48 protein-coding genes are annotated in these 45,172 nt (G+C 70.6%); 20 read left to right on the top strand and 28 right to left on the bottom strand.

Going from position 1 to position 45,172, the window contains the following annotated elements:
• Positions 1 to 51: 51 nt before the first annotated feature.
• From ETD85_RS24375 to ETD85_RS24360, 4 genes are all read right to left on the bottom strand, one after another.
• Complete coding sequence (locus tag ETD85_RS24375) at positions 52 to 654, bottom strand: GNAT family N-acetyltransferase (RefSeq protein WP_138692099.1); 603 nt, start codon at positions 652 to 654, stop codon at positions 52 to 54.
• A 200-nt stretch (positions 655 to 854) separates the two neighbouring features.
• The gene (locus ETD85_RS24370) at positions 855 to 1,592 is read right to left on the bottom strand and encodes a GntR family transcriptional regulator (protein ID WP_138692098.1); all 738 of its coding nucleotides are present in this window, start codon (positions 1,590 to 1,592) and stop codon (positions 855 to 857) included.
• A gap of 1,136 nt (positions 1,593 to 2,728) precedes the next feature.
• On the bottom strand, positions 2,729 to 3,145 hold the full coding sequence (locus tag ETD85_RS24365) for a Zn-ribbon domain-containing OB-fold protein (RefSeq protein ID WP_138692097.1): 417 nt from the start codon (positions 3,143 to 3,145) through the stop codon (positions 2,729 to 2,731).
• Positions 3,145 to 4,314 carry a thiolase C-terminal domain-containing protein gene (locus tag ETD85_RS24360; RefSeq protein WP_240779371.1) on the bottom strand — a complete coding sequence of 390 codons (1,170 nt, stop codon included), beginning with the start codon at positions 4,312 to 4,314 and terminating at the stop codon, positions 3,145 to 3,147. Before ETD85_RS24360 ends, ETD85_RS24365 begins: the two co-directional genes overlap by 1 nt.
• A gap of 236 nt (positions 4,315 to 4,550) precedes the next feature.
• Between ETD85_RS24360 and ETD85_RS24355 the strand changes: the two genes are divergently transcribed.
• The 6 genes from ETD85_RS24355 to ETD85_RS24330 all read left to right on the top strand — a co-directional run bounded on the left by ETD85_RS24355 (position 4,551) and on the right by ETD85_RS24330 (position 10,630).
• Positions 4,551 to 5,072: a flavin reductase family protein gene (locus ETD85_RS24355; protein ID WP_138692096.1), complete on the top strand. Its 522-nt coding sequence runs from the start codon at positions 4,551 to 4,553 to the stop codon at positions 5,070 to 5,072.
• Positions 5,073 to 5,130: 58 nt separating this feature from the next.
• Positions 5,131 to 6,366: an acyl-CoA dehydrogenase family protein gene (locus ETD85_RS24350; RefSeq protein WP_138692102.1), complete on the top strand. Its 1,236-nt coding sequence runs from the start codon at positions 5,131 to 5,133 to the stop codon at positions 6,364 to 6,366.
• Between the two features lie 11 nt (positions 6,367 to 6,377).
• Positions 6,378 to 7,163, top strand: a complete 786-nt coding sequence (locus tag ETD85_RS24345) for an SDR family oxidoreductase (protein WP_138692095.1) — start codon at positions 6,378 to 6,380, stop codon at positions 7,161 to 7,163.
• A 114-nt stretch (positions 7,164 to 7,277) separates the two neighbouring features.
• Entirely contained in the window at positions 7,278 to 8,573 is a 1,296-nt protein-coding gene (locus ETD85_RS24340) for a DUF2252 domain-containing protein (protein ID WP_138692094.1), read from the top strand.
• A gap of 70 nt (positions 8,574 to 8,643) precedes the next feature.
• Positions 8,644 to 9,849 (top strand): ATP-grasp domain-containing protein, encoded by a 1,206-nt coding sequence (locus ETD85_RS24335; RefSeq protein ID WP_138692093.1) that lies wholly within the window; start codon positions 8,644 to 8,646, stop codon positions 9,847 to 9,849.
• 34 nt (positions 9,850 to 9,883) lie between these two features.
• Complete coding sequence (locus ETD85_RS24330; RefSeq protein WP_138692092.1) at positions 9,884 to 10,630, top strand: SDR family oxidoreductase; 747 nt, start codon at positions 9,884 to 9,886, stop codon at positions 10,628 to 10,630.
• On the opposite strand, the gene ETD85_RS24325 is transcribed toward ETD85_RS24330, so the two are convergent.
• The 3 genes from ETD85_RS24325 to ETD85_RS24315 form a co-directional block, all read right to left on the bottom strand.
• Entirely contained in the window at positions 10,631 to 11,443 is an 813-nt protein-coding gene (locus ETD85_RS24325; protein ID WP_138692091.1) for an ATP-grasp domain-containing protein, read from the bottom strand.
• 99 nt (positions 11,444 to 11,542) lie between these two features.
• Positions 11,543 to 11,803: a hypothetical protein gene (locus ETD85_RS24320; RefSeq protein WP_138692090.1), complete on the bottom strand. Its 261-nt coding sequence runs from the start codon at positions 11,801 to 11,803 to the stop codon at positions 11,543 to 11,545.
• Positions 11,804 to 11,848: 45 nt separating this feature from the next.
• Positions 11,849 to 12,130 carry a hypothetical protein gene (locus ETD85_RS24315; protein ID WP_138692089.1) on the bottom strand — a complete coding sequence of 94 codons (282 nt, stop codon included), beginning with the start codon at positions 12,128 to 12,130 and terminating at the stop codon, positions 11,849 to 11,851.
• Between the two features lie 216 nt (positions 12,131 to 12,346).
• Here ETD85_RS24315 and ETD85_RS24310 point away from each other — a divergent pair, with 216 nt between their 5' ends.
• From ETD85_RS24310 to ETD85_RS24300, 3 genes are read left to right on the top strand one after another with little or no spacing between them, the layout of a single operon-like run.
• Positions 12,347 to 13,000, top strand: a complete 654-nt coding sequence (locus ETD85_RS24310) for an NIPSNAP family protein (protein WP_138692088.1) — start codon at positions 12,347 to 12,349, stop codon at positions 12,998 to 13,000.
• 39 nt (positions 13,001 to 13,039) lie between these two features.
• Positions 13,040 to 13,525 (top strand): SigE family RNA polymerase sigma factor, encoded by a 486-nt coding sequence (locus ETD85_RS24305; protein ID WP_138692087.1) that lies wholly within the window; start codon positions 13,040 to 13,042, stop codon positions 13,523 to 13,525.
• Complete coding sequence (locus ETD85_RS24300) at positions 13,522 to 14,616, top strand: hypothetical protein (RefSeq protein ID WP_138692086.1); 1,095 nt, start codon at positions 13,522 to 13,524, stop codon at positions 14,614 to 14,616. Before ETD85_RS24305 ends, ETD85_RS24300 begins: the two co-directional genes overlap by 4 nt.
• A gap of 43 nt (positions 14,617 to 14,659) precedes the next feature.
• Here the strand turns inward: ETD85_RS24300 and ETD85_RS24295 are convergent, their stop codons facing one another.
• Positions 14,660 to 15,562, bottom strand: a complete 903-nt coding sequence (locus tag ETD85_RS24295; RefSeq protein WP_138692085.1) for an SDR family oxidoreductase — start codon at positions 15,560 to 15,562, stop codon at positions 14,660 to 14,662.
• Between the two features lie 31 nt (positions 15,563 to 15,593).
• Complete coding sequence (locus tag ETD85_RS24290; protein ID WP_138692084.1) at positions 15,594 to 16,358, bottom strand: SDR family oxidoreductase; 765 nt, start codon at positions 16,356 to 16,358, stop codon at positions 15,594 to 15,596.
• A 46-nt stretch (positions 16,359 to 16,404) separates the two neighbouring features.
• Between ETD85_RS24290 and ETD85_RS24285 the strand changes: the two genes are divergently transcribed.
• From ETD85_RS24285 to ETD85_RS24270, 4 genes are read left to right on the top strand one after another with little or no spacing between them, the layout of a single operon-like run.
• Complete coding sequence (locus tag ETD85_RS24285; RefSeq protein WP_138692083.1) at positions 16,405 to 17,142, top strand: enoyl-CoA hydratase family protein; 738 nt, start codon at positions 16,405 to 16,407, stop codon at positions 17,140 to 17,142.
• 26 nt (positions 17,143 to 17,168) lie between these two features.
• Positions 17,169 to 17,945: a CoA transferase subunit A gene (locus tag ETD85_RS24280; RefSeq protein WP_138692101.1), complete on the top strand. Its 777-nt coding sequence runs from the start codon at positions 17,169 to 17,171 to the stop codon at positions 17,943 to 17,945.
• Complete coding sequence (locus ETD85_RS24275; protein ID WP_138692082.1) at positions 17,929 to 18,651, top strand: CoA-transferase subunit beta; 723 nt, start codon at positions 17,929 to 17,931, stop codon at positions 18,649 to 18,651. The genes ETD85_RS24280 and ETD85_RS24275 overlap by 17 nt, the downstream gene beginning before the upstream one ends.
• Positions 18,648 to 19,676: an NAD(P)H-dependent flavin oxidoreductase gene (locus ETD85_RS24270; RefSeq protein ID WP_138692081.1), complete on the top strand. Its 1,029-nt coding sequence runs from the start codon at positions 18,648 to 18,650 to the stop codon at positions 19,674 to 19,676. Before ETD85_RS24275 ends, ETD85_RS24270 begins: the two co-directional genes overlap by 4 nt.
• Here the strand turns inward: ETD85_RS24270 and ETD85_RS24265 are convergent.
• From ETD85_RS24265 to ETD85_RS24250, 4 genes are read right to left on the bottom strand one after another with little or no spacing between them, the layout of a single operon-like run.
• Positions 19,663 to 20,334, bottom strand: a complete 672-nt coding sequence (locus ETD85_RS24265; protein ID WP_138692080.1) for a pentapeptide repeat-containing protein — start codon at positions 20,332 to 20,334, stop codon at positions 19,663 to 19,665. The two genes, ETD85_RS24270 and ETD85_RS24265, sit on opposite strands and share 14 nt — an antisense overlap.
• Positions 20,335 to 20,338: 4 nt before the next feature.
• Positions 20,339 to 21,817: a glycoside hydrolase family 3 protein gene (locus tag ETD85_RS24260; protein WP_138692079.1), complete on the bottom strand. Its 1,479-nt coding sequence runs from the start codon at positions 21,815 to 21,817 to the stop codon at positions 20,339 to 20,341.
• Positions 21,818 to 21,843: 26 nt separating this feature from the next.
• Positions 21,844 to 23,208 carry an alkaline phosphatase D family protein gene (locus ETD85_RS24255; RefSeq protein ID WP_138692078.1) on the bottom strand — a complete coding sequence of 455 codons (1,365 nt, stop codon included), beginning with the start codon at positions 23,206 to 23,208 and terminating at the stop codon, positions 21,844 to 21,846.
• Positions 23,209 to 23,212: 4 nt separating this feature from the next.
• A complete protein-coding gene (locus tag ETD85_RS24250) occupies positions 23,213 to 24,388 on the bottom strand; it encodes an acetyl-CoA C-acetyltransferase (RefSeq protein ID WP_138692077.1) in 1,176 nt (391 codons plus the stop codon).
• A gap of 97 nt (positions 24,389 to 24,485) precedes the next feature.
• On the opposite strand from ETD85_RS24250, the gene ETD85_RS24245 reads away from it, so the two are divergent.
• Positions 24,486 to 25,154: a TetR/AcrR family transcriptional regulator gene (locus ETD85_RS24245; protein ID WP_138692076.1), complete on the top strand. Its 669-nt coding sequence runs from the start codon at positions 24,486 to 24,488 to the stop codon at positions 25,152 to 25,154.
• The gene (locus tag ETD85_RS24240; protein ID WP_138692075.1) at positions 25,151 to 25,831 is read left to right on the top strand and encodes a DNA alkylation repair protein; all 681 of its coding nucleotides are present in this window, start codon (positions 25,151 to 25,153) and stop codon (positions 25,829 to 25,831) included. The genes ETD85_RS24245 and ETD85_RS24240 overlap by 4 nt, the downstream gene beginning before the upstream one ends.
• Before the next feature lie 6 nt (positions 25,832 to 25,837).
• On the opposite strand, the gene ETD85_RS24235 is transcribed toward ETD85_RS24240, so the two are convergent.
• A complete protein-coding gene (locus ETD85_RS24235; protein ID WP_240779377.1) occupies positions 25,838 to 26,677 on the bottom strand; it encodes a LysR family transcriptional regulator in 840 nt (279 codons plus the stop codon).
• A gap of 86 nt (positions 26,678 to 26,763) precedes the next feature.
• Here ETD85_RS24235 and metE point away from each other — a divergent pair, with 86 nt between their 5' ends.
• Positions 26,764 to 28,911: a 5-methyltetrahydropteroyltriglutamate--homocysteine S-methyltransferase gene (gene metE, locus ETD85_RS24230; RefSeq protein ID WP_138692073.1), complete on the top strand. Its 2,148-nt coding sequence runs from the start codon at positions 26,764 to 26,766 to the stop codon at positions 28,909 to 28,911.
• Between the two features lie 4 nt (positions 28,912 to 28,915).
• Here metE and ETD85_RS24225 read toward each other — a convergent pair whose 3' ends face one another.
• The 7 genes from ETD85_RS24225 to ETD85_RS24195 form a co-directional block, all read right to left on the bottom strand.
• On the bottom strand, positions 28,916 to 29,467 hold the full coding sequence (locus ETD85_RS24225; protein WP_138692072.1) for a GNAT family N-acetyltransferase: 552 nt from the start codon (positions 29,465 to 29,467) through the stop codon (positions 28,916 to 28,918).
• A gap of 92 nt (positions 29,468 to 29,559) precedes the next feature.
• The gene (locus ETD85_RS24220) at positions 29,560 to 30,405 is read right to left on the bottom strand and encodes a phosphotransferase family protein (RefSeq protein ID WP_170246816.1); all 846 of its coding nucleotides are present in this window, start codon (positions 30,403 to 30,405) and stop codon (positions 29,560 to 29,562) included.
• A 37-nt stretch (positions 30,406 to 30,442) separates the two neighbouring features.
• Positions 30,443 to 31,360, bottom strand: a complete 918-nt coding sequence (locus ETD85_RS24215; RefSeq protein ID WP_170246815.1) for a carbohydrate ABC transporter permease — start codon at positions 31,358 to 31,360, stop codon at positions 30,443 to 30,445.
• A complete protein-coding gene (locus tag ETD85_RS24210) occupies positions 31,360 to 32,271 on the bottom strand; it encodes a carbohydrate ABC transporter permease (protein ID WP_138692070.1) in 912 nt (303 codons plus the stop codon). Before ETD85_RS24210 ends, ETD85_RS24215 begins: the two co-directional genes overlap by 1 nt.
• Complete coding sequence (ngcE, locus tag ETD85_RS24205) at positions 32,271 to 33,683, bottom strand: N-acetylglucosamine/diacetylchitobiose ABC transporter substrate-binding protein (protein WP_138692069.1); 1,413 nt, start codon at positions 33,681 to 33,683, stop codon at positions 32,271 to 32,273. Before ngcE ends, ETD85_RS24210 begins: the two co-directional genes overlap by 1 nt.
• Positions 33,684 to 33,702: 19 nt before the next feature.
• Entirely contained in the window at positions 33,703 to 34,437 is a 735-nt protein-coding gene (locus ETD85_RS24200) for a sugar isomerase domain-containing protein (protein WP_138692068.1), read from the bottom strand.
• Complete coding sequence (locus ETD85_RS24195) at positions 34,438 to 35,307, bottom strand: MurR/RpiR family transcriptional regulator (RefSeq protein ID WP_138692067.1); 870 nt, start codon at positions 35,305 to 35,307, stop codon at positions 34,438 to 34,440.
• Between the two features lie 79 nt (positions 35,308 to 35,386).
• Here ETD85_RS24195 and ETD85_RS24190 point away from each other — a divergent pair, with 79 nt between their 5' ends.
• Entirely contained in the window at positions 35,387 to 36,481 is a 1,095-nt protein-coding gene (locus tag ETD85_RS24190; RefSeq protein ID WP_170246814.1) for a BadF/BadG/BcrA/BcrD ATPase family protein, read from the top strand.
• Between the two features lie 360 nt (positions 36,482 to 36,841).
• On the opposite strand, the gene ETD85_RS24185 is transcribed toward ETD85_RS24190, so the two are convergent.
• Positions 36,842 to 37,096: a hypothetical protein gene (locus tag ETD85_RS24185; protein WP_138692065.1), complete on the bottom strand. Its 255-nt coding sequence runs from the start codon at positions 37,094 to 37,096 to the stop codon at positions 36,842 to 36,844.
• A gap of 164 nt (positions 37,097 to 37,260) precedes the next feature.
• Between ETD85_RS24185 and ETD85_RS24180 the strand changes: the two genes are divergently transcribed.
• The gene (locus ETD85_RS24180) at positions 37,261 to 37,737 is read left to right on the top strand and encodes a winged helix-turn-helix domain-containing protein (protein WP_170246812.1); all 477 of its coding nucleotides are present in this window, start codon (positions 37,261 to 37,263) and stop codon (positions 37,735 to 37,737) included.
• 41 nt (positions 37,738 to 37,778) lie between these two features.
• Complete coding sequence (locus tag ETD85_RS24175; RefSeq protein ID WP_138692063.1) at positions 37,779 to 38,312, top strand: GntR family transcriptional regulator; 534 nt, start codon at positions 37,779 to 37,781, stop codon at positions 38,310 to 38,312.
• On the opposite strand, the gene ETD85_RS24170 is transcribed toward ETD85_RS24175, so the two are convergent.
• From ETD85_RS24170 to ETD85_RS24145, 6 genes are all read right to left on the bottom strand, one after another.
• Positions 38,309 to 39,199, bottom strand: coding sequence for a carbohydrate ABC transporter permease (locus ETD85_RS24170; protein WP_138692062.1), 891 nt, complete (start codon positions 39,197 to 39,199; stop codon positions 38,309 to 38,311). The genes ETD85_RS24175 and ETD85_RS24170 overlap by 4 nt on opposite strands.
• Positions 39,196 to 40,080, bottom strand: a complete 885-nt coding sequence (locus tag ETD85_RS24165) for a carbohydrate ABC transporter permease (RefSeq protein WP_138692061.1) — start codon at positions 40,078 to 40,080, stop codon at positions 39,196 to 39,198. The genes ETD85_RS24170 and ETD85_RS24165 overlap by 4 nt, the downstream gene beginning before the upstream one ends.
• Complete coding sequence (locus ETD85_RS24160) at positions 40,080 to 41,333, bottom strand: extracellular solute-binding protein (RefSeq protein ID WP_138692060.1); 1,254 nt, start codon at positions 41,331 to 41,333, stop codon at positions 40,080 to 40,082. Before ETD85_RS24160 ends, ETD85_RS24165 begins: the two co-directional genes overlap by 1 nt.
• A gap of 56 nt (positions 41,334 to 41,389) precedes the next feature.
• Positions 41,390 to 42,751: a cellulose binding domain-containing protein gene (locus ETD85_RS24155; protein WP_138692059.1), complete on the bottom strand. Its 1,362-nt coding sequence runs from the start codon at positions 42,749 to 42,751 to the stop codon at positions 41,390 to 41,392.
• Between the two features lie 211 nt (positions 42,752 to 42,962).
• Complete coding sequence (locus tag ETD85_RS24150) at positions 42,963 to 43,721, bottom strand: sugar isomerase domain-containing protein (protein ID WP_138692058.1); 759 nt, start codon at positions 43,719 to 43,721, stop codon at positions 42,963 to 42,965.
• Complete coding sequence (locus ETD85_RS24145) at positions 43,718 to 44,587, bottom strand: MurR/RpiR family transcriptional regulator (protein WP_240779367.1); 870 nt, start codon at positions 44,585 to 44,587, stop codon at positions 43,718 to 43,720. Before ETD85_RS24145 ends, ETD85_RS24150 begins: the two co-directional genes overlap by 4 nt.
• Before the next feature lie 60 nt (positions 44,588 to 44,647).
• Here ETD85_RS24145 and ETD85_RS24140 point away from each other — a divergent pair.
• On the top strand, positions 44,648 to 45,172 hold a 525-nt coding region (locus tag ETD85_RS24140; protein WP_276617264.1), incomplete at its 3' end, for a BadF/BadG/BcrA/BcrD ATPase family protein.

Genomic DNA, 45,172 nt, shown 5'->3' with positions numbered 1-45,172 from the left:
GCCCGGACCCGGACAGTCCGGGGCCGGGCCGTTGGGGGGTGGGGTGCGCCGTCAGGCGCTGATCAGCTCGGCGATCGTGAGGTCACGGAAGGCCGTGGTGAGCATGTCCTCCGAGGGCCGCTCGAAGAGCGCCCCCGAGGAGCGGTGGGGCAGATCCACTGTGCGTACGTGCCTGAACCCGCGGCTGCGGTAGTAGCTCTGCAGCCGGGGGTTCCCCTTCGCGCAGTCGAGACGCAGCCAGGGCAGCCCCGCGGCGTGGGCCGAGGTGCCGGCCCAGTCCAGGAGCGCGTCGCCGAGCCCGCTGCCGGACCACGGCCGGGCGACGGCCAGCTTGTGGATGTAGAGAGCCGCACCCGGATTGTCGCCCGGAGTCCAGAACTCCGGGTCGGCGTGGTCGTCCAGGGCTATCGTGGCTACCGGCGGCGCCGATTCGTCCGGGTCGAGATACCTGAGCTCGTCATCGAGCAGGAAGAGCACCCGCTCCTCAATGAGCGGTTCGATCCGCTCGGGGCCGAACCCCCCGCGGGGCCACTGCCGCACTCCCTGCGCATAGAGCCACTCAGCGGTGTCGGCGAGCAGCGTGATGACGCCGGGAAGGTCCGCAGGTTCCGCTCTGCGGAGGGCGAGTGGGTGAAGAAGAGTGTTCGTGTGCATAATACAACTCCCGTTGCGTTGGGTTCCCGCGCCTGCACAGAGCGTGATGATGCAATGGTGCGCGGGGGCGAAATGGGGCCATAACCCGATATATATGGATAAATGGCGATTTAGGGGAGTATGCACGACTCCCCTAGGCCAGCGAGGCGGCTTTTCTCGCTGCACCCGGCCGGCGAAATCACCCCTTCATCTCGAGCTCGTCAGCGGCGATCGAGCTCGTATCTGATCAAATGTTTGTCGGCGGGCAACACCGACACCGCGACACGCACCGGCATGTCGGCCCCGTCGTATCCGACTCGGACGTACACCATGACTGGCGTGCCGAGCTCGAGCTGGAGGCGTTCGGCTTCCTCCTGGTTGGGCATGCGCGCCCAAATGTCGTCCACGACGCGTGCTTGCGCGTGGCCGAGCTCTTCCAGTACCCGGTTCGCCCCTCGCGCGATGTCACCGGGCCTGGCAATCTCAGAATCCGCGACCAGATCACGGGGGAAGTAGGAATCGTTGGTGTTGTACGGCTGTCCGTCCACGAAACGCAGACGGCGTCTCACCACCGCCAGTTCCCCATCCGCCAGTTCCAGCCTGCTGGCGATCTCCTCTACGGGAGACACCGTCAGCACCTCGATGTACTGGCTCGGTGCGCGGCCTTCCTGCGCCACGGCATAGGCGAAGGCTTCCCGCAGCTCCCCGGTGGGTTGCGGCTCCAACTCTCGCTGCGGGTAGATGAGCAGCGGTCTGCGGTCTCTGACCACCGTTCCGCGTCGCGGCGTACGCGTAACGAGCCCTTCGTTGACAAGCTCACCAAGGGCCAGCCTTACGGTGTTCCTGCTCACCCCATGGTCTTCCATGAGCTGCGCCTCGGTCGGCAGCTGTGCCCCGGGGCCGAGGACACCCGAGTAGATGGCCCGTCGCAACTCCGAAGCCACCTGCTGATACAGCACCGACCTTGCCACTTTCACCCCTTTTGTTCCAACAATTTAGACGATCTGGTTCTAGCAGGCCACAACCCCTTGACCGAACCCCCATGACCGGCCCATCATCCATTCGTTGGTACAAATCCATCTAAAGGCCGGTGAGGGGGTGAAGGCCAATGTTGCCAGTCCGCACGGGTACGCCATACCTGCCCTGGCATGACCCTCGTGAAGCAACACGTTTACTGCGTTACGGGTTGCGTCGCCAGGGGTTCACCCACACCTACCAGAGCAATGGCATCGGCATCTCCGTGCAACCGGCGTTAGCTGAGCTGACCGTGCGGCGCGAAGACGGATCCTTTGTCGCGATCAAGGAGGGTGGCGCCCCCGTCACGCACCGCATTGATGACCCGGTTGCTGCAGCTCAACGCATCGCCGCACGTTGCCGGCAGCATGAGCCTTCGAGCTCTCCCATCGACTCCGTGTGCGAACCAACGGTCTAGGACTCCATCCCTCGCCGGAGTCCTGGCGCCGCCGCACACGGGGCAGGAAGCGCGTCCTGGCGGGTCCCCCACGCCCGCCAGGGCGCGCCTTCCTCCGACAGCTCCGGATCTCTCCGAAAGTCCGCGAAGCAGGCAGGGACCACACCAACGCCTCCCCCCGATGAGGGACTCTCCGCCCGTGTCTTGCTCCGGGCGGGTTTCTCGGGTCTTCTCGGGGGTTTTCGGTTTTCCGGGGCGGCGCCCGCGCCGCCCGGCTCCCGCTTCTCGCCGCTCGCGTCTGCGGTCGCGAGCCGGCCCGTCTGGTCATCTGCGGTGGCGGGCCGATCCGTCTCGCCGTCTGCGGTCGCGAGCCGGGCGCCGTGACGTGCGGACACGGCCGGCTGGGTGGGCGGCCCGGTAACCACCGGGCAGGCAGGACGGAGCGCCATGGCCGCATGGCCACACCCGCCATCCAGTCCCAACCACTCACGTCAGCCACCATGCCCGGAGCCGTCCGCGTTGACGCCTGCTCCCTTCATCATCAACCCTCGACGCCTAACCTGGGGGCAGCTTCGGGATGGTGGGACTGGTGGGGTTTTCCGGTACCAATCCAATTTCGGGACGAGGCCGCCCGGCGGGAGGATTTCCGCTCGACCGGATACCCATCCGCGTCCCCGGCGCCCGTCACCGGGATCCGGACTCCGGCCCCCAATCCACCAGCGTCAGCCGGTCGCCGGCCGCGGTGCAGGTCGCGGTGTAGGTCGCGCGTACCCGCTCCCCCCGCTCCGGGGGCCGCGGGCCGCGCCACCCGCCGTACACGAGGCAGTCCGGCACCGCCGCGAGCCTGATCATCACCACCAGATAGGGCACCGGGAGCCCCGGCATGAACGGCTGGTGGTTGACGATCCAGCTCTCGACCGACCCCTCGGGCTCCACCTCGCGCCAGTGCCACGCCTCCGTCCGGCACGCCGCGCAGAACGCCCTGGCGGGAAAGCGCGCCAGCCCGCACGTGTCGCACTCCTGGACGGCGAACTCGTGCCTCCCCACCCGCTCCCACCACTCCGCGGAGTCCCGGTCCGGCTCCGGCGGGTAGGCCGCCATCACGCCCTCCGGAGGATCAGCGCCGAGGTGGCGGGGAGGATGTAGCCGGGCTGGGCGGTCGAGAGCGCCACCTCGGCGCGCGGCGCCTGGCGGTCCCCGGCGTCGCCCCTGAGCTGGGACACCGCCTCCGCTATGTGGTTCATGCCGTGCACGTAGCCCTCCGACAGGAAGCCGCCGTGGGTGTTGACCGGGAGCGCGCCGCCCAGGGAGGTGGCCCCGGAGGCCACGTACGGGCCGCCCTCCCCCTTGGCGCAGAAGCCGTAGTCCTCCAGCTGGACGATCACCGAGTACGTGAAGCAGTCGTACAGCTGCGCCACGTCGATGTCGCCGGGCCCGAGCCCCGCCTGCGCGTACAGGCGCGGTGCCAGCGCGGCGGCGGCCGTCACCGTGGGGTCGGCGGCGGCGCCCGAGAGGTGCGAGGTGCCCCCGCCCCAGGCCGCGGCCGAGACCAGGACCGGCGGGCGGCGCAGCGCGCGGGCGCGCTCGGCCGTGGTGACGACGACGGCGCAGGCCCCGTCCGTCTCCAGGCAGCAGTCCAGGAGGCGGAACGGCTCCGCGATCCACCTGCTCGCCAGGTAGTCGTCCAGCGTGATCGGCGTGCGCATGAGCGCTCTGGGGTTCTTGGCGGCGTTGGAGCGCTGGGTGACCGCCAGCTGCCCGAAATGCTCGGCCCTGGTGCCGTATTTCAGCATGTGGGCCTGCGCGAACATGGCGTACTGCTGCGGCGGCGCGAAGAACCCGTACGGCGCCTGGTACTGCACCTCCGGGCTCACCGGCACGCCCCGGCCGGTGCCGCCCATGCGGAACTCGGAGCGGGCGTTGATGGCCCGGTAACAGACCACGGTCTCGGCCATGCCCGTCGCCACAGCGAGCGCGGCCTGTCCGACCACGGCATGGGAGACGCTGCCGCCGCCGAACTGGTCCAGGTGCCAGGACAGGTCCGTCAGCCCCAGGGCCGGGCCGACCAGGGTGGGCGGGGCCGAGTCGCCGACCCGGTGCGTGGCCAGGCCGTCCACGTCGTCCGGTGTCAGGCCGGCGTCCTCCAGCGCGGCCAGCACGGCGCGGCAGGCCAGCGTCAGCGTGCTCACGCCCGAGTTCTTGGTGAAGGGGGTGTAGCCGACTCCGGCGATGGCGGTGCGGTCCCGAAAATCAAGCAAGCGCTTGGCCACAAATGTCACGGTAGGCCGGAAATTTCCCCCATGTCAACGCACTGCCCACCGCCACCCGGCATTCACTTGACACGTTCTCCGGATTCCCCCTACCGTCCAAGCAAGCGCTTGGTAAGATAGCGCTGTCGGTGACGAGGAGGCGGACCATGAGCACACACGCTGCCCGGCTCATCGCGCCGGACGGCTGTCGCGGCCTTCCGACGCCCCATCAGCGCAGGATTCGCAACGGAGCCGCCATGCCGACGGGCCCTTCATCTCACAGCCCGAACGGCCACCTCGAAAGCCACCGCTTCCGGCAGGTGCTCGGCAGGTTCGCGACCGGCGTGGTGGCGATCACCGCCCTCGATGCCGAAGACGGCCGGCCGTGCGGCCTGGCGGCCAACTCCTTCACCTCGGTCTCGCTCGACCCCCCGCTCGTGGCGTTCTGCGTGGCGCACACGAGCACGAGCTGGCCCCGGGTGCGTGGCGCCAAGGTCGTCACCGTGAACGTGCTGGCCGAGAACCAGCAGGCCGTGTGCGCCCAGATGGCGGCCAAGGGCGGGGACAAGTTCGCCGGACTGGAGTGGACCGGCTCCCCCGGCGGCAACCCCGTGCTCGAAGGGGCCCTGGCCTGGATCGACTGCGTGGTCGAGAACGAGCACCTGGCCGGCGACCACGTGATCGTGGTCGCGCGGGTGCTGCAGCTCGACACGTACGCGGACGGCGGCCCGCTGGTGTTCTTCCGCGGCGGGTACGGAGGCTTCGTTGAGCCTGCCTGACCAGGCAGGTGGCGAGGCGTTCCCGGACCTCCACGAACCGGACGGTGGCGGGAGCGGGCTGCGCGCGGAGGCGCGGGCCTGGCTGGAGGAGAGCCTGAGCGGCGAGTTCGCGCACGTCAGAGGGCTCGGCGGGCCGGGACGCGAGCACGAGGGCCACGAGCCGCGCCAGGCGTGGGAGCGCCACCTCGGCAAGGCCGGCTGGACCTGCCTGGCCTGGCCCGAGCGGTACGGCGGCCGCGCCGCCTCCCTGGAGGACCAGGTCGCCTTCCACGAGGAGTACGCCAGGGCCGACGCCCCCGCCCGGGTCGGCCTCATCGGCGAGGGCCTGATCGGCCCGACCATCCTGGAGTTCGGCACCGAAGAGCAGAAGGACCGCTTCCTGCCCCCGATCCAGCGCGGCGACGAGCTGTGGTGCCAGGGCTACTCCGAGCCCGAGGCCGGCTCCGACCTGGCCGGCGTCCAGACCAGGGCGCGGCTGGAGGGCGGCGAGTGGGTGATCGACGGGCAGAAGGTGTGGACCTCGCTGGCCCACGTGGCCGACTGGTGCTTCGTCCTGTGCCGTACGGAGCCGGGCTCGCAGCGGCACCGCGGGCTGTCGTACCTGCTGGTCCCCATGGACCAGCCCGGCGTCGAGGTCCGGCCGATCGTGCAGCTGACCGGGACCTCCGAGTTCAACGAGGTGTTCTTCGACGGCGCCAGGGCGGCCGCGGGCAACGTGCTCGGCGCGCCGGGCGACGGCTGGCGGGTCGCGATGGCCACGCTGGGCTACGAGCGCGGCGCGTCCACGCTCGGCCAGCAGATCGGCTTCCGGCGGGAGCTGGCCAAGGTGATCGAGACCGCCCGGCGGACCGGCGCGGCCCGCGATCCCGTGCTGCGCGACCGGCTCGTCAGGTCCTGGCTGGAGCTGGAGATCATGCGGCTCAACGCGCTCAGGATGCTCGGCCCCGACCCTGGTCCCGAGGTGTCGATCGCCAAGCTGTACTGGTCGGAGTGGCATCGCCGCCTCGGCGAGCTGGCCCAGGCCGTGCAGGGCCGCTCGGGGCTGGTCGCGACCGGGCCCACCACGAGCGGGCAGCCCGGGGACGAGCCGACCGCGAACGGGCCGGTCGGGGGCGAGCCGCCCACGGGCGAGCCGGTCGGGGGCGAACCGATCACGGGCGAGCCGCTCGAAGACGGCGGGCTCAACGATCTGCAGCGGCTCTACCTGTTCAGCCGGGCGGACACGATCTATGCCGGTTCGAGCGAGATCCAGCGCAACATCATCGCCGAGCGCACGCTGGGACTCCCCCGCTGATTGGAGCACGCATGCCGCAGCAGCACACGCCGCCCTACCCCAAGGCACACGGCCTGCTCGACGGCAAGGTCACGCTGGTCACGGCGGCCGCGGGCGCGGGCATCGGCTACGCCACGGCCCGGCGCTGCGCCGAGGAGGGCGCCACGATCGTGCTCTCCGACCGGCACGAGCGCCGCCTGGCCGCCGCCGCCGACGCGCTGACCGAGCTCACCGGCGTCAAACCGCTGGCGGTCCCGTGCGACGTGACGTCGGAGGCGCAGGTCCTGGCGCTGTTCGACGCGGTGGTGGAGGCGCACGGCCGGCTCGACGTGGTGGTCAACAACGCCGGGCTCGGCGGTACGGCCCCGCTCGCCGAGATGTCCGACGACCAGTGGGACGCGGTGGTCGCCGTCACCCTGACCGGCACCATGCGCTGCACCAGGGCCGCGCTCCGGCAGATGATCGCGCAGGGCTCCGGCGTCATCGTGAACAACGCCTCGGTGATCGGCTGGCGGGCCCAGCACGGGCAGTCGCACTACGCGGCGGCCAAGGCCGGGGTGATGGCGCTGACGAGATGCGTCGCGCTGGAGGCGGCCGAGCACGGCGTACGCGTCAACGCCGTGGCGCCCTCGCTCGCGGTGCACCCGTTCCTGGCGAAGGTGACCAGCGAGGAGCTGCTGGCGGAGCTGGCGGCCAAGGAGGCGTTCGGGCGCTCGGCGGAGCCGTGGGAGGTCGCGAACGTGATCGTCTTCCTGGCCAGCGACTACTCCTCGTACATGACCGGCGAGATCGTCTCGGTCTCCTCGCAGCATCCCTGACGGCCGCGAAAGGTCCTCACGGCCGTGACGCGGCCGGCGCCCCTACCCTGACCTGGGCATGTCAGGGAAAGATCGGGGTGGTCGGCAGGCCCGCCGAGATCTACTGTCCGGAGTATGGGCACACGCTCCTCCTTCCTGCTCGACGTCCTGATGACGGAGTTCGGCCAGTCGATCAAGCAAGACCCGGCCGCCTTCCGGCGCAAGTTCCGGAAGATGGCCGCCTCTCCCTTCGCCTTCTACCGGGGCAGCGCCTGCCTGTTCTACGCGGACATGACGCAGTCGTACGCCGACCGGTCCTACCTCGACGAGCCGACCAGCAGGGTGTGGATCCACGGCGACCTGCACGCGGAGAACTTCGGCACGTACATGAACGCCTCCGGCGTCCTCGTCTTCAACGTCAACGACTTCGACGAGGCGTACGTGGGCCCGTACGTCTGGGATCTCAAGCGGTTCGCCGCCAGCGTGGCCCTGCTCGGTTACGCCAAGGCGTTGTCGGACGACTCGATCAGCATGCTGGTGACCGACTTCGCCGGGGCGTACCTGGTGGAGCTGACCGCGATCGCGGGCGGCGGGGACGACGCGATCGGCTCGCTCACCCTGGACACCACCAGCGGCGTGCTGCACCGGGTGCTGCAGACCGCGCGGCTCAGCACGCGGGTGGCCCTGCTGGACGTCGAGACCGTGATCGACGACTACGACCGGCGCTTCGCGCTGATGGAGGGCAGGGAGAGCGTGGACGCGGCGACCAGGCAGGCCGTGCTGTCCGCCTTCGAGGACTACCTGGGCTCGCTGCCGGCGCAGGTCAACCCGGTCGAGCACGTGATCAAGGACGTGGCGCTGCGCAAGGGCGTGGGCATCGGGTCGGCGGGGCTGCCGTCGTACAACCTGCTGCTGGAAGGGCGCTCGCAGGCGCTGGAGAACGACGTCATCCTCTACATGAAGCAGGCCGCGGTGCCGGCGGTCGCGCGGCACGTCGTCGACGAGAAGGTGGCCTCCTACTTCCTGCACCAGGGGCACCGCACGGCGGAGTCGCAGCGGGCGCTGCAGGCCTACGCCGACCCCTGGCTCGGCTACACCACGCTCAACGGCGTGGGGCAGCTCGTGGCCGAGGTCTCGCCGTACTCGGCCGACCTGGACTGGGACGACGTGAACGAGCCGGCGGAGCTGCGCTCGATCGTGCAGGACCTGGGGCGGGCGGTGGCGCGCATGCACTCGGTGGCCGACGACGAGTCCAGTCACGATCTCGTGGACTTCTCGACGGAGGAGGCGATCGTGGCGGTGATCGGCAACGACACATCCGGATTTATCGGGATGTTGGTGGAGTTTTCCCATCGGTACGGGGCACAGGCCCGTGAAGACCATCGAAGGTTCGTCGACCTGTTCCGCAACGGGCGCCTGCCCGGCGTATGAGCCGCGCTTCTCGGGCCGGCGTACGAGCCCGGCGCCCGCACGCGGCCGGTCGCCAGGCAGGAGGAACGTCGTGCGCCATCTGATCGGGCTGTTACTGGGGACGGAGGAGGACTGGCCGACGGCGTTCGAGACCGTGCTGCGGCGGCTCGGGCCGATCGACGGGGTGGGCGAGTTCGGCGTGGAGCGGCTCACGATCGAGCCCTTCAACCTGCGGGCCAAGCCGCGCCACGAGCTGGTGATCGACCGGCTGGCGTACTGGTACTACCACCCGCGCGAGTGGCTCAAGAAGATCTCCATGATGGACGACGTCTACCTGCTGAACAGCCCGTTCACCTTCCAGTCGATGGAGAAGCACACCGCGTACTGCGCGATGATCCGGCTCGGGCTGAAGGTGCCGGAGACGGTGCTGGTGCCGTACAAGAACCCGCCGGACAACGACCGCTACCCCTACACGGCGGCCCGCTACAACCGGCCCTTCGACCTGGACGAGGTGGCGGGGCAGATCGGCTATCCGCTGTTCATGAAGCCGTACGACGGCGGGGCCTGGCGCGGGGTGTCCAAGGTGCGCGACGAGGAGGAGCTGCACCGGGCCTATGACGAGAGCGGCGAGATGCTCATGCATCTCCAGCAGGCCGTCGAGGGCTACGACGCGTTCGCCAGGTCGCTGTCGATCGGGGCGGAGACGATGGTGATGCGGTTCCGGCCCGAGGAGCCGATGCACGACCGCTACGTGGTGGACCACGCGTTCCTGTCGCCGTCGGCCGGCGAGGAGGTGGTCACGATCGGGAAGCTGGTCAACGCGTTCTTCCGGTGGGAGTTCAACTCGTGCGAGACCTTGATCAAGGGCTCGGACGTGCACCCCATCGACTACGCCAACGCCTGTCCCGACGTGGCGCTGACCAGCCTGCACTACTACTTCCCCTGGGCGATCAAGGCACTGGTGAAGTGGAGCGTGTTCTGCGTGGCCACCCGGCGCAGGCCGCGGATCGACCTGGAGACGCACGACTTCTTCGCCGTCACCGGCACGTACGAGGAGCGGCTGGCCGAGTACCGGCGGCTGGCGGACGCCTATTTCGAGACCGAGCGCTACGAGGAGTTCTGCCGGACCCATCTGGGGCACCTCGACGAGATCGTCCTGGACTGGGTGGCCGGGCCGGAGTTCGACCGGCTGCTCGTGGACACCGTGACCGCCACGTACCCGGAGCACGAGCGCGACCGGTTCGTCGAGCACTTCCGCGGCCTGCTGCGACTCTGGGCGAAGGACAACGGCTTCTAGCAACCGACCGGTCGGTATGGCATGCTTCCGGAACATGACTCTGTTCTCGGTGGAAGGCAAGACGGTCGTCATCACTGGTGGTTCGCGCGGCATCGGGCGGATGATCGCCGCGGGGTTCGTCGATGCGGGCGCGAGCGTCTACATATCCGCCCGCAAGACGGCCGAGGTCGAGAAGACGGCCGCCGAGCTGGGTTGCGTCGCGGTGCCGGCCGACCTGTCCACGCCCGAAGGGCTGGAGACGCTGGTGTCGGCGGTGGACGGCCCGCTGCACGTGCTGGTGAACAACGCGGGCGCCACCTGGGGCGCGCCCCTGGAGGAGTATCCGGAGAGCGCCTTCGACAAGCTCTGGAACATCAACGTCAAAGGCGTCTTCTTCCTGACCCAGCAGTTCCTGCCCCGGCTCAGGCAGGCGGCGAGCGCGGACGACCCGGCACGCGTGATCAACGTGGGCTCGATCGACGGGATCAAGGTCCCCGCGCTGCCGAGCTACGCCTACTCCTCGACGAAGTCCGCCGTCCACATGCTCACCAGGCACCTGGCCAAGCACCTGGCGAAGGAGCACATCACGGTCAATGCCATCGCGCCGGGCCCGTTCGAGTCCAAGATGATGGCCTTCGCGCTGGACGACCCCGCCACCCGGGAGACCATCGCCTCGAACGTCCCCCTGGGCCGCATCGGCCGCCCCGACGACATGGCGGGCGCGGCCATCTACCTGGCCTCGCGGGCGGGGGCGTACCTGACGGGCACGGTCATCCCGGTGGACGGCGGGATCTCCTGCTGATCAGAGCAGCTCGCGCAGCGCCCCGGCGAAGCGCGCCGCCGCGCCCTGGTCGTGGCCCAGGAAGAGGTACGGCTCCGTCAGCTCCACCTCCATGACCACGGGCGCGCCGTCGGGAAGCCGGACCAGGTCGATCCTGGCGTAGAGAAGGGCATGGGGAACGGCGGCGAGCACCTTCTCGGCAAGTTCGACCTGGTCCGGGGCCGGTGGGCGCAGGTGCGCCCGCGCGTTGTCCGCCATGGTCATCCCCGGGGCGAGCATCGGATTGCGGCGGACGGCATGGCTGAATCGGCCGTTGAAGTACAGCAGCGAGGTCTCGCCCTCCGACTCGACCATGTCGAGGTACGGCTGCACCATCGGCGTGCGTCCCGCGGCCTCCAGCGCCGCGGCCAGCACCCTGGCCTCCTCCCGGTCGGCCGTCCTGGTGGTGTCGCGGGCGCCGCCGGAGACCGTGGGCTTGACGACGTATTCGGGCCAGTCCGGCAGCCCGTCCGACGACCAGTGGGTCGGCACGACCGGCACGCCCAGGTCCCGCAGGTAGGTCTTGTCGGTGTTGGCCTCGAGCACGGCATGGGGGTTGAGCAGCCGCGTCACGGACTCGACCCGGCGCGCCCAGGCGAGGAACTCCTCCCGGCGGAAGATGTAGTCCCACACCGAGCGGACGATCACGGCGTCGTAGGCGCTCCAGTCGGCCGCGGGGTCGTCCCAGCGCTCGGCGCGCCCCTCGATGCCGGCCTCCCGCCAGGCCGCCAGGACCGGCTGGAGCTCGTCGTCGGAATCGGCGTCATCGAACGTGGCGTAGGCACAAATAGTCACCCAAAAATGCTAATACGGTGCGAGCCGGTCCAAAACGGACCGGCCCGTCCGCGTCACGGTCGCGCCGCGCTATCCCGGACCGCGGCGCGACCTGCCTGATCAGTCGACGACGTCGTCGACCGCGATGTCACTGCCGTTGGTGCCGGTCACAGCGTTGCCGTTGACGTTGTTGACGCCGGTCGCGCCGTAGCCGTTCACGTTGGCGTTGTAGACGTTGCCGAAGTTGTTGCCCGACTGGGAGGAGTCGTCGTTGGCGCTGGAGTTGCCGGCGTTGGTGTCGGCGTAGGCGGGGGCCGACAGCAGGGTCACGCCGGCCGCGGCGGCGGCGATGAGGCCGGTCACGCAGAGCTTCTTCATCATGAGGATGTCCTTCCGTATGAGGATCTTGCTGGGGACGTCAGCCGGTCAGTAAAAGATGTAGGTCACCGTGATGCTGCCGTTGGTGGCGGTGGAGGCGACCCCGTTGACGTTGTTGACGTTGGTCGACGCGCCTTCGCCGTGATTGCCGGCGGAGACGTTGCCGAAGTTGTTTCCTGACTGGGCCGAGTCGCTGTTGCCACTCCGGTTCCAGGACCAGGTGCTGCCGGGGCCGAGCCAGTCATCGTCAGCGTGAGCGGGGACGGCCGGCAGGGCGCCGCCGGCGACCGCTGTCACCACGGCCGCGACTGCGCACACCCTTTTGATCACTTTCTGCTCCTTTGCCAGCGGTGAAGGCCACTGAACGGCGGGGCACCCCGGGCCCAGGACACACCACCGTCCGCTTGACCTTCTTTGACCTCAGAAGATCAAGGTCAGTGCGAGCATATAACTGTGCGTTGACGAAAAGTAGCTCTGAGTGATCAGAATATTATTCGGCGCATACGCTGACAGGAGACGTCAGTGACCCGGGCATAGCGTCCGCGCATGATCTACGAATTGCGGCGGTACACCCTTCACCCGGGACGGCGGGACGAGCTGATCACGCTGTTCGAGCGCGAGTTCGTCGAGTCTCAGGAGGCGACCGGGATGCGGGTCGCCGGGACCTTCCGCGACCCCGACGCGCCCGACACGTTCCCGTGGCTGCGGGCCTTCCCCGGGCCGCGCACCCGCCGGGAGTCGCTGGACGCCTTCTACACCGGGCCCGTCTGGCTGGCCAACCGCGACGCGGCCAACGCCACGATGATCGACTCCGACGACGTGCTCCTGCTCCACTCCGTCGGGCCGGAGCTCCCCGCCGGGGACCGGCCACCGGTCGGCGCGGGCGAGCCGCCGCCGTCCCTCTACGTCGCCACCGTCTACCACGTCGAGGCCGGCTTCTCCGAGTTCTTCGTCAGGCAGGTCGCGCCGGTCCTGGCCGAGGCGGGGGTGCCGCCGGTCGCCTGCCTGGAGACCGAGCACTCGGCGAACGACTTCCCGCGCCTGCCGGTGTGGACCGGGGAGAACGTGTTCGTGTGGTTCGCCCGCTTCGACACCCCGGAGGAGGAGCGGGAGGTGGACCTGCCGAAGCTCGACGAGCGGCTCACCGCCCCGCCGGAACGCCTCAGGCTGCGGCCCACGGCTCGATCGTCGCTACGCTGATTCCAACCTTTCCACCCCTCAGCGGAGTTGTTTCGGTACATGGACCGTTATGAGGGGTTCCACGAGTTCGTGCGTGCCCGCCAGCAATCGCTGATGCGGACGGCGTACCTGCTCGTCGGAGACGCCCACCTCGCCGAGGATCTGTTACAGACGGTTCTCGCCCGCGTCGCCACCCACTGGGCCAAGCTCTCCAAGGGCGGCAACCCCGAGGCGTACGCCCGCAAGGCCCTGGTGAACCAGACCATCTCCTGGCGCCGGCGCAAGCGGGTCGAGCTGCCCGGGGTCCCGTTGCCCGAGGTCGGGCGGTCGCACGACGAGGCCACCGTGCGCCGGCTCGCCCTGGAGCAGGCGCTCGCCCAGCTCACGCCCAAGCAGCGGGCGGTGATCGTGCTGCGCTTCTACGAGGACCGCACCGAGCATGAGACGGCGCAGCTCATGGGCGTCTCCCTCGGCACGGTGAAGAGCCAGACGCATTACGCGCTGTCGAAACTGCGCGCGCTCACCCCTGAGGAGGCGTACCGATGAGAACGCTGCGCGAGGATCTGCGGGCGCTGGCGGCGCAGGCGCCCGGCGTCGATCTGGCCGATCGCGCCGTCGGGCGCGCGCGAAGGAGGCGCGCGGCCCGGCTGACCGCGGTCGCCGTCTCCGCCGTCTGCCTGATCACGGCCGGCACCGCCCTGGTGATCCAGCAGGTACGCCCGCCCCAGCCGCCGATCGTGCTCACCCCGCCGGAGACGAAGGCGCTGCCGCTGCCCGAGAAGGGGGTCGGGCCGGTGGAGCACGTCTACCAGCCGTCCTGCCTGCGCCCCGGGACGAACCCGTGCGAGCAGGACGAGTGGCGGATCGTCACCCGCGACGGCGGCACCTACGCGTTCGCCCCCGGCCCGGGACCGATCGCGGTGACCGTGGACGGGCGCAGGATCGCCTACTACAGCGCCGAACGACAGAGCATCCTCGTGCGGGACCTGGGCGAGGGGAAGGTCTGGAAGTCGCCGCTGAAGCAGCCGAAGGAGGACTTCGACGTCGAGTTCGCCCTGCGGCTGTCGCCGAGCGGGCTGCGGTTCATCGTCTCGGGCTGGGGCGGCCGCCGCCAGCCGAACAAGCTGGTGGACATCGAGCGGGACACGGTGACCGAGCTGCCGCGCGGCTGGTACCCGATCGGCGTGACCGACGGCGACGGGCCCGTGGTGCTGGTCAAGCCGTACGAGAACAGCACTCAGGTGCAGGTGCTCGGGCACGACCCGATCACCATCGACGAGTTCACCTACGACTTCAGCGCCCTGTCGCCCGACGGGCTGACGCTGGCCCGACTGGGCCAGGACTTCGACCGCGACCGGCGGCCGATGATCCAGGGGGACGGCACGATCGTCACGTTCGACCCCGTGCGCGGGGGCGCCGAGCGGCGGGTCCCGATCTCCGGTGTCCCCGAAGGGCTCGCCCTGTCCCGGCTGGGCGGCTGGCTGAACGCGAACGAGGTCACGCTGCTCGCGGTGCCCGAGTCGGGGCGCGTCTCCCATCCGCCGATGGTCTACGCCGTGGACGTGCGGACGGGGCAGGCCCGCGAGCAGTTCGCGCTGCGGGACGGGAAGTACGTGGTGCCGGGGCTGGTGCAGTGACCCGGGCACAGGCCAGGGCTCTGGCGAGGGCGAGGGCCGGGGCTCACGTCCCGTAGACCGGCTCGGGCGGCGGGGCGGAGTCCAGGAGGGTGGTGATCGCGGCGCCGACCTCCGCCGGGTCCCAGCGGGCGCCGCGGTCCACGCGCGGGCCGTGACGCCAGCCGGTGGCCAGCGAGATCGCGCCGCCCTCCACCTCGAACACCCGCCCCGTCACGTGGGCCGACTCCGGCGAGCCGAGCCAGACGACGAGCGGGGCGACGTTCGCCGGGTGCATGGGGTCGAAGCCCGTCTCCGGCCTGGCCATGGCCGTGGCGAACACCTCCTCCGTCATCCGGGTGCGGGCGGCCGGGGCGATGGCGTTCACCGTCACGCCGTACCTGGCCAGCTCCGCGGCGGCGACCTGCGTCAGCGCGGCGATCCCGGCCTTGGCCGCGGCGTAGTTGCCCTGGCCGAGGCTGCCCATCAGGCCCGCGCCCGACGAGGTGTTGATCACCCGGCCGGCGACCTGGTCGCCGGCCTTGGACCTCTCCCGCCAGTACGCCGCCGCGTGCCGCAGCGGCAGGAAGTGGCCCTTGAGATGGACGCGTACGACGTCGTCCCAGTCCTGCTCGGTCATCGAGACCAGCATCCTGTCGCGCAGGAAGCCGGCGTTGTTCACCAGCACGTCCAGCCGGCCGTAGGCGCTGATCGCGGTCTTGACCAGCCGGGCCGCGCCGTCCCAGTCCGAGACGTCGTCGCTGCTGGCCACCGCCTGGCCGCCGAGCTCCTCGATCTCCGCGACGACCGACAGCGCGGGACCGCCGGACCTGCCGTCCCCGTCAGGGCCGGTGCCGAGGTCGTTCGCCACGACGCGGGCGCCCTGCCGGGCGAACTCCAGGGCGTGCTCCCTGCCGATGCCGCGGCCGGCGCCCGTCACGATCACCACTCGGCCGGCACAGATTCCCACACAGACCTCCCAGAAGGATCAAGCAGAGATATCAGGAAATGTCGTCAGAAGCCAGGTCTGGTCGGCGGGCCAGGTAGCTCCAGGCGGGGATCTCGCCGCCGCCGTCCACCCGTACCTGCGCGCCGGTGACGTAGCCGGGGGCCGCCAGCCACAGGCACGCCTGGGCCACGTCGGCGGGCGTCGCCATCCGGCCTGCGGGGACGGCGGCCCCGATCCGCTCGTCCCCGTGCCCGCCGTAGTGGTCCGCGGCCTCCCCGGTCTCGGCGCCGGTGTCGGCCAGGCCGACGATCACCGTGTTGACCCGGACCAGCGGGGCCCACTCGGCGGCCAGGCAGCGGGCCAGGTGGTGCAGCCCGGCCTTGGCGGCGCCGTAGGCGGAGGTGCCGGGTGAGGGCCGGGCGCCGCTGGCGCTGCCGATCATCACGATCGCGCCCCCGGACTCGGCGAGCAGCGGGTAGGCGTACTGGGAGACCAGCAGCGGGGCCGTCAGGTTGAGCTCGATGACGCGGGCGTGCAGGCGTGGCGAGGTGCCGGCCAGCGGGGCGTGCGGCGTGCCGCCCGCGTTGTTGACCACCACGTCGAGGCGCTCGAACCCGGCGATGAGCCGCTCGACGTCGTCCGCCGCCCGCACGTCGGCCCGTACGAACCGCATCCCGCCGGACGGGGCGGGCGTGCGGGCGCAGACGGTGACGTCGGCCCCCGCTTCGCGGAAGGCTCGGGCGATGCCCGCGCCGATGCCCTTGGTGCCGCCGGTCACCAGGACGGACTTGCCCGTGTAGTCGTAAGTCACCGTCACGGGTGCTACCGTACCAAGCAAGCGTTAGGTGCAACCAGGGAGCGGGATGGGGATCACGCTGCGGGCCGGGCCGGTCGCCGAGGTCGTCGTGGACGTGCCACCGGTGAACGCGCTGACCGTGCGGGCCTGGGAGGAGCTGGCCGAGGCCGTGCTGACGGCCGGGGACGAGCCGGGGACCAGGGTCGTCGTGCTGCGCGCGGAAGGACGCGGGTTCAACGCCGGAGTCGACATCAAGGAGATGCAGGCCACCGAGGGGCACGCCGCGCTGGTCGGCGCCAACCGGGCGTGCTACGCGGCGTTCGCGGCCGTCTACGAGTGCGCGGTCCCGGTGATCGCGGCCGTGCACGGCCACTGCCTGGGCGGCGGCGTGGGCCTGGCGGGCAACGCCGACATCGTGGTGGCCGCCGACGACGCCTACTTCGGGCTGCCCGAGGTGGACAGGGGCGCGCTGGGCGCGGCCACGCACCTGGCCAGGCTGGTGCCGCAGCACCTCATGCGGGCCATGGTCTACACGTGCCGCAACGTCACGGCCGCCGAGCTGCACGCCTTCGGCTCGGTGCTGGAGGTCGTGCCGCGCGACAAGCTGCGCGCCGCCGCCATAGAGGTCGCCGAGCAGATCGCGGCCAAGGACCCGTACGTGATCCGCCGCGCCAAGGAGTCGCTCAACGGCATCGACCCGGTGGACGTCAGGCGCAGCTACCGCTTCGAGCAGGGCTTCACCTTCGAGCTGAACCTGATGGGCGCGGGCGACAGGCACCGCGACCGCTTCGTGGAGGGCACGTGACCCCATCCCCTGCCAGGACGAAGCTCATGTCGGCCGAGCAGGTCGCCGGCTCGCTGGAGAGCGGGATGACGATCGGGATCGGCGGCTGGGGCTCGCGCCGCAAGCCGATGGCCCTGGTCCGCGCCGTCCTGCGCACCGGCGTGGGCGACCTCACGATCATCTCGTACGGCGGCCCGGACGTCGGCATGCTGTGCGCGGCCGGGAAGGTGCGCAGGGTCGTGGCCCCCTTCGTCACGCTTGACTCCATCCCCCTGGAGCCCCATTTCCGGCGGGCCCGGCAGGAAGGGGCGATCGAGTTCGTGGAGTACGACGAGGGCATGTTCATGTTCGGGCTGCTCGCGGCGGCGCACCGGTTGCCGTTCCTGCCGACGCGGGCGGGAATGGGGTCCGACGTGCTGCGGGTCAACCCGGGGCTGAGGACGGTGCGCTCGCCGTACGAGGACGGGGAGGAGCTGGTCGCGGTGCCCGCGCTGCGGATGGACGTGGCGCTGGTGCACCTGAACCGGGCCGACCCCCGCGGCAACGCCCAGTATCTCGGGCCCGACCCGTACTTCGACGACCTCTACGCGAAGGCGGCCGGCCGGTGCTACGTCTCGTGCGAGCGCGTGGTGGATGCGGCCGACCTGCTGAAGGAGGGGCCGGTGCAGTCGCTGCTGATCAGCCGGTCGATGGTGGCCGGCGTGGTGGAGGCGCCCGGCGGCGCCGGGTTCACCTCGTGCGAGCCCGACTACGGGCGGGACGAGGCCGAGCAGCGGCGTTACGTCGAGACGCCGTGGGAGGAGTTCGATGACCAGCAGGGCTGACGTGTGCGTGGTGGCGTGCGCGGAGGCGTTCAGGGGCGACGGGGAGATCCTGGCGGCCGGGATCGGCGGGGCCGTCACCGTGCTGGCGGCACGGCTGGCGCGGCTGACGTTCGAGCCGGAGCTGATCACCCACGACGGCGTCTGCCTGCTCACCGGCGACGTGCCCGCGCTGGGCCGGGAGCCGGAGGTGGTGGAGGGGTGGCTGCCGTTCCGCGAGCACCTGTGGCTGGTGCTGAACGGCCGCAGGCACGTCATGCTCGGCGCCTCCCAGATCGACCGGCACGGCAACACGAACATCTCCTGCATCGGCGACTGGGCCAGGCCCAAGGCGCAGCTGCTCGGCGTGCGGGGCGCGCCGGGCAACACGCGGTGCGACCCCACGAGCTACTGGATCCCCCGGCACTCCCCCAGGGTGTTCGTGCCGGCGGTGGACATGGTGAGCGGGCTCGGGACCGACCGGGGCGCCCACGACCTGCGGCGCGTGGTGACGAACCTGGCCGTGCTGGACTTCCGCACGCCTGACGGGTCGATGCGGCTGGTGTCGGTGCACCCCGGCGTGCGGGTGGACGACGTGGTGGCGGCGACCGGCTTCGAGCTTGACGTGTCCGGCGACGTCGGGGAGACCCGGCAGCCGACCGGCGAGGAGCTGCGCGTCCTGGACCACCTCGACCCCGGCCGGGCGCGCGAGCGCGAGGTGGCGGCTTGAGGACCGCGCTGACCGCGCTCACCGGCTGCCGGTATCCGATCGTGCAGACCGGGATGGGGTACGTCGCCGGCGCGCGGCTGGCGGCGGCCACCTCCAAGGCGGGCGGCCTGGGCGTGATCGGGGCGGCGACCATGTCCGTGGCCGAGATGACCGAGGCCATCAGGCGGGTCAAGGAGCGGACGGACGCGCCGTTCGGGGTGAACATCCGCTCCGACGCCGACGACGCGGCCGAGCGGGTGGAGGTGATGGTCAGGGAGGGCGTGCGGGTGGCGTCGTTCGCGATGGCGCCCAGGAGGGAGCTGATCGCCCGGCTCAAGGACGCCGGCGTGGTGACGATCCCGTCGGTGGGCGCGCGCCGGCACGCCGAGAAGGTCGCGGCGTGGGGCGTGGACGCCGTGATCGTGCAGGGCGGCGAGGGCGGCGGGCACACCGGGCCCGTGGCGACCACGCTGCTGTTGCCGCAGGTCGTGGACGCGGTAGACATCCCGGTGATCGCGGCGGGCGGCTTCTTCGACGGGCGCGGGCTGGTCGCGGCGCTGGCCTACGGGGCCTGCGGGATCGCCATGGGGACGAGGTTCCTGCTCACGAGCGACTCGACCGTGCCGGAGGAGGTCAAGAAGGTCTATCTGGCGGCGCGGGAGACGGTGGTGACGACCAGGGTGGACGGGGTCCCCCATCGGGTGCTGAGCACCCCGTTCGTGACCTCGCTCGAACGCTCGCGGCTGGTCAGGGCGGTGGTGAACGGGGCCAGGTTCAAGCGGCTGTCCGGGCTGTCGTGGGCCGAGATGCTCCGCGAGGGGCGGCGGATGAAACGTGGGCGCGAGCTGACCTGGGCGCAGGTCCTCCAGGCGGCCAACACGCCCGTGCTGCTGCGGGCCGCCATGGTGGACGGGCGGGCCGACCTCGGGGTGATGGCCTCCGGGCAGGTGGTCGGGGTGATCGACGACCTGCCGTCGTGCCAGGAGCTGATCGACCGCGTCATGGCGGAGGCTCGGGCCGCCCTGGCCGGGCTCAGAGCACAGTGATGCCGCGGGCCGCGAGGATGGCGTTGGCCTGCGTCTGGTTGATGACGGCCCCTGCGAACGCGCGCAGCCGGTCGTCGTCGGGCTGACCGAGGTCCGCCCCGCGCAGATCGGCCTTGGCGAACTTCGTCAGCAGCAGCCGCGCCCCGATCAACCGGCAGTCGCTGAACGTGGCCTCCGTGAAGTCGCAGCCCGACAGGTCGGCGTCGTCGAAGCGCACGCCCTCGATATGCTCACCGCGCAGCGAGCAGCCGCCCAGGTTGGCCAGCGTCAGGTTGGAGCTGGCGACCCGGAAGCCGGTGCCGCGCGAGCCCGTGAGCGAGGCGCCGATCATGCGGCAGCCCGTGAACGACACGTCGGTGACCAGCGCGCCCCCGAACTGGGCCGAGGACAGGTCCACGTTGGTGAAGGACACGTCGATGAGGTCAGCGTCGCTGAACCTGATCCGCATCCCGCCGCCCCCGGAGAAGGCGGCGCCGTCCAGGTCCGCCTTGCGGAAGTCGGTCTGCTCCAGCACGCACGACTCGAATCGCGCCCCGGCCAGCGAGGCCCCCCAGAAATCCGTCTCCGTGAGGTCGCAGTTGCGGAAGACGTGCGTCTCGTCCTGCGGGAGCCGGTCGGTCAGCGCCTTGTGTGAGAGGTCCTCGCCGTCGAATTCCATGGGGTCAAAGGGTACCGGTGAGCGCCTCCGCCGCCGCCTGCCCGCAGACCCTGGCGGAGCCGTACGTGGCGATGTGCACGGCGCCCAGATCGGACCTGGCGGGCAGGCCCATCTCCACCACCACCGCGTCGGGACGGGCGCTGAGCAGGTGCCGCAGCGCCTCGCCCTGCCAGGCGTAGCGGTGCGCGTCGCGGACCACGACCACCAGGGGCCGGCCGGCCGCCGCGGCGATCAGGCGCTCCAGCTCGGGACCCGTCGCCTCCCCCGCCGCGAGGCGGGTGACCGCGGTGCCCGGCAGCAGCCTGCCGAGCGGCTCGCCGACGCCCCACGGGGTGCCCTTGTCGATGGCCAGGTTCATCTCCGGGGCCAGCTCGACCACGTGCGCAGGGGTGGTCAGCGGCAGCACGGGCGCGGTGGACCTGCGGGTGATCCGGACCGCGCGCCGGGCCGCGGTGAGGCCGATGTAGCCGTCCTGCGGTACGGGGCTGCCCGAAGAGGCGGTCCAGTCGGCCAGCTCGCGGACCCTGCGAGCGGCGTCGGCCAGCCGCTCCTCGGGCAGCAGTCCTTCGGTCACCGCGGCGGCGATCGCGTCGCGGATCCCGGCGGCGGTCGCCTCGTCGGCGCGCTCGCCGCCGACGCAGATCGCGTCGGCTCCCGCGGCGATGGCGCGGGCGGAGGCGCCCCCGATCCCGTACGCCCCCGACACCGCGGCCATCTCGATGCCGTCAGTGATGATCATTCCTTGGAATCCGAGCTCCTCGCGCAGCAGCCCGGTGAGCACCTTGGGGCTGAGCGTGGCGGGCAGCTCGGCGTCGTATGAGGGCACGAGGAGGTGGCCGGTCATGACGGCCCTGACCCCCTCCTTGATCGCCTCGCGGAAAGGGAGCAACGCGTCCTCGATCCCGCCCTCGGCCACGACGGGCACGCCGTGGTGGGAGTCGACCGAGGTGTCGCCGTGCCCGGGGAAGTGCTTGGCGCAGGCGGCCACGCCCGCCGACTGCAGGCCCCGTACGAACGCCCTGGTGTGCCGGGAGACGAGCACCGGGTCCGCGCCGAAGGCCCGCAGGCCGATGACGGGGTTGTCCGGGTTGGAGTTCACGTCGGCGGAGGGCGCGAAGTCGATCGTGATGCCCGCCGCCGCCAGATCCCCGCCGAGGTGCCTGGCCAGGTCCTCGGTCAGGCCGACGTCGTCCACGACGCCCAGCGCGTACCCGCCCGGGCGGCTGCTGCCGGTGGCCACCTCCAGCCGGGTGACCTCGCCCGACTCCTCGTCCGTGCCGACGAGCACCGAGGGGTTCTCCGCACGCAGGGCGGCGGTCAGCCGGGCCACTTGGGCCGGGTCGGCGATGTTGCGCGAGAACAGCACCACACCGGCCAGGCCCTCGCCGAGTCGGCGGCGGAGCCAGTCGGGGGGCGTGTGTCCCGCGAAACCGGGGAAAAGGACGGCGTCGGCGAGGCGAAGCAGGTCACCGCTCAGGGGCATGACCCGAAATCTAATAGGAAAGTTTCCTATTTGCTAGAGCTATTTTCTAACGTCAGCCCGCTCCCGTCAGTGACGAACTCCGCCACTGTACGCACCGGAGCCCCTCTCTTGTCCACGAAGTCCACCGCCCGGTACGCCACCCGCAGCTCTTCGGGACCGGCCGAGCACGCCAGGTAACCACGGCGGGCGTCGAAGAACTTCAGATGCGGGTTGGCCGCGAGCACGGCCTCGCCGTCGGTCTCCGGCGGCATGCTGCTGATCGCGCTGGCCACGAACTCGACCCCGACCGTGGCCGAGCCCGGATCCAGGAAGTCGGCCTTCAGCTCGCCCGCCCAGGCGTTGTGCACGTCCCCGCTGAACACCACCAGCCCGGTCGCCCGCGCCGCCAGGATCCGCGCGCGCTGGTCCTGGTGGCCGTCCCAGGAGTCGGGACGCAGGTTCGGCGGCGGCCCCGGGACGAAGCGGCGGGCGAAGAACAGCGGCTGGACCAGCACCCGCCACCGGACCGGGCTGGTGTGCAGGCGGGAGATCAGCCACTGCTCCTGGGCCGAGCCGAGCATGGTGGCGGCGTTCCGGTGCTGGCGCACGTCGAGCACCATGAAATCGGCGATCACGCCGTAGGTCCGCCGGCGATACATCTGCAGGTTGCCGTTCTGCGGGCGCACCCGCAGCGGCTGGTGCTCGTAGTAGGCCTGGTAGGCGGCGGCCCTGCGCTTCAGGAACGCCTCGGAGCCGTCGCCCCTGCCCCGGTAGTTGTCCAGCACCTCGTGGTCGTCCCAGGTCGTCACCCAGGGCGCGGCGGCGTGCGCGGCCTGCAGGTCGGGGTCGGTCTTGTAGCGCGCGTAGCGCTGGCGATATTCGTGCAGCTTGGCGATCTCGCCGGGCACCGGCCCGAGCGGGCGCACCACGCGGGCCGACTGCCGCGACTCGTAGACGTAGTCGCCGACGTGGAAGACGACGTCCGGCCGCTCGGCGGCGAGATGCTGGTAGGCGGTGTAGTAGCCGTGCTCGTAGCGCTGGCAGTCGGCGACCGCGAAGCGCACGGTCCGGGTGGAGGCCGGGTCGTCGGCGGTCCTGGTGCGCCCGACGGGGCTCTGCTGGCCGCCCGCCCTGAACCGGTAGTAGTAGTCGGCCCCCGCCCTGAGCCCGTCGACCCTGACGTGGACGCTGTGCGCCGAGAGCGGCAACGCCTGGATCTGCCCCTGCCGCAGGCCCCTGGTGAAGCGCTCGTCCTCGGCGAGCTGCCAGCGCACGTCCACGGCCCTCGGGGACATGCCGCCCGGCCGCCTCGGATCGGCGTGCAGGGGGTCCACGGCTAATCGGGTCCAGAGCATCACGCCGTCGGGCAGCGGCTCTCCTGATGCGACGCCCAGGGTGAAGGGGTTGGCCATATCCTCATGGTGACCCAGGGTCGGCCGGACCGAGACGTTCGATGACGGTGACGTTGGCCTGTCCTCCGCCCTCGCACATGGTCTGCAGCCCGTACCTCCCGCCCGTGCGCTCCAGCTCGTGCAGCAGCTTGACGGCCAGCACGGCGCCGGTCGCGCCCAGCGGGTGGCCGAGCGCGATCGCGCCGCCGTTCGGGTTGACCCTGGCGGGGTCGGCGCCCGTCTCCTTGATCCAGGCCAGCACGACGGACGCGAACGCCTCGTTGATCTCGATCACGTCGAAGTCGCCGATCGACATGCCGGTCATGCCGAGCGCGTGGACGGTGGCCGGGATCGGGGCGGAGAGCATCGTGATCGGGTCGGCGCCGCGTACCGACAGGTGGTGCACGCGGGCGCGCGGGGTCAGGCCGTGCTCCTGCACGGCCCTGGGCGAGGCGACCAGCAGGGCCGCGGCGCCGTCGGAGATCTGCGAGGCCAGGGCCGCGGTGAGCCGGCCGCCGCCCGTCAGGGGCTTGAGCCCGGCCATCTTCGCGAGGGTGGTGTCCCTGCGGGGGCCCTCGTCGGTGGTGACACCTTCGTAGGGGGCGATCTCGCGCCGGAAATATCCGGCGTCGATGGCGTGCAGGGCGCGGGTGTGCGACTCGTACGCGTACCGCTCCATCTCCTCGCGCGAGACGTCCCAGGTGGCGGCGATCCGCTCCGCGCCGGCGAACTGGGAGACCTCCTGCGTGCCGTACCTCTCGGTCCAGCCCTTGGAGCCGGAGAACGGCGTCTCGTGGCCGAGCGGGCGGCCCGCCAGCATCGCGGAGGAGATGGGGATCATGCTCATGTTCTGCACGCCGCCCGCCACCACCAGGTCGTTCGTGCCGGAGAGCACGGCCTGGGCGGCGAAGTGCAGCGCCTGCTGCGAGGAGCCGCACTGGCGGTCGATGGTGACGCCGGGGACCTCCTCGGGGAACCCGGCCGCCAGCCAGCACGTGCGGGCGACGTCCCCGGCCTGCGGCCCGATGGTGTCCACGCAACCGAAGATCACGTCCTCGACGGCCGACGGATCGGCGTCCGCCCGTTCCATCAGCTCCTTGAGCACGTGCGCGCCGAGGTCGGCGGGGTGGGCCGGGGCCAGGCCGCCGTTCTTTCGCCCGATGGGGGTGCGGACGGCGCCGACGATGTAGGCCTCACTCATCCTGGCATCGTAGCAAGCGCTTGGTCTACAACGGAACGGCGTATGAGCTGGGGCAGTTAGGTGAACAAGCGATTGTCTGAGGGCTCATAATGGTGACGTGACCACGCGAAAGAACTCCGGCACAGCCACCACCCCGGCGAAGCGCCAGCGCGCGACCTCATCGGGGTCGGCGTCCGAGCGCCGAGACCACCTCGTCAAGCTCGCCGCGGAGCTCTTCGCGCGCAAGGGCTTCCAGGCCACGACAGTACGCGAGATCGCCGACGAGGCGGGCATCCTCTCCGGAAGTCTCTACCACCACTTCGACTCCAAAGAGACGATCGTCGACGAGGTCCTGTCCACCTTCCTCGAGGACCTCATCGCCCGCTACCGCGCCGCCCTCGACACCAGCGCCGACGCGCGCACGGTGCTGTCGGAGATGGTGCGCATCGGGTTCGGCACCCTTGAGCCCCATCGGGCCGCGATCACGGTGATGCAGAACGACTGGAACTACCTGCGGCAGTTCGAGCGGTTCAACTACCTGGTCAAGGCCGAGGACGAGGTCGAGCAGATCTGGGTGTCGCAGATCAAGGCCGGGCAGGCGGCCGGGCTGTTCAGGTCCGACGTCGACCCCAAGCTCACCTACCGGATGATCCGCGACACGATCTGGGTCGCGGTGCGCTGGTTCCGCCCGGGCGGCCGGCTCAACACCAGCGGCCTGGCCGAGCACTACATCACCGTGCTCTTCGACGGGCTCGCCACTGGCGAGCGCACCACGCAAAAGGGATGAGCCTCGGCAAGGCGGTGCGGCTGGCACTGCAGGCGGTGGCCGAGCCCGGCAAGGCCGAGGCGATGCGCGCCTACATGAAGTCGGCGATGCCGTTCCTGGGCGTCCAGGCGGTGCCGCGGCGCACGGCGCTCAAGCGGGTGTTCGCCGACCACCGGCTCGACAGCGCGCCCGAGTGGCGGCGGGCGGTGCTGTCGCTGTGGCGCGAGGCCGAATACCGTGAGGAGCGCTACGCCGCGATCGAGCTGTCCGGCTATCACCTCTACCGGGAGTTCCAGACCCTCTACACGGTCCCGATGTACGAGGAGATGATCGTCACAGGGGCCTGGTGGGACCTGGTGGACGAGCTGGCCACGCACCGGATGGGCGCCCTGCTCACCTCCTACCCCGACTCGATGCGCCCGCTCATGCTGGAGTGGGCGCACCACGACGACCTGTGGAAGCGGCGCACCGCGATCCTCTGCCAGAACCGGTTCAAGCAGCGCACCGACACCGCCCTGCTGTTCGCGTGCATCGATCCGAGCCTGTCGGACAACGACTTCTTCGCCCGCAAGGCCATCGGGTGGGCGTTACGCGAATACGCCAAGACCAACCCGGCCGAGGTGATCCGCTACGTCAAGGCGAAGGGGATCACGGGCCTGAGCCGACGCGAGGCGCTGAAGAACCTGCCCGTCGTCTAAGCCCCCTCAGCGGGTCCACAAAGCGTCCTGCACGGCCTGGACCAGAGCCATCAGCTCCGGCGTGACGCGCTCCTTCGACCAGGCCAGCGCATACGTGATGCGCAGGTCCCCCGCGTCCAGCGGCACGAAGCGGACGTCCTCCCGCCTGATCGTCCGCGCCAGGAGCTGCGGGATCGGCAGCAGGCCCGCGCCGGCCGCCACCAGGTCGAGCGCGGCGGCGAAGTCGTCGTCGGCCACCATGCGCGAGCGGCCCGGCAGCCCCGCCCACGGCCGGCTGCCCGGCGACAGCAGCACCTCGCCGCCCAGCTCCGCCCCGCCGACCCTGGGCCAGGACTCCAGCCGGTGCCCGGCGGGGACGGCCAGGTGATCGACGGTGACGTGGAATCTGGCCGCCGTGACGAACTGCGCCGGCGCCGGGGTCGCCAGGATCGCGGCCGAGATCTCGCCGTTCGCCAGCGCCTGCGCGGCCGCGCCGCGCCCCGCCGCCCGCAGCTCCACCCCGATCGCCGGGCTGCGTCCCGCCAGCCGCCGCGCGATCCGCGCCGCCAGCGCGCCGACCAACGGTGGATAAGCCAGGTGAATGGTCGGCCGGGCCAATCTGGCCGCTTCCGCGGCGAACGCGCGGGCCGCCTCGATCACCTGCTCCGCGTACGGCAGCAGCCCCTTCCCCTCGGCCGTGAGCCGCACCTCGCGGGCGGTCCGCTCGAAGAGCCTGACCCCGGCGGCGCGTTCGAGCCTGGTGATGGCCTGGCTCATGGCCGGCTGGGACATCCCCAGGTCGGCGGCGGCCTTGGAGAAGCTGAGCCGGCCGGCGACCGCGGCGAAGCAGTGCATCTCCTTATGCATAAGCAGCACCAATACATGATGCACGAGGTTCGGAGTGCTCGGCAGGATGCAGCGATCTACCGAACGACATCGAGGAGCTGACGATCATGTCCCCATTCCCCAGGTCCACCGTGCTCGGATACCCGCGCATCGGGCCGCGCAGGGAGCTGAAGCGGGCGCTGGAGGCGTACTGGGACGGGCGGACGAGCCGGGCCGAGCTCGACCGGGCGGGCGCCGAGATCAGGGAGCGGACCTGGCGGCGGCTGGCCGAGCTGGGGCTGGAGGGGCTGCCGTCGAACACGTTCTCGCTGTATGACCAGGTGCTCGACACGGCGGTGCTGCTCGGCGCGGTGCCCTCGCGCTACCGCGACGCCGCCGACCCCTATTTCGCGATGGCCAGGGGCACCGAAGGGCTGGCGCCGCTGCGGATGACGAAGTGGTTCGACACGAACTACCACTACATCGTGCCGGAGATCGGGCCGGAGACCGTGTTCAAGCTGGACCCGGCCAAGCCGCTGGCCGAGGTGCGGGAGGCGCGGGCGCTGGGCTTCGAGACGCGGCCGGTCGTGGTGGGGCCGGTGACGTTCCTGCTGCTGGGGTCGGCGCTGGAGCGGCTGGACGAGGTGCTGGGGTGCTACGAGGAGCTGCTCGCCGCGCTGGCCGCCGAGGGGGTCCAGTGGGTGCAGCTCGACGAGCCGGCGCTGGTGGGCGACCGTACGCCGGAGGAGCTGGCCGCGCTGAGGTCCGCCTACGACCGGCTGGGCGCGCTGAGCGCCCGGCCCGGCCTGTTCGTGGCCTCCTACTTCGGCGATCTCGGCGAGGCGCTGCCGGTGCTGGCCGGCACGCCGGTGGAGGCCATCGGGGTGGACCTGGTGCGCGGCGGCGTCCCGGTCGTCGACCTGTCGGGGAAGACCGTGGTGGCGGGCGTGGTGTCCGGGCGCGACGTGTGGCGTACCTCGCCGGAGCGGGCGCTGGCCGCGCTGGCCGCCGTACCGTCCGGCGACGTGGTGGTGAGCACCTCGTGCTCGCTGCTGCACGTGCCTTACGACGTGAGCGCGGAAACGGCGCTGGAGCCCGCGTTGAAGGCGCGGCTGGCGTTCGCGGAGCAGAAGGTGGCCGAGGTGGCGGCGCTGGCGCGGACCGGGTTCCACGGCTCGGCGCCGGCCGGGCCCTCCGTGGCGCTGCCGGGGCCGGTCGTGCCCGAGTCGCGCAGCCCGTACGCGGTGCGGGCCGCGGCCCAGGCCGAGCACCTGCGGCTGCCCGCGCTGCCGATCACCACGATCGGGTCGTTCCCGCAGACCGGGGAGCTGCGCGCGGCCAGGGCCGCCGTGACCGCGGGCACGCTGTCTCAGGCCGCCTACGAGCGGCAGGTCGAGGCCGAGATCGAGCGGGTCATCAGGGTGCAGGAGCGGCTCGGGCTCGACGTGCTCGTCCACGGGGAGCCCGAGCGCAACGACATGGTCCAGTACTTCGCCGAGCACCTCGACGGGTTCGCCGTCACCGCGGCCGGGTGGGTCCAGTCGTACGGCTCGCGCTGCACCAGGCCGCCGATCCTGCATGGCGACGTCAGCCGGCCCGAGCCGATCACCGTGCGGTGGGCCACCCATGCCCAGTCGCTGACGGACAAGCCGGTCAAGGGCATGCTCACCGGGCCCGTCACGATCGTGGCCTGGTCGTTCGTACGGGACGACCTGCCGCTGCGTGACGTGGTGTTCCAGGTGGCGGACGCCGTCAGGGACGAGGTGCGCGACCTGGAGGCGGCCGGAGTCTCGATCATCCAGGTGGACGAGCCCGCCCTGCGCGAGCTGCTGCCGCTGCGGCGGGCCGCGCAGGAGGACTACCTGGAGTGGGCGGTGGCGGCGTACCGGCGGGCCACCTCGGGGGCCGGGGACCGGACCCAGATCCACACCCACCTGTGCTATTCGGACGCCGACCAGATCCTGGCCGCCATCGACGGGCTGGACGCGGACGTGACCACGATCGAGTCCGCCCGGTCCGGGGCGCGGATCCTGGGGGCGGTGGAGACGTTCGGGCGCGGGCTCGGGCCGGGCGTCTACGACATCCACTCGCCCCGGGTGCCCGGCGCCGCGGAGGTCGAGGAGCTGCTGCGGCGGACGCTGGCGGTGCTGCCGGTGGAACGGGTGTGGGTCAACCCGGACTGCGGGCTGAAGACGCGGACGTACGAGCAGGTGGAGGCGTCGCTGGCGAACGTCGTCACCGCCACCCGGCGGCTGCGCGCGGAGTTGGGCGCCTGACCGGTCAGGTGTGCAGCGCGGTGAACTCCTCGATCGTCATGCCGAAGAGGACCTCGTCGTCGTAGCGGCCGTTGGCGTAATGGCTCCTGCGCCGGCGGCCCTCCTCCACGAAGCCCAGCCGCCGGTGCAGGGCCAGCGAGGCGTCGTTGGAGCTGTAGACCCACGCCTCGGCCTTCTGGAAGCGGCGCTCGAAGAACATGTAGCGCAGCAGCAGGACGATGGCCTCGCTGGCGTAGCCCTTGCGGTGGTAGGGGGTGCCGACGCTGATCCCGTAGGCGAAGGTGCCGTGGTCACGGTCGCTGTGGTGGGCGCCGATCGACCCGACGGGGACGTTGCCGTCCCTGGTGGCGATCACCAGGTCGGGGTCGTCGAGGTCGGGCCGCTGCTCGGCCTCCTCGGCGGTCCGCTTCTTCGCGTAGGCGGCCGAGCTGGGCGGGTGCAGGCGCCAGCCGTTCCTGACCGCGTCGGAGTCTTCCTCGAAGGAGTGGAACGCCTCCCAGTCGTCGGGCTCCTTGGCCCGCAGGCGCACCCGCTCGCCCACCCATACAGAGGTCATGCAGGCAGCAAAGCAGGACATACGGGCCTGAGGCGAGCCGTTTTCCCGCGTCGGGCGATGTCGCGGTCGTCGAGGGTCCGTGCCGGCTTCGGCTAGGAGAACGTCCAGGACAGGTGGGACAAGGCGGCGTCGGCGTAGTGGGCGGGGCCGGTGCTGAGGCCGTAAGCGAGGTCCTCTATCAGGGCGCAGCGGGCGTAGAAGAGCACCCGCGCCCGGTCCTCATCGTCCAGGTCGAACTCGTAGTGCGACACCGTGAGCTCGAAGATCTCCGGGCCCAGGTCGCGGTAGATCAGGGCGAAGTCGTGGGCCGGGTCCGTGACGGCCGCGTCCGTCCAGTCGATGACGCCGGTGATCGAGCTGGTTCTGGCGTCCACCAGCAGGTGCTCGGCCCCCAGGTCGTTGTGGCAGAAGCGCAGGGTGCGCGGCTCGTCCGGCGGGGCGTCCCGGAGGAACCGCTCCACCAAGGGCCGCTGCGCCTCCGGGACGTGCTGCTCGACGTCCCGATAGTCGAGCTCGGCGTCCTGCAGGAGGGTGTGCGCCGGGTAGACGTCCAGGGGCGCCAGCTCGCGCATCCGGCCCGGCGAGATCCCGTGCAGGGCGCTGAGGAAGCCCCCGAGCGGCTCGGCCAGCCGCTCGGGGTCGTCCACGGGCTGCTGGTTGAGCGGCTCGCCGGCCAGCTTGCGGTACGCGATCACGCCCGACTCCTCGTCGGCGAAGACCACTTCAGGGACCGGCAGCGGGGACAGCTCCCTGACGGCCGCCAGCCGGGCGACCTCCTGCCGGGTCGCCTGGGGGTCGGCCGCCTTGTTCGTCCGCACCAGCAGCTCGTCGTTGACCTCGTACACCACGTTGTCGAGGCCGCGGCCGAGCCGGCGGAGGGAGCGCACCCGGTAGTCGGGGAGATGGCGCGACAGCAACGCGCGGATGTCGCCAGTCACATCCCGCAGCCTAAGCCCGGCATGCCGGGCATGCGAGCTATTTGAGCGCCCCCGAGGTGAGGCCGGACTGGATCTGGCGCTGGAAGACCGTGTAGACGACGAGCATGGGCAGGATGGCCAGGGTCAGGGCGGCGAACAGGGCCGACCAGTCCTGGTCGTATCCGGCGGCGGTGGAGATGTCGGCTATGCCCTGGGTGAGCACCCACTTGTCGCGTTCCTGGAGCAGCACCAGCGGGAGCTGGTACTGGTTCCACTGGCCCAGGATGTTGAAGATCGTGATGCTGATGATGCCCGGCCTGGCCATCGGCAGCATGATCTGGAAGAACACCCGCGTGTGCGAGGCCCCGTCCACCATCGCCGCCTCCCCCACCGCCGTCGGCAGCGTGCGGAAGAAGGCCGACAGGAAGAAGACAGTGAACGGCATCGAGTACGCGATGTAGACCAGCACGAGCCCCGCATGCGTGTTCAGGCCGATGAACGGGCCGAGCAGCGGCACGTTCCCCATGTTCTGCACGACGAAGAACAGCGGCGTCAGCGCCAGGTAGACCGGGAAGGCCAGCCCCGACACGAACAGCAGGTAGACCGCCCGGTTGCCGCGGAAGGGATACCGGGCCAGGACGTACGCGGCCATCGACCCGATGAGCATCGTCCCGAACGTGCTGAAGGTCACCACGATGACGCTGTTGAGCATGTACTGACCGATGTGCGCCTGCTCCCAGGCTCGGGCGAAGTTGTCCCAGCGCAGCGAGGCGGGCAGCGACCAGGCGTCGCCGAAGATCTCGTCCTCGCTCTTCACCGAGGCCAGGAACGTCCACAGGATCGGCACCATCACCAGCAGCGTCCACACCAGCAACGCGAGGTGCGTCAGGATGCCGAGCGGGCCGAGCCGGCGCTTGCGCTCCTGTCGGGCGATCTTGCGCGAGTTCGCCGCCGTCCAGGAGATCATCGTTGTCATCAGTACTCGATTCGTTCGCGCCGCGAGAGCCGCAGCGAGAGGACCGCGAAGCCGACGGTGAAGAAGAACATCACCACGCCCAGGGCGGAGGCATAGCCGAAGCGGAAGTATTGGAAGGCGTTGCGGTAGATCTCGGCGGCCATGACCGTGGTCGACCAGTCGGGACCGCCGTGCTGGTCGGTCATGACCCACACGATCGCGAACACGTCCAGCGCCAGGATGCCCAGATAGACCCAGGCCACCTGGACGGTGTCCCACAGCAGCGGGAGCGTGATGCGGAAGAACAGGCTGAGCCGGCTCGCCCCGTCGATCTGCGCGGCCTCGAACATGTCCCTGGGGATGGAGGCCAGGCCAGCGGAGAACAGCACGACGTAGAAGCCGACCGCCTGCCACACCATGACGCCCAGCACCGACCAGAACGCCACGTTCCGGTTGGACAGGAAGCCGACCGGGTCCAGGCCGAGTGCCATCAGCGGCCCGTTCAGCATGCCGCTGCCGTCGGGCCTGAACACCTGCTGGAACAGCACCGCCACCACCGCGACGGCCAGGACCTGCGGGAAGAAGAACACCACGCGGTAGAACTTCGACCCGCGGATCCCCGTCACGCCCTGCGCCCCGCCCACGTTCAGCAGGAAGGCGAAGAACAGGGCGATGACGATCGTGATCAGCGGCAGCAGCACGAGCAACGCGCCGTTGTGCGTGACCGCCTTCCAGAAGGTCCCGTCGCCGAAGAGCCGCTGGAAGTTGTCCAGGCCGATGAAGGTGGGCGTGGCCGTCACGCCGCGCCAGTCCGTCATCGCGATGTAGAACGCCTGGATGTACGGGGAGATCACGTAAACCAGGTAGAGAATCACCGGGGCTGCCAGGAACGAGGTGATGAACAGCCCACGGCGATACCTGTTGAACATCATCAGCGCTTGTACTTCTTGATCGAGGAGTCGTTCTTGATCTCGTCGGCCTTCTTCTGCATCCGCTCCAGGTACTTGTCCGGCGTCAGGCCACCGGACATCAGCTCGCCGGTCGCGGCGATGCCCTCGTCCTTGAGCGGGCCGTACCAGGTCTGCCAGCGGTAGTAGAGGGCGTTCGCGCCCGCGTCGGCGACCGCCTTGGAGGCGCTCGCGACGCCCGGCGAGTTCTGGCGGCCCTCGCTCGCGCCCTTGACCACGGTCACGGTACGCACCAGCTCGCTGAAGTCGCCGGCCGCCTTCTTCGACAGCATGGCCCGCAGGTACTCCATGCCCGCCTGGGGGTTGGCGCTCTTGGCGGAGACGATGAAGTTCTCGCCCGGCTGGGTGTGCAGGGTGCCGTAGGGCATCTTGTCCGAGCTGGTGAAGTCGGGGATCGGGAACATGCCGTACTCGAAGTCGGCCGGGGTGGTGGTCTTCTGCTCGTTCTCCAGCCAGGAGCCGGAGGGCAGCATGGCCACCTTGTACTTGTTCTGGGCGGTCTGGGTCTGCACGTGGTCGAGGCCGGTGGTGCCCTCCATCAGATATTTGGCGCCCACCTCCGCCCAGGCCGTGGCCGCGGTCTTCATGGCCTCGCTGGTCCAGGCGCCGTCCTCGAGGTTGTCGATGTTGACCAGGACCTCGCTGCCGCCGATCTTCGCGGCCATGGTCAGCAGCGGCTCATAGAGGTACTGCGGGAACTTCCCGGCATACGTGAAGGGCGCCATCTTGCCGGACTTCTTGATGGTCTCGCAGAGCTTGAGGAACTCGTCCCAGGTCTTCGGGATCTCCCAGCCGTTGTCCCTGAACACCTTCTGCGAGTACCAGATGCCGTGGATGTAGTTGACGTACCCGAGGACGCTGAACTTGCCGTCGTAGGTGCCGATGTCGATGACCGACTGGTCGATGGTGTCCCTGACCTTGGTGGCCGGGTCGTCCCACGAGGGCGCGTCGAGCAGCGGCGTCAGGTCCTGCATCTGGCTGTCCTGCGCGAGCGCGCCGAAGTCCATGAAGTTGGCGCCGGAGTTGTCGATCACCTCGGGCGGGTTGCCGCCGGCGAAGCGCGGCTGGAGGACCTTGGTGATCTCCTTGGTGGCGTTGTGCTTGATCTCGACCTTCGGGTACTTGGTCTTGAACAGCGGCTGGTGGATGTTCTTGGCGTAGTCCTGGCCGAAGCCGCCGTCGAAGATCCACACCTCCAGCGGCTTGTCGGCCGCCACGCCGAAGGGGTTGGCCGCGCTGGTCGCCACCGGCGCGGCCGAGGAGCTGGCGGCCGGCTTGGCCGCCGGCGTGGCACACGCGGCGAGCGCGCCCGCCACGGGTACGAGCGCGGCACCGCGAAGGAGCTCTCGTCTGGTGATATGGGGGGTGTTCGGCATGATGACTACTCCTGACTATTCATGATCCGCGCCGGATGCGCCCGGTGTAGCGGCTCTCCAGCGCCTTGTTGTGCTCGTCGCCGCCGGTGACGTTGACCGACAGGTAGATGGGAGGCGTCTCGCCCAGCGCCACGAGCGCGTCGACCGCCTCGGTGACCACCATCTGCGCGAGCAGCGCGGAGGTGATCGTGGAAACCGCACCGTAGCTGCCGCCGCCGGGCAGGTCGAGGATGGCGTCCCCGTACGGCGCGCCGTTGTCCAGGACGACGTCGGCCAGGTCGAGCAGCTTGCCGCCCGACGGGTGGCGCGAGGTCATCCGGGTGCTGTGCTCGACCGAGGTCAGCGCGATCAGGGGGTGGCCGCGTTCCTTGACGATCGTGGCCAGCTCGACGACCGCGCCGTTCACGCCGGAGCTGGAGATCAGCACGAACACGTCCTGCGGCTCGACCGGCGCCAGGTCGTAGATCTGGTGGGCGACGGCCGGATCCCGCTCCAGCTCCGGGGTGAGCACGCTCGGGGGCTGGCCGCCGTACAGCACGAGGTCCCGCGGGGAGAGGCGGTTGCTCGGCACGAGCCCGCCGGCCCGCCCGGCGATCTCCATGGCGATCGCCTCGGAGTGCCCGGAGCCGAACGCGTTGACCACCCCGTCCGCCCTGATCGAGCCCACCAGCAGCGCCGACGCCTCACTGACCCGGTCCGCCTGGCTCTGCGCGACCTGTTGTGCCAGATCGAGGACCTTTGATGCGTACGTCATTCAGCCTCTCTCCACCCGATGACTCTCCACGGCGCTGATCGTGCGCTCGAACGCCTCGTTCGTGCGTTCGTAGGTTCGCTGGGCCACCGCCACGTACACGGCGTCCAGCACGAACAGCTGCGAATGGACGGCGGCCAGCCCGCCGAGTCTGAACGTGGTCTCCCTGCTGGCGGTGGTCAGCACGAGATCGGCCAGGTCCGCCAGCGGCGAGCGGGCGAACGAGGTGACCGCGACGGACGTGGCCCCGTGGCTGCCGGCCTCCGCCAGCGCCTCCATGACCTCGCGGGTGCGGCCCCGGTGGCTGATGCCGATGGCCACGTCGCCCGCCTTCAGCAGGGCCGCCTCCGACAGCGCCACGTGCGCGTCGCCCGCGCTCCAGCCCGGGATGCCGATGCGGCGCAGCCGCCCCTCGAACATGGTCGCGACGTTCCCGCTGGTCGAGACGCCGACGAGGAGCACCCGTGGGGCGGCCACGATGGCGTCGGCGACCTGGGCCACGATGTCGAGGTCGAGCTGCGCGGCGGTGTCCTGGATGAGTCGCGCGTCGGCCGCCGCCATCACCTCGATGGCCGCGTCGAGCGGGTCGTCGGGACCGATCTCGTGGCCCACGCCCGCGCCCCAGCCCGCCTGCGCGGCCCGCCCGGTCTCGGTGGCCAGCGCGACGCGCAGCTCGGCGTAGCCGGAGAAGCCGAACGCCCGGCAGAACCTGGTCACGGTGGCGGGCGAGCTGCCGGCCCGCTCGGCCAGCGCGATGATGGTCGACCGCGCGGCCTCGGCCGGATCGCCGAGTATCACCTCGCCGACCCTGCGCAATGCCTCCGGCAAACCGGGTAGCTCTGTTTCGACGCGCCCGAGGGCTCCTGAAGTCACGAATATTCCTTCCGAATACTCGGTCTTCTGGCGAAAATTATTCTTGCTTCAGGGTGGCGTCAACCCCCAGGATCAGACCGTGACTCAATCGCTAGTGGTCGGCGTCGATGCCGGTGCCACCTCCACCCGCGTGGCCGTCCACGCGCTCGACGGGACCCGCGTCGGCTACGCGCGGGCGGGCGCCGGCAATCCGAGCGCCCACGGGCTGACCAAGGCGGTCACGGCGATCGCGGCCGCTCTGGAAGCGGCGCTCCCGTCCGGCGGCGGGCCGCGCGTGGTCGGGTCGCTGGCCGGGGTCGCCGGGCACGTCGCGGAGATGGTGCCGGAGCTGGCGAAGGTCTGGGCCTCTCACGGGATCGCCGAGGGGCCGCGGTACGTGGGCGACGTGCCGATCGCGTACGCGGCGGGGTCGCCGGAGCCGGACGGCTCCCTCCTGCTGTCCGGTACGGGCGCGGTGGCGGCCAGGATCGTGGGCCACGAGCTCGACGCGCTCGCCGACGGGCTGGGGTGGCTGCTGGGCGACGCGGGATCCGGCTTCTGGATCGGCCGCGCGGCCACCAAGGCGGTCATCGAGGCCCTGGACCGCGACCTCCTCCCCGTCGAAGCACTCACCGCGAGCAGCCCGGAGCGCACGGTCGACGCTGCGGGCGGCTCGGGCGGCGGCGCGAGCGGTTCCGGAGGCTCGGGCGGCTCGGGCGGATCAGGCGGCTCGGGCGGCTCGGGCGGCTCGGGCGGTGGCTTGCTGGCCGCGCTTGTCGGGGAGCACTTCCTCGGCGGCGAGCGGCCCGCCACGCCGCGGGCCGCCGCCGACCGCATCGTCCGGCTGGCGCAGGCCGACCACATGCGCCTGGCCGCCCTGGCCGCGCCGGTCAGCCAGGCCGCCGCGGCAGGCGACCCCGAAGCGGTGAAGATCGCGCATGCCGCCGCCGACCACCTGGCCGCCACGCTCAGGAGAGTGCACGTGTCCGGCCCGGTGGTGCTCGCCGGAAGCGTGCTGACCAGCGCCGGCCCGGTGCGTCAGGCCGTGATCGAGCTGCTGGCGGGCGAGCAGGTCAGCACGGCCGGCGACGCGGCCGGCGCGGCGGCCTGGCTGGCGGCACGCGACTACCTGCCGGAGACCGGCACCGGGCCCGACGCCAGGGCCCGGCACGCCGCGTTCACCGCCGGCGCTTGATGGAGCGCCCCGCGTTCGCTCCTGCGTCGTGACCCGCAGGAGCGCACGGCTTCCCCGGACGCTCCACCGTCGATCCCACAGGCTTCCGCGCTGCGGACGTCGGGAAAAGGGGCACCGTTCCTCAACACGTGAGCAGGGCCGGGCAGGTTAAAGGGGTTTGCGGCTGCTCCTGCGAGAAGTTCAGGTTCTCGATGCCGATCGCCCTCGTGCAGGAGGCAGGTGATGGCGTGTCGGGCCTGGCTGTCACGGTGACCAGCGGGGTGCATCAGCGTGGTGGATGCGGGCGGCGACGGCGCCTACCGGTCAGGGGTGGCCGTCGCGAGCGGCCCGGCCCAACCCGAGGACGACTCCGCGGTCCCTCTATCTGGCGGACCCCAGCAGCAGCTGGCCCCAGACGATCAACGTCTTGGACAGGCGGCTGCGGGCGCACTCGTCGATCAGTTCCACTCCGTTGACCCGGCGGGTCCTGCGGATGAAGTAGAGCCCGCCGGACTGGCACAGCTCGTAGGACGTCGCTTCGCAGTCGCAGGTGTAATCCCGGACTCGGATCTGCCCGCTGGTCGGGTGCAGGGGCTCCCACATGAGCGTGATGCAGTCGGGGCGGGGCGCCGGCACATGGGGCGAGTGGAACCGGTCATCTTCTGGGACCGGTGCTGAAGAGCTGATCACGCGCTAACCATAAGTCCGGTCGTCTGCGCTTGTCTGCTTGTACAGGAACTTCTGTCTAAACAGACAGCGCGATATGAGAGCTCTCTCCCGTCTTGGCCTATGTTGCCTACGTGCTCGATTACGAAGGGGACACCCACGTCTACATCCAGATCGCCGACATCCTGCGGCACCGGCTCTCCGGGCTCTCGTCGGGACACCCGGTGCCGAGCGAGGCGGACATCCAGTACGAGTTCGGGGTCGCCAGAACCACCGCCAGACGGGCCATCCACGTCCTGCGCGAAGAAGGGCTCATCTACACCGTCCAAGGAGAGGGCGCCTTCGTCGGGCCGGCCGAAGGAGCACCACGCAAGAAGCGCAAAGTACCCCTCTACCAGCAGATCGCCACAGAAATCGCCGACCAGATAAAGGCGGGGCAATTCGCTCCTCGACGCCCGATACCGGGTGAGGCGAAGCTGGTGGAGCAGCACAGCGTGGCACGGGAGACGGTGCGGCGGGCCATGGCGCTCCTCCGGGAGCAGGGGTGGATCTACACCGTCCCCCAGCGCGGCAGTTACGTCTCCCCGAAGGAGTCGTGGCCTTCGGCCTGACTCTGCCTACTTGCTTGTATCCAAACGTCTACGATTTGAGCATGCTCGACCGTGACGGCCCCGTCCCGCTCTACGTACAAGTCGCCGAGCTGATCCACGAGCGGATCTCCGGCGGGCAGCTCCGGGTCGGCGACGCCGTGCCGAGCGAGGCGGCCATGGAGGAGGAGTTCGGCATCGCCCGGACCACCGCGCGCAACGTGGCCCGCGAGCTTCGCCGGCGCCGGCTCGTCCATACCGTCCAGGGCGAGGGCACCTTCGTCGGGCCGCTCGGCGTGCCACGCGCGAAGCCGCCGAAGGCGATCTACACGATCATCGCCGCGGAGGTCGCCGCCCGGATCAGACGCGGCGAGCTCCGGCCGAACCGGGCGATACCCAGCGAGAAGGCGTTGATGCGGCACTTCGGCGTCGCCAAGGTCACCGCCCGGCAGGCCGTCGCGCTCCTGCGGGAGCAGCGATGGGTCTACTCGGTGCCGCACCGCGGCACCTTCGTGTCCGATCCGGCGGACTGGCCCGGGGAGACCGGCACGGGCGAGGCCATGACGGCAGCGGGCGGCCCGCCGCCCCTCGCCGGCTAGCCCTTCACCGCCCCCGCCGTCATCCCCGTGCCCACGCGGCGTTGCAGGAACAGGAACAGCAGCAGCGCGGGCAGCGCGAACAGGCTGGCCGCCGCCATCGTGGCCCCCCAGTCCGTGCCGAAGACGTCGCGGAAGGACGACAGCCACACCGGCAGCGTCCGTTTGCCCTGGTCCTTGATGATGAGCACGTTCACGAACGCGAACTCGTTCCACGCGGTGATGAAGCCGAACAGCGAGGTCGCCATCAGGCCGGGCGCCAGCAGCGGGAAGACCACCCGCCGGAAGGCCACGATCCGGCTGCAGCCGTCCACCTGCGCCGCCTCCTCCAGCTCCAGGGGGATGGCGGCCAGGAACCCGCGCAGCGTCACGAGCGTGAACGGCAGCGTGATCATGAAGTAGACGCCGGTCAGCATGGCCAGCGAGTCCAGCAGCTCGTTGTCCCTGGCGATGATGAACACCGGCACCAGCAGCGCCTCCCACGGCGCCATCTGCGCCGCGAACACCGCCACCACGAACGCGGACTTCCCCCGCCAGCGCATCCTGGCCACCGCGAACGCCGCCAGCAGCGACACCACCAGCGCGAACGCCACCGCTGCCACGGTCACCAGAAGGCTGTTGCGCCAGTAGGTCCAGAAACCGGGCGCGTTGATCGCGGTGACGAAGTGCTCGATCGTCGGATGGGCGGGCCAGAACGTCGGCGTGGCCGCCTGGATGTCCCTGGTCGGCTTGAACGCGGTCAGGAACATCCAGTAGACCGGGAAGATCATGACCACCAGTACGGCGATCGCCGCGGCGTTGAGCGCGAGCCGCCTCATGAGGGGTCGGCGCGACTTCGGCAGCGAGCGGCGCGGCGTCGGGAGCGCGCGGCGGGGCTTCGGGAGCGTCATTGGCGGACCATTCGGCGCAGGTTGCTGACCAGGGCGACGGCGAGGATGACGACCGTGAGCATGGCCACCGCCGAGCCCAGGTCGTAGCGGTGCAGGACACGGGCGATCTTGAACGCGTACACCGGCAGGGTGGTCGTGGCCCCGTCGGGGCCGCCCTGGCTGAGCACCCAGATCTGCGGGAAGCACTTGGCCACCCAGATCACCTCCAGCGAGGCGACCAGGGCGAACAGTTGCCGGAGCATCGGCACGGTCACCTTCCAGAACACCTGCGGGCCGGTGCCCCCGTCGATCCTGGCCGACTCGTACAGCTCGGCCGGGATCGTGGTCAGGCCCGCGTACAGGGTGAGCGCGGCGAACGGGACCGACTGCCACACCACCAGGATCACCAGGACGGCGAACGTGGCCGTGCCGTTCGCGAACCAGGTGTAGCCCTGGAAGGAGTCGAGGCCGAGCGTGACCAGCAGCCAGTTGACCACGCCCAGCTCCGACTGGAACAGCCACTGGAACACCGTGGTCGCCGCGATGATCGGCGTGGCCCAGGCCAGCGCCAGGGCGCTCATCAGGGCCAGGCGCAGGCCGCGGCGCAGGCGGAGCAGCATCAGCGCCACGCCCGTCGAGAGGACCACGATGAGCACCACGTTGATCGCGGTCCACACGAGCGTGCGCAGCAGCACCTGCCAGAACTCCGCGTCGGACAGGAGCTCGGCGTAGTTCTCCAGGCCGACCAGGGTCGCGCCGCCCCTGATCAGCTCGCCCATGCGGAAGTGCTGCAACGAGATCACCGCCGCCTTGAGCAGCGGATAGAGCAGGAGGAAGGCCCCGCCTGCCACCGTGGGCGCGATGAGCAGGTAGGGCCAGAAGGAGTGGGTCCTACGCCACATCAGGATCCGCTGTTCAGGGTCGTGGTGATCGACTCGGAGACCTTCTTCGCCTCCGCCGCCGGATCCCCGCCGGTGAGCACGGCGGTCATGTACTGCTTGATCACGGAGGTGGCCTCGACGGCGGCCCAGTTGGGGGTGTTCGGGGTGGCCCTGCCGTTGGCGGCGGCCGTCGCCATGGCGGCGGTGCCCTCGTCTCCGGAGAGCACGCCGGCCAGCGACGTACGGTTCGGGACGAAGCTCATCGCCTTGGCCAGCTCGGTCTGGAACTGCTCGCCGGTCAGCGCCTTGACCAGCTCGTACGCCTCCTCCTGGCGCTTGGCGGCGACCGGGATGATCAGGTCGGAGCCACCGGTGAAGACCGTGCCCGGCTTGTCGGCCGTCTTGCCCGGGATGGGGAAGAAGCCCATCTTGTCCTTCAGCTTGGCGTCCACCTCCAGAACCCGGGCGGCGATGCCGGGGACGGCGATGATCTGGGCGGCCTTGCCCTGCGCGAACACCTCGTGCTGCGGCGGGTTCGCCTCGTCGGCGTCCTTGGGACCCTTGCCGAGGGCCTGGAGGCGCCGGTAGAAGTCCATGCCGGCCAGGGCCTGCGGCGTGTCGAGCGCGCCTGCCCACTTGCCGCCCTGCTGGACGGCCAGGTCGCCGCCCTCGTCCCAGACGAAGCCGGCGAGGGCGTACCAGGTCTGGCCGGTCAGATAGATGCCCTGGTTGCCACCCTTATTGAGCTTTGTCGTGATATTTAGCCATTCGTCGCGCGTCTTCGGCGGCTCCTTGATGCCGGCCTTGGCGAACAGGTCCTTGTTGTAGACGACCACGCGGTTGGCGGCGTACCAGGGGATTCCGTACTGCTTGCCGTCGATGTTCCCGGGCTGGGCCAGGCCGGGCAGCCAGTCCTCGCCCTTGAGGTCGGCGATCTTGGACGTCAGATCCGTGACGCCGCCGCTGGCCGAGTACTGGGCGACCTGCGTGTTGCCCACCTCGATCACGTCGGGGGCGTCGGTGCTGGCCAGGGCGGCGGTGACGCGCTCGCCGATGCCGTCCCACGCCTGGATCTGGATGTCGAGGTCGACGCCCTTGTGCGCGGCCTCGTACTCGGTCTCGAACTTCTTCAGCAGGTCCTGCGTGACGCTGCCGTCCATGATCCAGACGGTCAGCTTGGCGGGGGCGCCGGGCGCCGCCGCCTTGGGCTCCTCGGCGGTGCCGCACGCGCCGAGCGCGAACACGGCCGCCAGGGCCAGGATGCGGTTCTTCATGGCGTTCCTTCTGGTGGGGGGTGCCTGCGCCCGCCGGCGGCGGGCGCAGGGCTTGGTCACGGGTTCGGGACGGTGTCCTTGAAGGAGGTGCCGGCGGCGCGCAGGGAGGCGACCCGGCCCAGCACGTCGGCGGGCGCGACGACCTCGTTCTTGCTGTAGTAGAGGTAGTCGGCCTGCTGCCGGTACGTACGCGTCCCCGTGGCCCCCTGGAGATCGATGAACCACTGGTTGAACATGATCCACATCGGGGTCTCGGGATAGTAGATGTCACCGTGGTCGGCGAACAGGCGGCCGTCCACGTAGTACCTGATCCGGCCGCCGGAGACCTGGATGACGAGGTCGTGCCAGCCGGCGAAGCTGACGCGCTCCTCGGTGTGGGTGTTCACGGCCTGCCAGGGGTCGCCCTGGTAGGTCTCCCAGCTCGTGGCGTACAGGATGTTGGCCGGCTCGCCCCAGCCGCCGTTCGGCAGGTACTCGAAGTCGAGCTCGCCGTAGTCGGGGTCCAGGTTGTAGCGCAGCGGGGTGATGGTGAAGAAGGTCTGCACCACGTGCTCGCCGTCGGGTCCGCTGCTCGGCGCGTCGCTGAAGCGGACGCGGGCGGCGTAGGTGCCCTCGTGGAACTTGCGGCTCGCGGTGGACAACTCGGTCTGTACGGTGCCCGCGGCGGTGCCGTTCGTGGAGCTGTCGAGCGTCAGCAGACCGCCCGGGAACGAGACGGCCGACGGCGACCAGGTCGCGCCGGGCACTCCCGGGCCGCCCGAGGAGGAGCGGACCGTCCAGCCGCGCTGGGCCAGCAGCGGGTCGTTCGATCCCGAGTAGCTGAAGTCGTCGAACAGCACGCCCGCCGAGCCCGGCGGGACGGTCGGGGTGACGGTGGGGGTCGGCGTGGGCTCGCTGCCCGTCGGCCTGCCCCAGGCGAGCTGGCCGTTGACGTACACGGTGATCTTGTCCCAGTTCGCGTAGGCGGTCTGGGCGCCGTAGGAGTAGTCGTCGCTCTGGGTGAAGGTCTGCCAGTCGGCGCGGTAGAAGCGCAGCTGCAGGTCGCTGGTGGTCTGGCCGGGGGCGAGGCTGCCGGAGGTGAAGCCCACCTCCAGGTACTGGCCTGAGCCCGATTGGCGGACGAACTGGCCCGTCACCGTCGAGCAGCTCACCACGGCCCAGGAGCAGGCGAAGCGGTAGGTCTCCGTGCCGGTCAGGTAGTAGCGGATCTTGACCTGGTTGAGCGGGATGGTGGTGGTGCCGTCGTTGAAGAGCTGGAGCCAGGGCTCGGCCTGGGCGGTGGTGGCGCCGGGTGAGCTGGTGCGGTACTGGAGGCGGACGGCTTGGGCGGCGTTCGCGGGGGTGGCCACGAGGGCCACGGCCGCCAGGACGATGGGGATGGTTAAGGAGAGCAGGACTTTTCCGAAATTTCGTGACATGGGAGGGGTTCTCCTTGGTTGTGCGGCCCCCGAATGTCGTGCATGCCGAACAGAGCCGTCGGGCCCGGCTCGGGGTCATATGCGGCTTACTGGTGCGTGCGGCGTGGGATGGCGTACGGCTTACTGGTGCGTGCGGCGTGCGATGGCGTACGGCTTGCTGGTTTGTGCGGGTTGTTGCGGCGTACGGCGGCTTGCGGGTCTTGCGGCCCGGTCAGGCGCCGCGACGGATGCGGCCCGCGTACAGGGCCTCCAGCCGGAGGTTGTGCGCATCGCCCTCCGGGACGTTGGCCGAGAGGTAGACCGGCGGCACTTCACCGGCTTCGAGCAGGTTCCGCACCGTCTGGGCCACGACGAGCTGGGCCAGCAGCGCGGAGGTGATCGTGGAGACGGCCCCGGTGGCGCCTCCACCGGGCAGGGGCAGGACGGCGTCGCCGTAAGGTGCGTGGTTGTCCAGGACGACGTCGGCCAGGTCGGCGAGCTTGCGGCCCGAGGGGTGGCGGGACGCGACGGCATCGCTGTGGGCGCACGAGGTGATCGCGATCAGGTCATGACCGCGCTCCTTGACGAGCGTGGCGAGCTCGACGACCACACCGTTCACGCCGGAGTTGGAGATGATGACGAACAGGTCGCCCTTCCGGACCGGAGCCAGGTCGAGGATGGTGCGGGCGACGGACGGGTCGCGTTCGAGGTCGTAGCGGTCGAGCTCGGACCTGGGGGCGTCGCCGTACCGGACGATGTCTCTGAGCGCGAGCCTGTTGGTGGGGACGAGCCCGCCGGCGCGGCCGGCGATCTCCATCGCGACGGCCTCCGAGTGGCCGGAGCCGAACGCCTGGATGATCCCGCCGCCGGTCAGCGCCTTCGTGAAGAGATCGGCGGCCCGCGTGATCTCCGGATCGCCCGGGATCACCCGGACGAGGTGGGCGACGTGGTCGGCGAACGCTTGCGGCTCCACGGCTGGATCTTTTGTCATATGTCCCCTTCGGGTAGGCGATGTCCGGCCACGGCGCGAACCGTGACGTCGAAAGCTTGTTTCGTCCGCTCGTACGTGCGCTGGGCGACCGACACGTACACGACGTCGAGCACCAGCAGCTGCGAATGGATCGCCGCGAACCCCTCGGACCGGAAGCTCGTCGCCCGGCTGGCCGTGGTCAGCACCAGCTCGGCCACCTCCGCGAGCGGCGACTTCGGCTGCGAGGTGACGGCGACGGTGATCGCGCCGTGGCTGCCCGCCTCGGCGAGCACCTCGATGACCTCGCGCGTCCTGCCGCTGTGCGAGATGCCGATCGCGACGTCGCCCTGCCCGAGCAGGGCCGCGTCCGTCAGCGCGCTGTGGGCGTCGGACCTGCTCCAGGTCGGCACCCGCATGCGCTGCAGCCGGTATTCCATCTCGCTGGCCACGGCCGCGCTGCTCGACACCCCGAACAGCAGCACCCGGCCCGCCCTGGCCACCGCCTGCGCCACCTTCTCCACCACGGCCAGGTCGAGCTGGTCGCCGGTCTCCTGGATCAGGCGGATGTCGTTGCCGGAGACGACGCTCAGCACGCGGTCGAGGCTGTCGTCGGGCAGGATCTCCTGGCCGATGTCGGTCTGCCAGGTCTGCTGGGCCACCCGGCCGGTCTCGGTGGCGATGGCCACGCGCAGCTCCGCGTATCCGGCGAAGCCGAGCGCGCGGCAGAAGCGGGTGATGGTCGCGGTGGAGGTCCCGCTCCGCTCGGCCAGGTCCACGATCGTCAGCCGGGCGGCCTCGGCCGGGCCGCCGAGTATCGCGTCGGCGACCTTGCGCAACGCCTCCGGCATGTCGTGCTGCTCGGCTCTGATGCGGCTCAGTAGTTCCACGCGATGAAAATTATGCTCAACCAGTGGTGCGGTCAAGGCGTTTGGGCAATAATTTTTGACATGTACGTGGTTCTGGGCGTCGACGCCGGGGGCACCTCGTCCCGCGCCGCGCTGTTCACGCCGGCGGGGTCGGAGGTGCGGCGCGGGCATGCGGGCGGCGCCAATCCGGGGGCGCTGGGGATGGAGCAGGCGGCCGCCAACCTGTCGGCCGCCGTCACCGCGGCCCTGGCCGGGTCCTACCAGGTCGCGGGGGTGGTCGTGGGGCTGGCGGGCAGTCCGGAGCTGTGCGCCGGGCTGGCCGGGCGCGTCTTCCGCGACCTGCTGCCCGAAGCCGTCCCCGTGGGGGTGGTCGGCGACATCGTGACGGCCTTCGCCGCCGGCACGGCCGCGCCGTCGGGCACGGTGCTCATCTCGGGGACGGGGGCCATCGCGGCAAAAATTATCGACCATGTGCCGGTGGAGACTGCCGATGGGTTCGGGTGGCAGCTCGGGGACGAGGGCTCCGCCTTCTGGCTCGGCCGCGCCGCCGCCCGCGCCACCATCTGTCTCTTATATACATCTCCGAGCCCACGAGACCCTAAGACA

Origin of the sequence: Nonomuraea zeae (genome assembly GCF_005889725.1) — a bacterium.
In the GTDB taxonomy this organism is placed as follows: domain Bacteria; phylum Actinomycetota; class Actinomycetes; order Streptosporangiales; family Streptosporangiaceae; genus Nonomuraea; species Nonomuraea zeae.
This window is presented reverse-complemented; position numbering and strand designations above follow the sequence as displayed.

Bases quoted from the DNA above. Each gene is read 5' to 3' on its own strand.
- ngcE (WP_138692069.1), bottom strand. From the start codon at position 33,683: ATGCCGAACACCCCCCATATCACCAGACGAGAGCTCCTTCGCGGTGCC.
- ETD85_RS24210 (WP_138692070.1), bottom strand. From the start codon at position 32,271: ATGATGTTCAACAGGTATCGCCGTGGGCTGTTCATCACCTCGTTCCTG.
- ETD85_RS24265 (WP_138692080.1), bottom strand. From the start codon at position 20,334: ATGGAATTCGACGGCGAGGACCTCTCACACAAGGCGCTGACCGACCGG.
- ETD85_RS24355 (WP_138692096.1), top strand. From the start codon at position 4,551: ATGCCGACGGGCCCTTCATCTCACAGCCCGAACGGCCACCTCGAAAGC.
- ETD85_RS24275 (WP_138692082.1), top strand. From the start codon at position 17,929: ATGACCAGCAGGGCTGACGTGTGCGTGGTGGCGTGCGCGGAGGCGTTC.
- ETD85_RS24255 (WP_138692078.1), bottom strand. From the start codon at position 23,208: ATGGCCAACCCCTTCACCCTGGGCGTCGCATCAGGAGAGCCGCTGCCC.
- ETD85_RS24280 (WP_138692101.1), top strand. From the start codon at position 17,169: ATGTCGGCCGAGCAGGTCGCCGGCTCGCTGGAGAGCGGGATGACGATC.
- ETD85_RS24330 (WP_138692092.1), top strand. From the start codon at position 9,884: ATGACTCTGTTCTCGGTGGAAGGCAAGACGGTCGTCATCACTGGTGGT.
- ETD85_RS24260 (WP_138692079.1), bottom strand. From the start codon at position 21,817: ATGCCCCTGAGCGGTGACCTGCTTCGCCTCGCCGACGCCGTCCTTTTC.
- ETD85_RS24285 (WP_138692083.1), top strand. From the start codon at position 16,405: ATGGGGATCACGCTGCGGGCCGGGCCGGTCGCCGAGGTCGTCGTGGAC.
- ETD85_RS24165 (WP_138692061.1), bottom strand. From the start codon at position 40,080: ATGTGGCGTAGGACCCACTCCTTCTGGCCCTACCTGCTCATCGCGCCC.
- ETD85_RS24250 (WP_138692077.1), bottom strand. From the start codon at position 24,388: ATGAGTGAGGCCTACATCGTCGGCGCCGTCCGCACCCCCATCGGGCGA.
- ETD85_RS24320 (WP_138692090.1), bottom strand. From the start codon at position 11,803: ATGATGAAGAAGCTCTGCGTGACCGGCCTCATCGCCGCCGCCGCGGCC.
- ETD85_RS24175 (WP_138692063.1), top strand. From the start codon at position 37,779: ATGCTCGACCGTGACGGCCCCGTCCCGCTCTACGTACAAGTCGCCGAG.
- ETD85_RS24365 (WP_138692097.1), bottom strand. From the start codon at position 3,145: ATGGCGGCCTACCCGCCGGAGCCGGACCGGGACTCCGCGGAGTGGTGG.
- ETD85_RS24215 (WP_170246815.1), bottom strand. From the start codon at position 31,360: ATGACAACGATGATCTCCTGGACGGCGGCGAACTCGCGCAAGATCGCC.
- ETD85_RS24305 (WP_138692087.1), top strand. From the start codon at position 13,040: ATGGACCGTTATGAGGGGTTCCACGAGTTCGTGCGTGCCCGCCAGCAA.
- ETD85_RS24155 (WP_138692059.1), bottom strand. From the start codon at position 42,751: ATGTCACGAAATTTCGGAAAAGTCCTGCTCTCCTTAACCATCCCCATC.
- ETD85_RS24375 (WP_138692099.1), bottom strand. From the start codon at position 654: ATGCACACGAACACTCTTCTTCACCCACTCGCCCTCCGCAGAGCGGAA.
- ETD85_RS24345 (WP_138692095.1), top strand. From the start codon at position 6,378: ATGCCGCAGCAGCACACGCCGCCCTACCCCAAGGCACACGGCCTGCTC.
- ETD85_RS24240 (WP_138692075.1), top strand. From the start codon at position 25,151: ATGAGCCTCGGCAAGGCGGTGCGGCTGGCACTGCAGGCGGTGGCCGAG.
- ETD85_RS24340 (WP_138692094.1), top strand. From the start codon at position 7,278: ATGGGCACACGCTCCTCCTTCCTGCTCGACGTCCTGATGACGGAGTTC.
- ETD85_RS24200 (WP_138692068.1), bottom strand. From the start codon at position 34,437: ATGACGTACGCATCAAAGGTCCTCGATCTGGCACAACAGGTCGCGCAG.
- ETD85_RS24160 (WP_138692060.1), bottom strand. From the start codon at position 41,333: ATGAAGAACCGCATCCTGGCCCTGGCGGCCGTGTTCGCGCTCGGCGCG.
- ETD85_RS24310 (WP_138692088.1), top strand. From the start codon at position 12,347: ATGATCTACGAATTGCGGCGGTACACCCTTCACCCGGGACGGCGGGAC.
- metE (WP_138692073.1), top strand. From the start codon at position 26,764: ATGTCCCCATTCCCCAGGTCCACCGTGCTCGGATACCCGCGCATCGGG.
- ETD85_RS24150 (WP_138692058.1), bottom strand. From the start codon at position 43,721: ATGACAAAAGATCCAGCCGTGGAGCCGCAAGCGTTCGCCGACCACGTC.
- ETD85_RS24225 (WP_138692072.1), bottom strand. From the start codon at position 29,467: ATGACCTCTGTATGGGTGGGCGAGCGGGTGCGCCTGCGGGCCAAGGAG.
- ETD85_RS24235 (WP_240779377.1), bottom strand. From the start codon at position 26,677: ATGCATAAGGAGATGCACTGCTTCGCCGCGGTCGCCGGCCGGCTCAGC.
- ETD85_RS24170 (WP_138692062.1), bottom strand. From the start codon at position 39,199: ATGACGCTCCCGAAGCCCCGCCGCGCGCTCCCGACGCCGCGCCGCTCG.
- ETD85_RS24300 (WP_138692086.1), top strand. From the start codon at position 13,522: ATGAGAACGCTGCGCGAGGATCTGCGGGCGCTGGCGGCGCAGGCGCCC.